55 protein-coding genes, 2 tRNA genes and 1 rRNA gene are annotated in these 54,165 nt (G+C 38.6%); 3 read left to right on the top strand and 55 right to left on the bottom strand.

All coding sequences use genetic code 11. The features are described from left to right. Nucleotides 1-365: 365 nt before the first annotated feature. The 17 genes from lysS to spoIIE form a co-directional block, all read right to left on the bottom strand. On the bottom strand, nucleotides 366-1,850 hold the full coding sequence (gene lysS / locus DZB84_RS21680; RefSeq protein ID WP_116354387.1) for a lysine--tRNA ligase: 1,485 nt from the start codon (nucleotides 1,848-1,850) through the stop codon (nucleotides 366-368). A 152-nt stretch (nucleotides 1,851-2,002) separates the two neighbouring features. Next, nucleotides 2,003-3,004, bottom strand: a complete 1,002-nt coding sequence (gene dusB / locus DZB84_RS21685) for a tRNA dihydrouridine synthase DusB (protein WP_116354388.1) — start codon at nucleotides 3,002-3,004, stop codon at nucleotides 2,003-2,005. Between the two features lie 37 nt (nucleotides 3,005-3,041). Further along, on the bottom strand, nucleotides 3,042-3,254 hold the full coding sequence (locus DZB84_RS21690; protein ID WP_116354389.1) for a helix-turn-helix domain-containing protein: 213 nt from the start codon (nucleotides 3,252-3,254) through the stop codon (nucleotides 3,042-3,044). After that, nucleotides 3,206-3,730 (bottom strand): 2-amino-4-hydroxy-6-hydroxymethyldihydropteridine diphosphokinase, encoded by a 525-nt coding sequence (folK, locus tag DZB84_RS21695; protein ID WP_116354390.1) that lies wholly within the window; start codon nucleotides 3,728-3,730, stop codon nucleotides 3,206-3,208. The genes DZB84_RS21690 and folK overlap by 49 nt, the downstream gene beginning before the upstream one ends. Continuing rightward, entirely contained in the window at nucleotides 3,723-4,091 is a 369-nt protein-coding gene (gene folB, locus DZB84_RS21700) for a dihydroneopterin aldolase (protein ID WP_116354391.1), read from the bottom strand. The genes folK and folB overlap by 8 nt, the downstream gene beginning before the upstream one ends. A 2-nt stretch (nucleotides 4,092-4,093) precedes the next feature. Beyond that, a complete protein-coding gene (gene folP, locus DZB84_RS21705) occupies nucleotides 4,094-4,939 on the bottom strand; it encodes a dihydropteroate synthase (RefSeq protein WP_116354392.1) in 846 nt (281 codons plus the stop codon). Nucleotides 4,940-4,978: 39 nt separating this feature from the next. Beyond that, entirely contained in the window at nucleotides 4,979-5,578 is a 600-nt protein-coding gene (pabA, locus tag DZB84_RS21710; RefSeq protein ID WP_116354393.1) for an aminodeoxychorismate/anthranilate synthase component II, read from the bottom strand. A 187-nt stretch (nucleotides 5,579-5,765) separates the two neighbouring features. Next, nucleotides 5,766-6,695, bottom strand: a complete 930-nt coding sequence (gene cysK, locus DZB84_RS21715; protein WP_116354394.1) for a cysteine synthase A — start codon at nucleotides 6,693-6,695, stop codon at nucleotides 5,766-5,768. A gap of 114 nt (nucleotides 6,696-6,809) precedes the next feature. Then, nucleotides 6,810-7,733, bottom strand: coding sequence for a peptidyl-prolyl cis-trans isomerase (locus DZB84_RS21720; protein WP_116354395.1), 924 nt, complete (start codon nucleotides 7,731-7,733; stop codon nucleotides 6,810-6,812). 20 nt (nucleotides 7,734-7,753) lie between these two features. Further along, a complete protein-coding gene (gene hslO / locus DZB84_RS21725) occupies nucleotides 7,754-8,632 on the bottom strand; it encodes an Hsp33 family molecular chaperone HslO (RefSeq protein ID WP_116354396.1) in 879 nt (292 codons plus the stop codon). A gap of 40 nt (nucleotides 8,633-8,672) precedes the next feature. Further along, nucleotides 8,673-9,446 carry a type III pantothenate kinase gene (locus DZB84_RS21730; protein ID WP_116354397.1) on the bottom strand — a complete coding sequence of 258 codons (774 nt, stop codon included), beginning with the start codon at nucleotides 9,444-9,446 and terminating at the stop codon, nucleotides 8,673-8,675. Nucleotides 9,447-9,604: 158 nt separating this feature from the next. Then, complete coding sequence (ftsH, locus tag DZB84_RS21735) at nucleotides 9,605-11,542, bottom strand: ATP-dependent zinc metalloprotease FtsH (RefSeq protein ID WP_116354398.1); 1,938 nt, start codon at nucleotides 11,540-11,542, stop codon at nucleotides 9,605-9,607. Nucleotides 11,543-11,671: 129 nt separating this feature from the next. Then, a complete protein-coding gene (gene hpt, locus DZB84_RS21740) occupies nucleotides 11,672-12,211 on the bottom strand; it encodes a hypoxanthine phosphoribosyltransferase (protein WP_116354399.1) in 540 nt (179 codons plus the stop codon). A gap of 14 nt (nucleotides 12,212-12,225) precedes the next feature. After that, on the bottom strand, nucleotides 12,226-13,617 hold the full coding sequence (gene tilS / locus DZB84_RS21745; RefSeq protein ID WP_116354400.1) for a tRNA lysidine(34) synthetase TilS: 1,392 nt from the start codon (nucleotides 13,615-13,617) through the stop codon (nucleotides 12,226-12,228). Nucleotides 13,618-13,674: 57 nt separating this feature from the next. Then, nucleotides 13,675-14,703, bottom strand: coding sequence for a protein kinase domain-containing protein (locus DZB84_RS21750; protein ID WP_116354401.1), 1,029 nt, complete (start codon nucleotides 14,701-14,703; stop codon nucleotides 13,675-13,677). Beyond that, the gene (locus DZB84_RS21755) at nucleotides 14,669-15,409 is read right to left on the bottom strand and encodes a vWA domain-containing protein (protein WP_116354402.1); all 741 of its coding nucleotides are present in this window, start codon (nucleotides 15,407-15,409) and stop codon (nucleotides 14,669-14,671) included. Before DZB84_RS21755 ends, DZB84_RS21750 begins: the two co-directional genes overlap by 35 nt. Before the next feature lie 76 nt (nucleotides 15,410-15,485). Further along, the gene (gene spoIIE, locus DZB84_RS21760) at nucleotides 15,486-17,972 is read right to left on the bottom strand and encodes a stage II sporulation protein E (RefSeq protein ID WP_116354403.1); all 2,487 of its coding nucleotides are present in this window, start codon (nucleotides 17,970-17,972) and stop codon (nucleotides 15,486-15,488) included. Nucleotides 17,973-18,465: 493 nt separating this feature from the next. Here spoIIE and DZB84_RS21765 point away from each other — a divergent pair. Next, a tRNA-Met gene (locus DZB84_RS21765) sits at nucleotides 18,466-18,542 on the top strand. A 9-nt stretch (nucleotides 18,543-18,551) separates the two neighbouring features. Continuing rightward, nucleotides 18,552-18,623: transfer RNA gene (locus DZB84_RS21770), tRNA-Glu, on the top strand. A gap of 169 nt (nucleotides 18,624-18,792) precedes the next feature. Here the strand turns inward: DZB84_RS21770 and DZB84_RS21775 are convergent. The 26 genes from DZB84_RS21775 to metG form a co-directional block, all read right to left on the bottom strand. Beyond that, the gene (locus tag DZB84_RS21775) at nucleotides 18,793-19,221 is read right to left on the bottom strand and encodes a S1 domain-containing RNA-binding protein (protein WP_116354404.1); all 429 of its coding nucleotides are present in this window, start codon (nucleotides 19,219-19,221) and stop codon (nucleotides 18,793-18,795) included. An 81-nt stretch (nucleotides 19,222-19,302) separates the two neighbouring features. Beyond that, nucleotides 19,303-19,677 carry an FtsB family cell division protein gene (locus tag DZB84_RS21780; protein ID WP_116354405.1) on the bottom strand — a complete coding sequence of 125 codons (375 nt, stop codon included), beginning with the start codon at nucleotides 19,675-19,677 and terminating at the stop codon, nucleotides 19,303-19,305. Nucleotides 19,678-19,692: 15 nt separating this feature from the next. Further along, the gene (gene yabQ / locus DZB84_RS21785; RefSeq protein ID WP_116354406.1) at nucleotides 19,693-20,328 is read right to left on the bottom strand and encodes a spore cortex biosynthesis protein YabQ; all 636 of its coding nucleotides are present in this window, start codon (nucleotides 20,326-20,328) and stop codon (nucleotides 19,693-19,695) included. Further along, nucleotides 20,325-20,630 (bottom strand): sporulation protein YabP, encoded by a 306-nt coding sequence (gene yabP / locus DZB84_RS21790; RefSeq protein WP_116354407.1) that lies wholly within the window; start codon nucleotides 20,628-20,630, stop codon nucleotides 20,325-20,327. Before yabP ends, yabQ begins: the two co-directional genes overlap by 4 nt. A 107-nt stretch (nucleotides 20,631-20,737) precedes the next feature. Continuing rightward, complete coding sequence (locus DZB84_RS21795; protein WP_116354408.1) at nucleotides 20,738-20,998, bottom strand: RNA-binding S4 domain-containing protein; 261 nt, start codon at nucleotides 20,996-20,998, stop codon at nucleotides 20,738-20,740. 227 nt (nucleotides 20,999-21,225) lie between these two features. Next, nucleotides 21,226-22,674, bottom strand: coding sequence for a bifunctional methyltransferase/pyrophosphohydrolase YabN (gene yabN / locus DZB84_RS21800; protein ID WP_116354409.1), 1,449 nt, complete (start codon nucleotides 22,672-22,674; stop codon nucleotides 21,226-21,228). After that, nucleotides 22,671-24,296, bottom strand: coding sequence for a putative polysaccharide biosynthesis protein (locus tag DZB84_RS21805; RefSeq protein ID WP_116354410.1), 1,626 nt, complete (start codon nucleotides 24,294-24,296; stop codon nucleotides 22,671-22,673). The genes yabN and DZB84_RS21805 overlap by 4 nt, the downstream gene beginning before the upstream one ends. Before the next feature lie 266 nt (nucleotides 24,297-24,562). Next, nucleotides 24,563-25,099, bottom strand: a complete 537-nt coding sequence (spoVT, locus tag DZB84_RS21810) for a stage V sporulation protein T (protein ID WP_116354411.1) — start codon at nucleotides 25,097-25,099, stop codon at nucleotides 24,563-24,565. 232 nt (nucleotides 25,100-25,331) lie between these two features. After that, a complete protein-coding gene (gene mfd, locus DZB84_RS21815) occupies nucleotides 25,332-28,868 on the bottom strand; it encodes a transcription-repair coupling factor (RefSeq protein WP_116354412.1) in 3,537 nt (1,178 codons plus the stop codon). 126 nt (nucleotides 28,869-28,994) lie between these two features. Continuing rightward, entirely contained in the window at nucleotides 28,995-29,225 is a 231-nt protein-coding gene (gene fin / locus DZB84_RS21820; RefSeq protein WP_116354413.1) for an anti-sigma-F factor Fin, read from the bottom strand. Between the two features lie 227 nt (nucleotides 29,226-29,452). Next, complete coding sequence (gene pth / locus DZB84_RS21825) at nucleotides 29,453-30,019, bottom strand: aminoacyl-tRNA hydrolase (RefSeq protein WP_116354414.1); 567 nt, start codon at nucleotides 30,017-30,019, stop codon at nucleotides 29,453-29,455. Nucleotides 30,020-30,121: 102 nt separating this feature from the next. Continuing rightward, complete coding sequence (locus DZB84_RS21830) at nucleotides 30,122-30,751, bottom strand: 50S ribosomal protein L25/general stress protein Ctc (RefSeq protein WP_116354415.1); 630 nt, start codon at nucleotides 30,749-30,751, stop codon at nucleotides 30,122-30,124. Between the two features lie 111 nt (nucleotides 30,752-30,862). After that, entirely contained in the window at nucleotides 30,863-31,816 is a 954-nt protein-coding gene (locus tag DZB84_RS21835; protein WP_116354416.1) for a ribose-phosphate diphosphokinase, read from the bottom strand. 18 nt (nucleotides 31,817-31,834) lie between these two features. Beyond that, on the bottom strand, nucleotides 31,835-33,214 hold the full coding sequence (gene glmU / locus DZB84_RS21840; RefSeq protein ID WP_116354417.1) for a bifunctional UDP-N-acetylglucosamine diphosphorylase/glucosamine-1-phosphate N-acetyltransferase GlmU: 1,380 nt from the start codon (nucleotides 33,212-33,214) through the stop codon (nucleotides 31,835-31,837). A gap of 381 nt (nucleotides 33,215-33,595) precedes the next feature. Next, nucleotides 33,596-33,886, bottom strand: coding sequence for a septation regulator SpoVG (gene spoVG, locus DZB84_RS21845; protein ID WP_010285377.1), 291 nt, complete (start codon nucleotides 33,884-33,886; stop codon nucleotides 33,596-33,598). A gap of 142 nt (nucleotides 33,887-34,028) precedes the next feature. Then, nucleotides 34,029-34,403 (bottom strand): RidA family protein, encoded by a 375-nt coding sequence (locus tag DZB84_RS21850; RefSeq protein ID WP_116354418.1) that lies wholly within the window; start codon nucleotides 34,401-34,403, stop codon nucleotides 34,029-34,031. Continuing rightward, entirely contained in the window at nucleotides 34,400-35,260 is an 861-nt protein-coding gene (gene purR / locus DZB84_RS21855; RefSeq protein ID WP_116354419.1) for a pur operon repressor, read from the bottom strand. Before purR ends, DZB84_RS21850 begins: the two co-directional genes overlap by 4 nt. A gap of 241 nt (nucleotides 35,261-35,501) precedes the next feature. Then, nucleotides 35,502-36,368 (bottom strand): 4-(cytidine 5'-diphospho)-2-C-methyl-D-erythritol kinase, encoded by an 867-nt coding sequence (ispE, locus tag DZB84_RS21860; protein ID WP_116354420.1) that lies wholly within the window; start codon nucleotides 36,366-36,368, stop codon nucleotides 35,502-35,504. Nucleotides 36,369-36,545: 177 nt separating this feature from the next. Further along, complete coding sequence (locus tag DZB84_RS21865; protein ID WP_116354421.1) at nucleotides 36,546-36,734, bottom strand: small, acid-soluble spore protein, alpha/beta type; 189 nt, start codon at nucleotides 36,732-36,734, stop codon at nucleotides 36,546-36,548. 241 nt (nucleotides 36,735-36,975) lie between these two features. Beyond that, entirely contained in the window at nucleotides 36,976-37,245 is a 270-nt protein-coding gene (gene veg / locus DZB84_RS21870; RefSeq protein ID WP_116354422.1) for a biofilm formation stimulator Veg, read from the bottom strand. A gap of 247 nt (nucleotides 37,246-37,492) precedes the next feature. Beyond that, nucleotides 37,493-38,380 carry a sporulation peptidase YabG gene (gene yabG / locus DZB84_RS21875; protein ID WP_116354423.1) on the bottom strand — a complete coding sequence of 296 codons (888 nt, stop codon included), beginning with the start codon at nucleotides 38,378-38,380 and terminating at the stop codon, nucleotides 37,493-37,495. A gap of 271 nt (nucleotides 38,381-38,651) precedes the next feature. Continuing rightward, the gene (rsmA, locus tag DZB84_RS21880) at nucleotides 38,652-39,545 is read right to left on the bottom strand and encodes a 16S rRNA (adenine(1518)-N(6)/adenine(1519)-N(6))-dimethyltransferase RsmA (protein WP_116354424.1); all 894 of its coding nucleotides are present in this window, start codon (nucleotides 39,543-39,545) and stop codon (nucleotides 38,652-38,654) included. Further along, nucleotides 39,542-40,102, bottom strand: coding sequence for a ribonuclease M5 (rnmV, locus tag DZB84_RS21885; protein WP_116354425.1), 561 nt, complete (start codon nucleotides 40,100-40,102; stop codon nucleotides 39,542-39,544). The genes rsmA and rnmV overlap by 4 nt, the downstream gene beginning before the upstream one ends. 248 nt (nucleotides 40,103-40,350) lie before the next feature. After that, the gene (locus DZB84_RS21890; RefSeq protein WP_116354426.1) at nucleotides 40,351-41,547 is read right to left on the bottom strand and encodes a resuscitation-promoting factor; all 1,197 of its coding nucleotides are present in this window, start codon (nucleotides 41,545-41,547) and stop codon (nucleotides 40,351-40,353) included. A gap of 225 nt (nucleotides 41,548-41,772) precedes the next feature. After that, complete coding sequence (locus DZB84_RS21895) at nucleotides 41,773-42,540, bottom strand: TatD family hydrolase (protein ID WP_116354427.1); 768 nt, start codon at nucleotides 42,538-42,540, stop codon at nucleotides 41,773-41,775. Nucleotides 42,541-42,716: 176 nt separating this feature from the next. Then, complete coding sequence (gene metG / locus DZB84_RS21900; protein ID WP_116354428.1) at nucleotides 42,717-44,720, bottom strand: methionine--tRNA ligase; 2,004 nt, start codon at nucleotides 44,718-44,720, stop codon at nucleotides 42,717-42,719. Nucleotides 44,721-45,139: 419 nt separating this feature from the next. On the opposite strand from metG, the gene abrB reads away from it, so the two are divergent. Further along, nucleotides 45,140-45,424, top strand: coding sequence for a transition state genes transcriptional regulator AbrB (gene abrB / locus DZB84_RS21905; RefSeq protein ID WP_116354429.1), 285 nt, complete (start codon nucleotides 45,140-45,142; stop codon nucleotides 45,422-45,424). 45 nt (nucleotides 45,425-45,469) lie between these two features. On the opposite strand, the gene rsmI is transcribed toward abrB, so the two are convergent. From rsmI to rrf, 12 genes are all read right to left on the bottom strand, one after another. Continuing rightward, on the bottom strand, nucleotides 45,470-46,345 hold the full coding sequence (gene rsmI / locus DZB84_RS21910) for a 16S rRNA (cytidine(1402)-2'-O)-methyltransferase (protein ID WP_116354430.1): 876 nt from the start codon (nucleotides 46,343-46,345) through the stop codon (nucleotides 45,470-45,472). Continuing rightward, a complete protein-coding gene (locus tag DZB84_RS21915) occupies nucleotides 46,311-46,610 on the bottom strand; it encodes a GIY-YIG nuclease family protein (protein ID WP_116354431.1) in 300 nt (99 codons plus the stop codon). The genes rsmI and DZB84_RS21915 overlap by 35 nt, the downstream gene beginning before the upstream one ends. After that, nucleotides 46,597-47,340, bottom strand: a complete 744-nt coding sequence (locus DZB84_RS21920; RefSeq protein ID WP_116354432.1) for a tRNA1(Val) (adenine(37)-N6)-methyltransferase — start codon at nucleotides 47,338-47,340, stop codon at nucleotides 46,597-46,599. The genes DZB84_RS21915 and DZB84_RS21920 overlap by 14 nt, the downstream gene beginning before the upstream one ends. Before the next feature lie 305 nt (nucleotides 47,341-47,645). After that, nucleotides 47,646-47,999: a DNA replication initiation control protein YabA gene (gene yabA, locus DZB84_RS21925; RefSeq protein ID WP_116354433.1), complete on the bottom strand. Its 354-nt coding sequence runs from the start codon at nucleotides 47,997-47,999 to the stop codon at nucleotides 47,646-47,648. Between the two features lie 13 nt (nucleotides 48,000-48,012). Further along, complete coding sequence (ricT, locus tag DZB84_RS21930) at nucleotides 48,013-48,840, bottom strand: competence/sporulation regulator complex protein RicT (protein ID WP_116354434.1); 828 nt, start codon at nucleotides 48,838-48,840, stop codon at nucleotides 48,013-48,015. Then, complete coding sequence (gene holB / locus DZB84_RS21935) at nucleotides 48,833-49,837, bottom strand: DNA polymerase III subunit delta' (RefSeq protein ID WP_116354435.1); 1,005 nt, start codon at nucleotides 49,835-49,837, stop codon at nucleotides 48,833-48,835. Before holB ends, ricT begins: the two co-directional genes overlap by 8 nt. Before the next feature lie 19 nt (nucleotides 49,838-49,856). Then, nucleotides 49,857-50,297 (bottom strand): YaaR family protein, encoded by a 441-nt coding sequence (locus DZB84_RS21940; RefSeq protein WP_116354436.1) that lies wholly within the window; start codon nucleotides 50,295-50,297, stop codon nucleotides 49,857-49,859. Nucleotides 50,298-50,507: 210 nt separating this feature from the next. Next, a complete protein-coding gene (locus DZB84_RS21945; RefSeq protein ID WP_077620134.1) occupies nucleotides 50,508-50,837 on the bottom strand; it encodes a cyclic-di-AMP receptor in 330 nt (109 codons plus the stop codon). 165 nt (nucleotides 50,838-51,002) lie between these two features. Further along, the gene (gene tmk / locus DZB84_RS21950; RefSeq protein ID WP_116354437.1) at nucleotides 51,003-51,635 is read right to left on the bottom strand and encodes a dTMP kinase; all 633 of its coding nucleotides are present in this window, start codon (nucleotides 51,633-51,635) and stop codon (nucleotides 51,003-51,005) included. 16 nt (nucleotides 51,636-51,651) lie between these two features. Then, nucleotides 51,652-53,085 (bottom strand): aminotransferase class I/II-fold pyridoxal phosphate-dependent enzyme, encoded by a 1,434-nt coding sequence (locus DZB84_RS21955; protein ID WP_116354438.1) that lies wholly within the window; start codon nucleotides 53,083-53,085, stop codon nucleotides 51,652-51,654. Nucleotides 53,086-53,208: 123 nt separating this feature from the next. Next, nucleotides 53,209-53,427 (bottom strand): sigma factor G inhibitor Gin, encoded by a 219-nt coding sequence (locus DZB84_RS21960; RefSeq protein WP_149917165.1) that lies wholly within the window; start codon nucleotides 53,425-53,427, stop codon nucleotides 53,209-53,211. Nucleotides 53,428-53,917: 490 nt separating this feature from the next. Beyond that, nucleotides 53,918-54,033, bottom strand: a 5S ribosomal RNA gene (gene rrf, locus DZB84_RS21965). Nucleotides 54,034-54,165 lie beyond the last annotated feature (132 nt).

Consider the following 54,165-nt stretch of genomic DNA (forward strand, 5'->3'; position numbering starts at 1 on the left):
GGCACGCCGCCAGCGTTCATCCTGAGCCAGGATCAAACTCTCCAATAAGAGTATTGATTGCTCAATAAGTTTGTTACTTAGAATTAACGTTGACGCTTGTATTGTGTTCAGTTTTCAAAGAACTTTTCAAGAAATTATTAGCGTTGCTCTCTCGAAGCAACTTTATAATAATATCATCTTTCATTTTGTTAGTCAATGACTTTTTTTGTTTCTTTTTTATTCCATCGCCACATCTCAGCGGCAGGTACTTAATATAACACCTATTAAATATTTAGGCAAGACTTTTTGATTAAAAAATTATACTAGGAAAGCTTTTTAACAAAAAGGCATAAAAAAAGAGTGGAGACCCACTCTTTTTCAAAAAATTACTTATGGCGCATTTGTGGGAAAAGTAATACATCTCTAATTGATGGAGAATTCGTTAAGAGCATTACAAGTCTGTCTACTCCGATTCCCAACCCACCTGTCGGTGGTAAACCGTATTCTAGTGATTCAACAAAATCTTCATCCATCATATGTGCTTCGTCATTTCCTTGCTCTCTTTCTTTGAGCTGAGCTTCGAATCTTTGACGTTGATCAATAGGGTCATTTAACTCTGTAAATGCATTGGCGTGTTCTCTACCCACGATGAATAGCTCAAAGCGATCTGTAAATCTAGGATCTTCAGGATTTTTCTTTGCAAGTGGTGAGATTTCTACTGGATGTCCATAGATGAATGTTGGTTGAATAAGCTTGTCTTCGATTTTTTGTTCGAAAAACTCATTCACAATGTGACCATATTGCATATTATCGTTAATTTCAACATTATTTTCTTTCGCAAGTTGTCTAGCTTCTTCAAGGCTCATTTCCTTCCAGAAGTCTACCCCTACGTACTCTTTAATTGCATCTACCATGTGAAGTCGTTTCCACTCAGGCTTTAGGTCAATTTCATGTTCACCATACGTTATCGTTGTAGTGCCTAATACTTCTTGAGCAATATGAGCGACTAGATTTTCAGTTAGGCTCATGATGTCTTTATAATCTGCATAAGCTTCATACAATTCGATCATTGTGAATTCAGGGTTATGACGTGTAGAGACACCTTCATTACGGAATACACGGCCAATTTCATATACCTTTTCTAATCCACCTACGATTAGACGCTTAAGATGTAGTTCAATCGCAATACGCATATATAATTCGATATCTAGTGCATTATGATGGGTAATGAACGGGCGTGCGGATGCACCACCAGGAATAGAATGCATCATTGGCGTTTCCACCTCTAAATAGCCATGATCATCTAAATAACGTCTCATTGCTCTGATGATTTTACTTCTTGTAATAAAGGTTTCTTTGCTTTCCGGGCTCATAATTAAGTCCAGGTAACGTTGACGATAGCGTTGCTCAACGTCTTTTAATCCATGGAATTTGTCAGGTAATGGACGTAGTGCTTTTGATAATAGTTCAAATGAACTTGCTTTAACAGAAAGCTCTCCTACTTTTGTTTTGAAGACAGTACCTGATACACCGACAATATCCCCAAGATCCGCAAGATTGAATACCTCATACTGTTCTTCCCCAACTGCATCAAGACGTACATATAGTTGAATTTGACCAGTTAAGTCTTGGATATGAGTAAATCCAGCTTTACCTTTACCGCGCTTTGTCATAATACGACCCGCAATGGTTACACTAACCTCTTTTTCGTCTAATTGTTCCTTTGTAAATCCATCATATAAATCGATAAGCTCACGTGTACTATGTGTTCTTTCGAATCTTTTACCAAATGGGTCTACTCCCATTTCACGCAATGTATGTAACTTTTCTCTTCTGACAATCAATTGGTCATTTAATTCCTCATGATTCATTTTTATCAACTCCTATATTGTTACATGATCTATCATAAATACGAATACCTATAACTTGTCCTATTCCAATATAAACGTAAAGCAGAAAAACTGCCAGCAAAAAACTGGCAGTGGGCTACTTACGGGTATTATAGAGTAGGGAACTTTTGATGTCAAACAACCATCTCACTGTTTTGTTGCTTTTCTTCTATTACTTCAACAAAGTTTTGTAATAGTGATACCAATTCATTTCGATTGTTGCAGCCGTTAATCCCATTCCGGACTATTGCATTACCGCGGATTCCTTTTAAATACCACGCGGCGTGCTTTCTAAATTCCCTTACTGCAATATCCTCATTCTTCAAATTTATTAATCGATCTAAATGAAGAATAGAAACATCAATTTTCTCTCTTACTCCTGGCTCCTCAGTTAGTTCACCGGTTTCTAAATATTTCACTGTTTGATAAATCATCCATGGATTTCCTAGTGCTGCACGGCCGATCATGACACCGTCACAACCAGTTTCATCTAGCATCCGTCTTGCATCCTGTGGAGACTTAACATCTCCATTGCCGATTATAGGGATTTTTACAGATTGCTTCACCTGTTTAATAATGTCCCAGTTAGCCGTACCCTCATACATTTGAAGACGAGTTCTTCCGTGTAGGGCTATTGCTTGCCCACCAGCACGCTCTACCGCTTGAGCGTTTTGAATTGCATAAATATGGTCGTCATCCCAGCCCATACGCATTTTTACGGTAACTGGCTTGTCTACTGCGTCCACTACCGAAGAAACCATTTCATAAATTTTATTAGGGTCTAATAGCCATTTCGCCCCTGCATCACATTTAGTGATTTTTGGTACCGGGCATCCCATATTGATATCAATAATATCGGCAGTTGTATTTTTATCAACAAATTTGGCTGCTTCTACTAGTGTTTCTTTTTCACCACCAAAAATTTGAAGGCTTAGCGGTTTTTCACGTTCATCTATATAGAGCATCCCCAATGTTTTTGCATTTTTGAATAGGATTGCTTTATCGCTTACCATTTCCGCACAAACCAATCCTGCACCAAATTCCTTAACAGTTAGACGGAATGCTGAGTTACATACGCCAGCCATCGGAGCAAGAACTACTTGGTTTTTCATATGGATATCGCCGATTTTTAGCACAGTTACCCTCCCTCTTCATTTAATAAAAATCCGTATACTAATCTAACCCTTTTGGGGTTAAGTCTTCAATTGGTACTTTCAATATATCTGAAACTTTCTCTAAAAATGTTTTACTTGGCATTCGTGTTCCCCGCTCAACTTCCCCAACCAAGGATACGGATACCCCAAGGTCTTTTGCTAGACCTTCTTGTGTATATCCTTTTAATTTTCGAAAAGCACGAATACGTCTTCCCCACTTCTCCGCTTCCATATACGTACACCTTCTCTGTCTTGTAATTCGTCTAGTAGTAAGGATATTGGCTTCGTTACTGCTGGAATTTGTAGATTCTGGTCGATTTCAACCAAAGGCACTAGCACAAAGGCCCGCTCTGTCATTCGGGGGTGCGGAATGATAAGACGCTCTGTTTCAACACTTTCATGATTATAAAGCAAGATATCAAGGTCTAACGTTCTTGGACCCCATCTTATTTTCCTTTCCCTTCCTGACTCAAGCTCAATTTCTTGTAAAACCTGCAATAACTCAAATGGTGATAAATCAGTACTTACTTTGATTACCATATTTAAAAATAAATCCTGATCCTCATATCCAACAGGGTCTGTTTCAAAAATGGATGAAAAATCAATTATCACAATACCGCGTTCTTGAATCCCTTTTAATGCAAAACGCAAATACTCTTCCCGTTCCCCTATATTCGTTCCAAGGGCGATATATGCTGTATTATTCATGTTGTCGGCTCCTTGAGATTTCCACAGCAACTGATTGAAGTTGCCCAGGTATAGGTGGGTCTGGTTTAATGACTTTAATGGTGCAACTTGAGACCAATGAAAAGTGCCTTAAAATTTCCGCGGCAATTTTTTCAGCTACAGCTTCTAATAGTTTATATGGTTGTCCCTCGACAATTTCCTTACATAGGTTATAAAGCTCTCCATAGTGAACGGAATAATCCAGGTTATCGGTTTCCCCCGCTTGTTTGACATCCACTTCCACCATCAAGTCGACAAAGAAACGTTGACCTAATTTGGTTTCTTCCGAAAACACTCCGTGATAACCGTAAAATTGCATTTGGTTCACATAGATTTTGTCCATTTTCACACTTCACCTTTACCAACAAGGACATCCATCATTTTAGCAAGCCTTGCATTCATCTTTACATTATGGACACGGACAATATCGCAGCCTTTTTGAATTCCAAGGCAGGTAGTTGCACCGGTTGCTTCATCACGTTCCTGTGGTGGCATATCAAAAATATGACCGATAAAGGATTTCCTTGAGGTTCCAAGCAAAACTGGATAGCCAAGTTCTGAAAATCGGTCTAGTTGACGAATCGTTTCGATATTATCCTCAAAGGTTTTGGCAAAACCTACTCCGGGGTCTAGAATAATATTTTCATCCTTCACACCGGCTGCCTTTACAATTTGAATGCTCTCTTTTAAATCGCTAATCATATCATCGATAAGATTCGTATAGTTTTTATTATCTCTGTTATGCATCAGAATAATGGGGACATTGTAAGCCGCCGCAACCTCGGCCATTTTCGGATCTGCTTTGGCACCCCAAATATCATTAATAATATGCGCCCCGGCTTCAACGGCTTGCTTTGCTACCTCGGATTTATAGGTATCAATGGAAATGGGTACGTGAACTTCCTTAACCAATTCCTTAATGACAGGCACTACTCTAGCAATCTCTTCTTCATCAGCGAGTCTTTCATATCCAGGTCTGGTCGATTCACCGCCCACATCAATCATATCTGCACCTTCAGTGACCATTTTCTTCGCATGAGCGATAGCGGCCTCTAAATCAGTATAAGAGCCGCCATCTGAAAAGGAATCAGGTGTGATATTGAGAATTCCCATAATCATTGTTTTCTTGGAAAAATCTAATTGATAGGGACCACATGTTAGCGATGGTCTTGTTATTCTGTCTTGATCCATTTTCAATCTCCTTTTACTCTGTTTACCAGTAAGTCGATCTTATTTGGGTAGTACTGTTTCATTTTTACTTCTGATATATAATTCAATTACATTATTAATTAATTGTTTACCAGCTGTCGTCATAATTGATTCAGGATGAAATTGAACACCCTCAATAGGATATTCCTTATGGCGAATTGCCATGATTTCTCCCTCTTCTGTTTCAGCTGAAATCTCAAAACACTCTGGTAGCGTCTCTTTTTTTACGATTAATGAATGGTAACGTGTCGCAATAAACGGTTGTTCTACCCCTGAAAAGATGGTCTTACCATCATGCTGGATCTCTGATGTTTTTCCATGCATAAGTCTTTCCGCTTTAATCACATCCCCACCAAACGCTTGGGCTATCGACTGATGACCAAGGCACACACCAAAAATCGGGATACGCCCTGCAAAGTGAGAAATGGTCTCTAAGCTTATTCCTGCTTCATTTGGTGTACAGGGGCCTGGTGAAATCATAATTAAGTCGGGATTTAGTTCCTTAATTTCTTGAATCGTGATCTCATCATTTCTTTTGACGATGATAGCTTCTCCTAATTCTCCAACATATTGTACTAAATTAAATGTAAACGAGTCATAATTATCAATCATTACGATCATTCTAGCTCACCTCATACTCAAATTTTTCTGCTCAACTTGCTCAACTCTTTGTCTTCTACTCTAGATCGTCTATTTTAGTATCCTTTGACTCTATTTCTATATTTTACATGATATACAATTTTCAGTACACCTTAGATAGAAAAAAAGAGTCTAACCCAGAAGGATAGACTCTTTGAGACATTTATCATTATTGCTCGTCAAATTGATAAAGAACTGTACTTAAGTAACGCTCACCATTGTCCGGAACAACTGCAAGGACTTTTTTGCCTTTTCCTAATTTTTTCGCAACTTGTAGTGCTGCGTAAATAGCTGCACCTGAGGAAATTCCTACAAGGAATCCTTCTTCTTGACCTGTACGGCGTGCAGTATCAATTGCTTCCTCGTTTTTAACTGTAAACACTTCATCATAAAGTTCTGTGTTTAATACACTCGGTACAAAGTTTGCGCCTATACCCTGGATTTTATGTGGACCTGGTTTTCCACCAGATAGAATTGCTGAGTCAGCTGGTTCAACCGCTACAATATGGATGTCTGGATACTTCTCTTTTAATACTTGGCCAGCTCCGGTGATTGTTCCACCTGTTCCAATTCCAGCCACAAACGCATCTAGTTGATTACCCATTTGCTCAACAATTTCCTTACCAGTCGTTAAACGGTGAACCTCAGGGTTTGCTGGATTGTCGAATTGTTGTGGCATGTAATAGCCATGTTCCTTTACTAGCTCTTCTGCTTTGTTAACGGCACCTTTCATTCCTTCGGCACCAGGTGTTAAAACAAGCTCAGCGCCATATGCACGTAAAAGATTACGGCGTTCCATACTCATTGTATCTGGCATTACTAAGATTGCTCTATATCCTTTAGCAGCTGCTACCATTGCTAAACCAATACCAGTGTTTCCACTTGTCGGTTCAATGATCGTGTCGCCCGTCTTTAAATCACCATTTTTCTCAGCAGCTTCAATCATCGCTAACGCAATTCTATCCTTTACACTGCTACCTGGGTTAAAAAACTCAAGCTTTACATATACATCTGCACTATCTTCATCAACTAAGTGATTAAGCTTTACAACTGGTGTTTGACCGATTAATTCATATATTGAATTCGCTACTCTTGTCATGATTCCACCCTCAATCCCTACTATTTTTATTGGTTTTATCTACAATTTAGCAATTCCCATCCTAAAAGTCAACGAATATACTACTACCAAATTGTGAATTTTTCCCTAAGAATTTTATTGGTGATTTTCAAAGAACCACTTAACACCAAGTTCTTTCCAGAACGGTTCTACTGATATAGCCCCATTCATCTGGTCTATTGCAATTTGACGCTTTATTTGACCCTTAACATCGTCATATGAATATGTTACTGCATCAATTACCTCATGTAGGATAATAACCGCATAGCCACCTTCAACCTCTACAGGCTCACTCCATTCATTTGGCTTTAATTGTTCAGCCACATCTAAATACCTATCGGGAGCATATCCGTTTTCCGCATTGACAAATCCGAGTTCCCCACCCCGATTTGCAGAAAACTCATCCGTTGATTTCTCCATAGCAAGCGCAGCGAAGCTAGAACCATTATCTAACTCTTGTCGTACTTGTTCAGCAGCTTCTTTTGTTTTCACGACAATATGAGAAATGTGGTACGACTTTGGAATTTCGTATAGATGCTTATTTTCCTCGTAGAAATGTTTCATTTCTTCCTCAGATATGATCGCATCCTTTGTTAAGAGCTCTTCTAATAAAATACTTAACTCAATTTGCTCTTGCCAATGCTTATCATCAATATTTTCATTATCGATGGTATTATACATGGTCTTTATTAACGTCAATTCACGTTCAACGGCATCCTCTGACAAAGTGATGTCATACTTTTTGGCCATTTGACGAACAACTTCCTCATCAATCATTCCCTCTAAAATTTGTTTCCCATATCTGTCTTCAAGTTCATGTAACCATTGTTGTCTTGTTATGGCTGTTTCTCCAATTGTAGCCACTACCTCTTCTTCCCCACTAGCAACAACGGGCTTGGATGCTTCAATCGTCTTTTCCTGAGACAATTCCCCTGATTTATCAGTCATAAAGTACACAACTGACAAACAGTTTGTGATAACGAGAGCAATTATAACTGACCATAATATCTTTTGATTCATTTTTCCCATCTCCCATTACCTTACTTTGCTTGGTCTTTTAATTCTATTAACTCTTCTTTTGAAAAATGATATTTTTCGTTACAAAAATGGCATTGTGCCTCTGCTTTTCCATCTTCCTCAATCATCGCTTCAATTTCTTCTGTGCCTAGACTAATAATGGCACTTTCAATTCGTTCTCTAGAGCAAGGACAAACAAAGGATACTGGCATCTTTTCAAGAATTTTAAGGTTTCCTTCGCCAACAATCTCTTTTAAAATAGCTTCAGGTGTAAGACCTTTTTCAATCATCTTAGAGATTGGTTCGATTTCTTGAAGTCTTTTTTCAATTTGCGAAATGGTTTCCTCATCTGTACCAGGCATAAGCTGAATCAGGAAACCACCAGCAGCTAAAATGGAGTTGTCTGGGTTCACTAAAACACCTACACCAACAGATGAAGGTGTTTGCTCAGAAGAAACAAGATAATACGTAAAATCCTCTCCAAGTTCTCCTGAAACAATCGGTACCTGTCCAGAGAATTGCTCTCTCATTCCAATATCTTTTACAATTGTTAATGTTCCATCTGTTCCGACTGCTCTTCTCACATCAAGTTTCCCATGCTCATTTAAATCAAAATGAGTTTGAGGGTTGGTTACATATCCTCTTACTTCCCCTTTTGCGTTTGTATCTACCAGAATAACGCCGATTGGTCCTCCACCTTCAACTTTGATGGTGAGTTTTACATCGCCCTTTAGTGTGGCTCCTAACATGACCCCTGCTGTCATCGTTCTACCAAGAGCTGCTGACGCAGTAGGCCATGTATAATGGCGTCTTTGGGCCTCGGCAACTGTTTCTGTTGAATTAATTGCATATGCACGAACCTGTCCATCAAAAGCTAACGCCTTAACTAAATAATCACTCATTTTTTTACTCCTTTTCGTGTCATCACATCTGATGTTATTTTCATTTTGTTTCTTTATTGCGTTGATAAATAAGCTGTAGCCCTTTTAACGTTAATAATGGGTCGACAATATCAATCGCGGTTGATTCTCCAGCAATCAGTGAAGCAAGTCCTCCTGTTGCAATGACCTTTGGCTTCTCCACAGCTTGGGCTTTTATGCGACTGACGATACCCTCAACTTGACCAACATACCCATATAATATACCTGCCTGCATCGCACTAACAGTGTTTCGCCCAATTACACCTTCTGGACGAGCTATTTCGATTCTTGGTAACTTTGCAGCCCTTGAATATAAGGCTTCAGTTGAAATGGCAATTCCAGGCGCAATCGCTCCACCCATGTATTGCTTTTTCTCATTTATGTAACAGTATGTTGTGGCAGTACCAAAATCAACTATGATAAGTGGACTTCCATACAGATGGATTCCCGCAACAGCATTGACGATACGATCAGCACCCACTTCTTTTGGATTGTCGTATTTAATGTTTAATCCCGTTTTCATACCTGGTCCCACGACTAACGGTTTAATTCCAAAATACTTTATACACATTCGTTCAAGTGCAAACATAATCGGTGGAACGACAGAAGACATAATAATCCCATTAATATCCTTAAACGTTAATCCCTCGTGTGCTAATAGCGATTTTATAACGAGACCATATTCATCCTCTGTTTTATTTCGGCTGGTTTCGATTCTCCAATGATGTTTTAGCTCATCATTTTCATATACCCCTAAAACCATATTTGTATTCCCAACATCAAAAACAAAAATCATGTGGTACCCCCTACCCCCAAATGCAAAAGCACAATTACGAATTTGCAACTTAATGCAAACATCATACCATACCTCGTTTTTATTATTCCACAATTAAAGAATCAAAAACGGCACAAAAAAAGGTGCCTACGATAGGGTGTAGACACCTTTTGCTGTTACTATTCTTTATCTTTATTTTCGCCTTCCGTTACGTCCTCTTCTTTTTTAGAGTTAATCGTAACTTTTACATCGTCTTTTGGTTTAACTGCATTCTCAGAAGCTTCTGGGCGGTCAGGTAATTTACCTTCTTCGAACAAGCTCTTAATTTGGGCAGCATCTAATGTTTCAACCTCAAGTAATGTTTCTGCGATGAGTTTAAGTTTATCTTGATTCTCTGTAAGAATTTGCCTTGCTTTTTCATAGCTTTCTTTAATAAAGCGTTGAATCTCAAGATCAATTTCATGGGCAATTGCATCACTATAGTTTTGCTCGTTGTGGATGTCGCGTCCTAAGAACACTTGACCACCTTGTGCTTGACCGAATTGGAGTGGACCTAACTTTTCACTCATTCCATATTCCGTAACCATTTTACGAGCAATACCTGTAGCACGTTGGAAGTCATTATGAGCACCTGTACTCACTTCTCCAAATGTGATTTCCTCAGCCACACGACCTCCTAAGAGACCTGTAATTTTATCCAATAGTTCAGGCTTCGTCATGAAGTAACGGTCTTCCTTAGGAAGCATTACTGCATAACCACCCGCTTGACCACGTGGGACAATTGTAACCTTATGAACCATATCCGCTTCATCAAGCACCATTCCAATAACGGTATGTCCCGCTTCGTGGAACGCTACGATATTGCGTTCTTTTTTCGATATGACACGGTTCTTTTTCGCTGGACCTGCGATTACGCGGTCTGACGCTTCATCAAGATCCGTCATATCAATTTTCTTCTTGTTTTGTCGAGCGGCAACGAGTGCTGCTTCATTAAGTAGATTTTCTAGGTCTGCACCTGAGAATCCTGGAGTTCTTGCAGCGATAGCTTTTAGATCAACCGATTCATCAAAAGGCTTATTACGAGCATGAACTCGTAAAACCGCTTCTCTTCCTTTAACATCTGGACGGTCAACTGTAATTTGACGGTCAAAACGTCCTGGACGTAGAAGGGCAGGATCTAGAATGTCTGGGCGGTTTGTTGCCGCAACGATGATGATTCCTTCGTTTGCGCCGAATCCATCCATCTCAACTAACAATTGGTTTAAGGTTTGCTCACGCTCATCATGACCGCCACCAAGACCAGCACCACGCTGACGTCCAACTGCATCAATTTCATCTATGAAAATGATACATGGCGCATTTTTCTTAGCATTTTCAAATAAGTCACGTACACGTGAAGCACCAACCCCTACGAACATTTCAACGAAATCCGAACCACTGATAGAGAAGAACGGAACTCCCGCTTCACCAGCAGCCGCACGGGCAAGTAATGTTTTACCTGTTCCAGGAGGTCCAACAAGGAGGATTCCTTTTGGAATTCTTGCACCTAGATCAGCAAATTTACGTGGGTCCTTCAAAAACTCAACTACTTCAATAAGCTCTTGCTTCTCTTCGTCCGCACCTGCAACATCTTTAAATCGAACCTTTTTCTTTTCTTCGCTATATAACTTCGCTTTACTCTTACCGAAGTTCATAACCCTACTGCCGCCGCCTTGGGCTTGATTAAGTAGGAAGAAGAATAAAATAAAGATGATAACAAATGGGATAATCGACGTAAAGAAGGTTACCCAACCACTTGTTTCCTTTGCTTTAAGTATATCTACGTCTGCGGCTTTTGCAGCCTCAGTAATCCGATCAACTTCATTTTGACTACCGATGATGTTAGTGACAAAGAATTGATCCTTATCGTAGGAATTTAACTGACCTCTAACCTCATAGACGCCTCTTTCAGGTTGTATCGTAATATTTTTTACATCTCCGGCTTCGAGATGTTGAACAAACTTGCCATATTTCATCACTTCAGGCTGGCCACCTGCTCCTTGGAAAAAGCTAACCACACCGATAATGACTAAAAATATGAGTAAATAGAATATGACATTTCTAAAAATTCGATTCATCCCTTACCTCCTCCCGCGGTGAACAAACTATAGTAAATAGTATCATAGATAATTATGGCTATTCAAATGATATACGTGTTTTCAACCAAAAGGTTTCAAAAATGACCGAGTTTTTCTCTCGGAATGTGACTATTCTGAGTAGACCTCAGGTTTTAACACACCGATATACGGTAAATTACGATATTTTTCAGCATAGTCTAGACCGTAACCTACAACAAACTCATCGGGAACAATAAACCCAACATAGTCTGCCTGAATATCCGCTTTTCTTCCTGATGGCTTATCCAAAAGTGTAACAATTTTAATGGACTTTGCTTTACGGTAACGGAATAATTCAACAAGATAGCTTAGTGTAAGACCACTATCAATAATATCTTCAATGACAAGAATGTCTCTTCCTTCTACAGATGTATCTAAGTCCTTGATGATTTTTACTTCTCCGGATGAAACCGTTGAGTTTCCATAGCTTGACACATCCATAAAATCCATTTCCAAGTATGTATCTACTCTTTTTAACAGATCGCCCATGAAAGGCATAGCTCCTTTTAAAATTCCAATTGCTAAAGGAAATTTGTCTTTATAGTCCTCTGTTAAAGTATTACCTAATTCCTTGATTTTTTTCTGAAGTTCTTCCTCACTAAATAAAACCTTCTCGATATCCTGCTTCATTCTTTTAAAGCCCCCTAAACATTCTGCGTGTATTGTAATACGATATAGTGCGATTTTGTTTTACATGATGCTTCATATGATGATTTCTTCAATCCTGGAAGCCACAAAATCTTTCCTTGTTCATCCTCAACAATTGGCCAATGGTCACGTCTGTGAAGTGGTATTTTTTCATCAATGAAAATATCCTTCACTTTTTTTGAACCATTCATTCCTTTTAGCCTCATTTTATCTCCAATTTTTCTCGTTCGGACATAAATTGGTAATTGGATGTCGTCTGGGTCAATGACGAAACAATCATTTCCGACCAAGTCATTAGGATAGTTCTTCCACACTTGACTCTTTATTTCACTACCATCTTCAAGTTTATAAAGCCCAGGTGTATCAATGTTAAATCGATAGGGGCTTACGTTTTCCTTACGATCTGTATAAGTATATGTACAACTCTCATAAGATTTTACAATTCGCAAACCAGCGGGAAAATACAATTCTCCAGATGGATGATTATTCGCCAAGAAGGTTAACAAATTGTCGATATGTACGGCAGAAAGAGAAGGAGGAAGTTCTTTGTAGAGATAGTTTAATATTAGTTGAATCCCTCTTCTTTGTAAAGATTTTGGCATCGCTAATAAGAGGGGAATTTCAATCTCTATTTCATTGTCTTCATTCCTTTTCATTACTTTATTCATTTTTTCGATGGTTAATTCATCTAAAACTTCATTGTCCTCTGTCATGTACTGGTTAAACTGTAGAAAATGTTCATGCACTGCCGGATTTTCTTGTTTTAAAAACGGAAGAACATGATGCCTGAATCGGTTCCTTGTATAGTCGTCTTTATCATTTGAAGGATCACGTCTTGGAGATAACCTCCATTCCCTGCAGTATTCTTCAATATCAGCTTTTGTCACAGATAAAAACGGGCGAATAATTGCCCCACATGAAAAAGGGCGTTTTATCTGCATGCCCGCATAGCCAATTCCCTTACTACCTCGAACTAAACGCATTAATATCGATTCTATTTGATCATCCCCATGATGCCCAAGTGCTAAATAATCTGCTTTATGTTTTTGCATGACTTCATTAAAAAAATCGTACCTCACTTCCCTCGCGGCTACTTGGGAACTTAAACCATGTTCCTTTTTATAGGATGTCACATCGATTTGGATTGATTCAAAAGGAATCTGAAATGATTCACAAAAACCTTTTACATATAATAAATCTTCTTCGGACTCTTTCCCACGAAACATATGGTCAACATGGGCAGCGATTATAGTTACTTCTTTATACTGGTGAAATAAATAATGAAGTAAAGCGAGGGAATCCGGACCACCGGACACCCCTACTATTATTGTTGAGCCTTTTTTAATTAATTCATGCTTTTTTATAAACCTGTTTACCTTTTCAATCATTGTCGGACCAATCCTTTTTATAAATCTAAATATATCGTAGCATTTTCCTATTTATTTTTACAGAATTTGTCCATACAAATAAAGCAAATATCCAAGTGATACAAATAGCAGTAATAATACAGTTTCGAGCACTCCACCTTTTTGTTTCTTCGGTTTTAGCCGTCTATTTGCCCGTGATACATTAGATCCAGCTTGGGATTGGCTAGTTGCCTTTGGCCTAGCTTGTGACTTTCTTGCTGAACGTGTTTTTTGTGCAGGTGCGTGATCCTTATTTGCTGGACTTAACTTCATAACTAAATCTTTACGCATTTCAGCTGCTCGCTGATACTTTCCATCAATCGCATGATATAGGACAGTATCAAATTTTCTTAGCGAATCCGTATTTGCAATAATAGATTTTAATTGTTTCACCGGTTGATCCGTTTTTGTAAATCGGTTTGGATAGGCAGCATTGATGATAATCATTGCAACCGCAAATAAGTCATAGGAGGCTTCCGCTTTTCTTGAGCCTGCTCCCCAATAGCCACGGTCAAAGAATTCAGTAAACTCTTTTATCGCCCTTCCTTGTACAGTTGTTCCTCCGACATCAATACAGCGGATTTTTGGCGGATTTCCCGCAACCAGTAGATTATCGGGTTTTAAGTCACCAAAAACCCAGCCTTCCTGATGGAGCCTGTCTAAATCAGAAAGCAATTGTAAGCATAAGATGCCTGTCCATTCTTTTCCCCTTTTTTCAATAAAAGATAAAAAGCTTTCACCACGAATATATTCCATGACGTAAAAGGAAATAGGACTTGAAAATCCGGGTCTCATCCAATCATCGACATCTATAAAAGAAGGCCCAAGGGCAGAGCCTTGGACCTTAGAGAAGTGCTTTAGTACATTTACTTCCGACGTAATTGTCACGCCATTTTCACTAATTTTTAAAGCCACAGGGCCATCAATGCTCTCAGCTAAGTAGACAATTCCATTGGCACCTTGTCCTAAAGGTCTCACAACGCGATATGATTTTTTATGCCACTTTCCTGTAATAACTGTACCAGGGGAAACCTTACATACCTGACTCTTCGTAGTATTGTTCATCATCACGAGACAACAAACTCCTTAATGATCTTTTTTTCTTGAAGTAGGTAAGTGCCTCACGGATTGCCGGACCTGTTGGTGTAATTCCACCAGTTGTAAGCTTTGGAAAAATACTAGACAAGGATTCTAGTCTCGGTGTCCAATCTAATACCCTTTCAACTTCAACTCTTTTCCCCGGAAATACGAAAACAGAAAATTGATTGTCTCCCATTCTCGCATTTAAGCTTATTGATAGGTCCAGCAAGGCTTCTTTTACAGTTGGTAATTTATGCTTCATACTCGCGCTTGTATCCACTAGAACGAGAACCTCTAAATCAACCGTTTCTCCAAGTTCATCTACAACCTCCATTACTTCTCCGCGTTTTTCCGGAGGAAGGTCTTCCATTGATGTCTTGGCTCCCAGGATTTGCTGGAGCTCCTTGTTGACGACCCCTTGTAAAGTTTGGGTCATTGCTTGTCTTGTTACCATTTGAACCGTTTGAGACAGTTGAGTAGAATATACGATTTGGCTCACTCCACCACCAGCCGTAGCGATTCCTTCGATTTCCTGCATGCCTTGTTCATCAATCGTATCCTGCTCCACTACGCCAATGACATTGATCGTTACACCTTGCTCTCTAGCAAGTGCAGCCATTGCAATCGGATCTTCCCCTTGATTTGAGCAACCGTCTGTAATTAATAGAATTTGCTTCAATGTGCCTTTTTGCACGTTTCATCCCCTCCAACTAGGTAAAATTAGTATAAGGATGGACGAGATTATTACTTTTTAAACCCTTTTAATAGAATCAAATTGCCTTCCTTTTCGTTTTATGATATCCGTACGCAGGGATGGCTGCCCATTTTGGTGTATTATGATTAATCTTTGTCACAACAACAGTCATATCATCTTCAATTTGACCAGACCTTGTGCGAATGACCTCCTCCATAATGAGATCCGCTACCTCTTGAGGATCTTTTGTTTGAATCTCATTGATTTTACGTTTCATCCACATATCATGGTTTTCAACATGCTTTGGCCCTTCAAAAATCCCATCACTCATCATGATTAATAGGTCTCCTGCCTTCAATTGTTCATCAACTACCTCCACTTCAAAGTCTTCAATGATCCCCATTGGTAGATTACTTGCCTGTATTTTACTAATCTTATCTCCTCTCTTAATATAACTTGGCGTAGAGCCTATTTTTAAGAACTTCGCACTTGCATCCTGTAAGTCAATTACTGCTAAATCGAGCGTCGAGAAAATCTCATCTGTTGTACGTAAGGAGAGAATGGAGTTAACAGATTTAATCGCCACCTTCTCTTCAATGCCTGATTGAAGAATCTTCTTTAACAACTCCAAGGTTTCATTGCTTTCATAGTGGGCTCGTTCACCATTCCCCATTCCGTCACTAATGGCAACCGCATGCTTTCCAACGCCTAACTCAATTGTTGAATAGCTGTCCCCTGATACTAATCCGCCACCCTTAGCAGCGTGAGCGACACCTGTTTCAATGACATATGCCTTTGCCGAACCAAGTGTTACATGACAATACCCATTTGGATAGGCTGAGCATTCTTCATTTTTCACGAGAATGGTTTCCTCCAGAATATCCGATAGCATCGGCGCAATTAATTTTTCACACTCCCCACTTCCATTGCAATATGGAATACTCAATTCAATATCTACATTTCCTTGTTCTACACTGTAAATTTCTACATGCCCAATTTGAATACCAAACGACTGCAACGCATCTAGGATTTGTTCTTCCAATACATGATGATTTTCACCTTCACGTTGAATTTCCTTGGCAAAATCACTCATGACCTGGGAAACACCTAATAATTGTTCTGCTACTAGTTTTCGACTCTCCTTTACTTGTTTTTTTAGTTTTTGGTTTGCCTGATAATAGGTCAACTCCTGTTCAATGGCATCGATTACTTTTTTCGAGCGTACACAATGTTTGTCCCAGTCTCTTGTAAGCTTGTGGTTGTACTGAAGCGAATTTGTATCACATCCATGCATAATATCTTTCATATAGTCATATGTTTTATTAAAGTTCTTGGACCAGCACGCCTCCTTTTTGAAACACGATTGACAGGTCTTTTCCGTTACATTGCTTAAAAACAGATCGACTTCACGGTCTTTGTCCTCTTCATCAATGGGATACCCATATTCAGAAAAACTATTGGACAAAGCCTCAAATACTGTTGAAAACTGTGAAACACGATTTGCCGTTACATCACGAACTTTACGTAAATATTGCTGTTGTTCTGCATGATGCTCAGGTGTTCCTGGAATATTTTTAGCCACTTTGCTTATTAAACTCCTAGGCGTTAGTAAAAATAAGAGAATGGCTACAACAGATTCATATAATGTAGGAATGATTTGGCTTGCACCTTCTCCGTAGAGGCCAATTAAAAGCGTTCCTACAATGAGACCAAGTGCAACGCCGCCTTTTTTGCCTTCTTTTAGAAGACCGCCTAATAATCCAGAAAAGGCAAGAAGACTCATTTGGTACAAGCTCGTTACATTCGCTAAACTTAAAATAAGTCCGGTTACAACCCCTACGGTTGACCCGATCGTTGCCCCTGCAACAAATGCAAACAAGAGGACAACATATCTTGAGAGTATATTGGAAATCGACATCTCATAAACGAGCCATCCCATGGTACCTGTTAACACAGAGGCAATTAAGATAATCAAACAAATAACTTCTTCCGTTTTAAAGGATTGTCTCCTTCGTCTCTCTGTTAACAATGGTACGCTTTGCAGGAAAATTAAGGTTAAAATAAAGGCTAAGCCGGATCCGACACCAAGCATTACTCCGTCATGGACGGTGACTGTTCCTTGAGTAACATAGAGAACACTTACCTTCGCAATGGCAGATGCAATTAACACCAGAACTGGTAATGCTTTGATTAAATCTACTTTAAACCTTTGAAGAACTTTATAGATTACTAGAAAAAAGGAAATTGATAGAAATGTAAAAACAGTGACATCTGCTGAAAGGGTAAATGATCCCGCGATAACAGCTGCCATCGCAAGTCCCGCTTTTCCTTTTTTCATCATAAATACGCTTGCGAAAAATGGTAATGCAAAGGGGGTTAATTCATTCAGGATGAGGGCCCGCCCTAATAAAAATCCAACGACTACTAGTAAAAGCCCTTTTAGTAGAAATAGATTGACAAGCTTAGCTTGAAAACGATGAAACCATCTGGACACAGTGTCCTGTGTTTTTCCAATGTCTACCTCTGCGATTGGTCCGCTCAGATTTCTCTCTATTCTTTCCATATATAAACACTCCCCGTAATTAATAGTTGTCTGTTATTATACAGTTGCAAGAATTCGTATTTTGTCAAAACAACAGGAGCGAAAAAGAAAAACATTCGACTGCTTGTCCAGTTTTCCAACAAAATAAATGTCATATGGCGAATTTTAGAATTGTAATTTAATAGGTTTGCCAAAAATTTCATACGTTTGTTGTGTATATAGTGCGAATTTTTGTATTTTTTACCTTCCATACAAAATATATTGACGAACGAATAGACAGAAGGTATTATATTACTTGTGCTTACTTACTAGAGTTTGAGACAGAGATTGTCGAACACTTTTTTAATTACGAAAACATGGCGGTGTAGCTCAGCTGGCTAGAGCGACGAGCAAAGCTTCCATGAACCATCTGCGAGTTGTTCCGACGCATTAATCATCCTCGAATTTGCTAGTAGAGGAAGGAACATACTTACTAGTTTCAAAAGATATAGTATTTCAGTACTCATTTATCCATGGCGGTGTAGCTCAGCTGGCTAGAGCGTACGGTTCATACCCGTGAGGTCGGGGGTTCGATCCCCTCCGCCGCTACCATAATTTAAAGGCCCGTTGGTCAAGCGGTTAAGACACCGCCCTTTCACGGCGGTAACACGGGTTCGAATCCCGTACGGGTCATACGAACGTGCGAGTAAAACAAATGTTTTATCCGCACTTTTTTTGTGCCCATTTTAGATAACCTTGTTACTTCTACCTTTTTGTTCTTAATCTGTATTAAAAAACAGCACACAAAAAAGCACCCGAATTCGGGTGCTTTATCTATATATATTTAAGCTACAGCAGCAGGTTATCCTCTTCTCGCTCCACGCCCACCACGTTTTGACTCAGTGTGACGCTTTAAGGAAGATAGACGATCTTCACTGTCCTTCAGAAAGCGATTCATTTTTTGTTCAAAGCTTTCAGTTTTGTTTTGATTACGTTGGTCGTTTCTGTTATTGCGTGGACCATTGTGTCGTGGACGTTGTGGTTGTTGTTGTTGTGTTTCTTTTGCTTTTTTAATGGATAAACCAATTTTTCCATCTTTCTCAACATTGATAACCTTGACCTCAACTTGGTCGCCAACTTTTAAATGCTCATTAATATCTTTAACATAATTGTCAGCAACCTCACTAATATGGACAAGACCAGTTGAGCCCTCTGGCAGCTCCACAAACGCTCCGAAATTCGTAATACCTGTTACCTTCCCTTGAACCTTGCTGCCTACTTCGATTGACATAAAAAAAATGCTCCTCCTTAAATTTGAAAAAAAATCAATTTATTATATTATACATAATTTAAAAATCAAGTGTCAATAAGACTAAGACCCATCCCCAACTTTAAAGATGATTTCTCCTTCCTTAGATAGAAAATAATCCCTGCGAATTATTTTTTCGATATACTCATCACTGTTGAGTTTTACGACTTCCTCTTCAAGAAGAACTTGCTCATCCTTTAGTGCGGTGAGCTGCTCTTGTAATTGTTCCTTTTTTGCAGCCTTTTCATTCATCGTCTTATGTTGGGATACAACCATTGAAATGAGCCCATAGGAAATAATGACAACCAAAACGAAAAAGGCAATCAATCTTCTAATTAAGCCTTTTCGTTTGATTTGAATGGCTTCTTCTTGTTGTTTATATTTTTCCATATAGGTCGATTGTAATTGTGTTACATTTTTCTTTCGTACTGCACTCATTGTAGAGAATGCCTCCTATTGTTTCCTTATCTTCTTCCACCATTTTATCAATATAGGTTTGATATTCTCTACCTTTTTCAAAAATCCTGCACATTTTCGAAAAATCTTTTCAACATTTTTCGTAACAGCGGATGGCATCAGCCTCCAGATCATGACTCCAATCCACTTTAGTGGGGCAAAACAAATTTTAACGATTATCCAGCAGATTTTAAGAAGGAGTCTCCCAAATACCAAAAGGACATTAAATATCCCCAAAAGAATCACAATAATAAGCTGATAGAGCATTTTTATGGGGCGAACGATGAGAAACTCTCCAGTTCGAAGTAAAAATTCATAAAAGCGTATAATAGCTTGAATAATATGTTCTAGTATCCTCACATACATTGTTTTTAAGAGGCTTTGGTATGCGGCAAATCCACATAATATCGCGATAAAGACATAAAATCGCAGTTCACCCTCATTTACTAACAAAAGTGTATAAAAGAACAACAGGCCTTGTACAATCCAAAATAGAATGTCATTGATAAAAACGAAGAAATACTTTCGTCTTGAACGTTTTAAAAAACGTTGATACGTGTCAAGAGAGGCTCCTAGCCAACCCCCCATGCAAATCATTGCAAGTAATGTGTAAAATTGGGTTGACAAGGTCATCTAAATAACTTGCTAAAGAAACCTTTAGCCTTCTCCGTGGAGTGTTCGTCCAAATAGCTAATATCATAGACCCTTCCCTTGATTGATACAATGCCTTTTTCCACATCTAGATTTTTCATTTGCAGATTTTGGCCACGAATTGCTAGGAAGCCCATAACAGTTTCAAGTAAAAACTCCTCATTATCAAAGCTTTCTACCTGTTTTACACCTGTTATGTCAAGAAGCTTGCGACTTCTCATAATCACATCATGCTCTTGTACGGTTCCTCTATTAGATGGTGTTCCATCATGATATTGGTTCATCTTTTAACCCCCACATTCATACTTTGGTAAAATAACCAATGGTTTAATAGTAAAATGTATGAATTTGTGGTGGAATTTAGAACAAGCCTTACTGAGATTATCGAATATTACGCTTCTACTTTTTCCTCTTTCACTACAGAGTAAAGCTTATTGGCATCTTCTTTTTTTGTTGTTTCTTGAAGATCCTCAATTTTAACAGTTACAATTTTCTGGCCAAAACGGATGGTTAACTCATCCCCGATTTTCACATTGCTGCTTGCTTTTGCAGCTAGGCCATTAATCAAGATTCTCCCCTGATCTGCAACCTCTTTTGCTAGAGTACGCCTCTTAATTAATCGGGAAACCTTCAAAAATTTATCCAGTCGCATCTACCTTCACCTCTTTCTATCAAATGCGCCTTGGCGTATTTGCGCCTGATTTTAGACCCACAGGAAGTGGCGTTCTTAGTCTTCGTTCACTTTATCGGGCATTTACTGGTAGTTGCTCTCCTAGAGGGCTTAATACCAGTTAATGCGGGAAAAACTTCCTTTGAAAAATCATGGCATCCGCCAGAGGCTCTATAACTTTATTCAGTGGGAGCTCCTACTGAATAAAGTTATAGTCCGTTTTGTTTGGCTTTCTCCCAGATGGCATCGAGTTGATCAAGGGTTTGCTCTTCAAACGTTAACCCTTGTCTTCTGAGTTCTTCTTCTATAAATTGAAAACGTCTTGCGAACTTCTGATTGGTCATCGCAAGTGCTTCTTCTGGGTCAAATTTGTAAAATCTCGCGATATTGGCTAAAGCAAATAGGATATCGCCGAATTCTTGAACAGCATCTCCTTTTTGTTTCCCAGCTACCGCTTCCTTGTATTCTTGTATTTCTTCAAAAACCTTTTCCCACATAGGTTCGACAGCATCCCAGTCAAATCCTACCTTGGCAGCCTTTTTTTGATACTGCACGGCCTTCATTAAACCTGGCAAGCCCTTTGTAACTTCATCTAAAATCGACTTTTCTTCAGCAACATTGCCTTTTTCCATTCGTTTAATTTGCTCCCAATTGGTCACGACTTCCTCTGCTGTATCAGCTGTTACTTCTCCAAATACATGTGGGTGTCTTCGAATCATTTTTTCGGAAATTCCACGAATGACATCATCAATGGTAAACATTCCTTCATCCTCACCAATTTGGGCGTGAAGGAGAATTTGAAGAAGCACATCCCCTAGCTCTTCTGCTAAATGGTCATCATCTGCACTGTCGATTGCATCAAGAACCTCATAGGCTTCCTCTAGCAAATATTTTTTTAACGACTCATGGGTTTGTTTTTGATCCCACGGACATCCGCCAGGGCCTCTTAAAGCTGCAATAATTTTTCTAAAGGTACGAAAATCATGGTAATGCAACCCTTCCTCTTTCGCGGGCGGGACATAGACGCTTGTCAGATTATTCACTTCGACCCCTCTATCTAATTCATATAGAGGAACTTTCGTGATTTTTTCATCCTTACTACCCGCTGCAGTTACGATATACACTTCATACTCATCAGGTAATTGCTCCATTAATGTTAACTTCACATTTGATGCAATGTATTGGTCATACACCTGACAGATGATGATGTGCTGGGTAAGCTGTAGTTCATCTTTTTCAAAGGATAAGGCATCAAGGAATTGAAATCCTTCGATTGGATCAATCTTCAACGACGCCAATAACGGGTCAATAAAGCTTTGGCCACCCTCAATTTGGATCTGAAGAGTTTCATCTTCAAGTAAAAGTTGAGTTGTCTTTTCTGCTACCATTGGATGTCCCGGTACGGCATAGACAATATCCTTTGTTTTCGCTTCATCTTTTAAAATTGCAACAATTTCATCATAAACTGACTCAAACTGCTCATGCTTTTCATAAATCTCATCGAACGATTGATAGGAAATTCCCTCTGCTTCTAATTCCTTAATGACAGGATGCTCCTTCGTCCGAAGAAACAAATGTTCCGTTGCTAAAAGTTTACGATAGATGCCTAGTGGAAGCTGTGATAAATCTCCCGCTCCTAATCCGATAACTGTAATCATATTCTTTTCCCCCTCTTAAGTAACCTAATAAAAAAGGTTCCTTTTGATCCTATTGGGATTTCCGAGAGCTCTACTTCCGTAAATACGCTCCCTCTTAAAATAAAAAATAGATAGGTCAACCCTCCGATAACAACAGAGGATAATGCTTCAAAGCTTGCAAATGTTCGAGTTTCTCCTAGTACCGGAAAAAGGTGATGCAAGACCCATGAATAACAAAAAATAACGAACGCCATGGCACCTGTTGCAAAAAGGACATGATAAACAAATTTCCAATTGCCCAGTACCCCTGGTAGCTTCCTTTTTACGATCATCATTTGTATAACTGCAATTACCCCAAAAGCAAACAAAGTTGCAGCGGCTGCCCCACTTGTTTCATATGTAGGGATAAGGAGCAGATTAAGAATCCATTTTAATAGCATTCCACCTATAATGACAATGGCAGGGATAAAAGGATGACCTAGCCCTTGTAAAATCGCAGTAATGGATTGCGATAATGTCGTAAATAAAATCGAAAAACCGAAGACCATTAAGACATTTGTTCCATGGTCATTTCGAAATAGCATAATATTGGTTGGCTCTAGAACACAAGCAAGTCCTACTGCCGCCCCAAGTCCCACAACAACACTTAAACGGAATGTTAAATCGACCTTTTTTTGAATAAAGGCCATATCGTTTCTTGCCTTTGCACTTGCGATTAGTGGGACAAGTGATAACGCCAAGGATGTAGCCACTATTGTTCCAAGCTGAAGCAAAGGCTGACCTCTATCATAAATTCCTTTTACCTGTTTTGCCGCCTCCTCATCCATTCCACCGGAAACTAACAAGGAATACACAGTGAAGGAGTCGACCAACTGAAAAAGAATTAACAATAACGCACTGATACAAATCGTCATTCCTTGAGTGAAAAGAATTTTGACAATCTCCATTGTGTGAATGGAAGCTTTTTTGTAGAGACGTTTTTGATCGACTTTCTTCCTTTTGAGTAAATAAAACAACAGTACGGATATTGCTGCAACCCCACCTGTAACTGAACCAAATATCGCCCCCGCTCCTGCCTCATATACTCCATAGCCATAATCCAAGAGTATAAATGACATGAGCAGAATGGTGACAACGCGAATCAATTGTTCCGTTACTTGTGAAACGGCAGTTGGAATCATATTCTTATGACCCTGAAAATACCCACGAAAGACAGAAATAAACGGCAGGAGTAAAAAGGAAAAGGAAATCACCTTTATTAGGGATGAAAGCTCTTTGTCACCCATCCAACCGGCAACCACTTCTGCCCCCCAATATAAAAAACTAAATAGGACAATCGCCATTCCGAGTAATGTCAGTAAAGTGATATAAAGTATTTTCACAACTGATGCTTCATCCTGTTGTTCCAACTTTTCTGCAAGAAGCTTTGAAATAATCACTGGAAATCCATATGTCGAAAACACGAGGACAATTCCGTAAATCGGATATGCCTGTTGGTATATGTAAAAGCCGATATCCCCCGCAATATTTTGATATGGGATTCGGTAGCCTGCACTTAGTATCTTGGTGATCAACCCGGCAAGGGTAAGGATAAATGCCCCTTCCCAAATTCGTTTTGACCGCTCTACGGATTGGACGCCCATCGCCCATCTCCTTCCCTCAAATCAAATACGCCTTGGCGTATTTGCGCCCGATTTTTTTTCGAGCAAGCTCGAAAAATTTCCTTTGAAAAATCGTGGCATCCGCCGAAGGCTGTAACTTTATTCAGTTGGGTTAAAGTCCCAACGAATAAAGTTACTAATTTCCAGTGTATTATAACATACTTAATGTTCTACGTTGGACAATTCCTCCCTAACGGAAGAAAAGGCAGCTACAATAGCTACCTTTTCCATCTATTCATGCTTTTATATTACTGTTCCATCTGACGCGCTAGGAATCCAGCTGCAGTTTCGACTGCTTTTTGTTCTACTTCTCCAAGCGCTTTTTCTTTTGATAGAATTACAACTGCACCTATTGGATCTCCGTTTGCAATGATTGGACCGATTGTATATGATGAGATTGTTTCATCGGCACCCTCAACGATGGATACTTGGCGTTCTTCTGTTTCTAAAATAGAAGACCTATCCTCCATCGCTTTTTCGACTAGCTCACTAATATTTTTATTTAAGTATTCTTTTTTTGAGCCTCCTGCAACCGCAATAAATGCATCACGGTCACAAATAAGTACTTGATGCCCAAGGCTATCAAAAAGAGCCTCTGCATATTCCTTTGCAAAATCACTTAGTTCACTAATCGGAGAATATTTCTTTAAAATGACCTCACCATCTCGATCAACGAAAATCTCTAATGGATCTCCTTCTCTAATACGTAGCGTTCTGCGGATTTCTTTTGGGATAACTACTCGACCTAAATCATCAATTCGACGAACAATTCCAGTTGCCTTCATTCTTATGATGCCTCACTTTCATCTGATGATTAAAGAATAGTGGTGATTAATGTACAATTTGTCTGGATTTGAATAAATCACCATTTGTTGTTGAGTTTAGTATCTTACACCAACAGAGTTCTATTCACGATGATCGTGATTTTTCATCAGAGGGAAAATTAACCATACATCAGAACTATAGGTCACTCAGACTTTGGTATTATTCGTCAAATTGTTTTGCTAGACCAATTAGTTAAACCGCATTTACATTTTCCTTTTTCACATCTTGTAATCCTTTAACCATATCATGGATTATACCTAGCCATTGGTTTACATCTAGTCCTTTTGTTTGGATGACAATTTTCAATTTACTGCCTTCCATCCCAAGACCAACCATTCGGCCAAATGTATTCCCTAATTTAAAGATCTTTCCACCATCAATGTGACTGCTTGCTTCTTCAGATAAAAGAATTGTAATCTCTTGTTTAACCTGTTTAATTGAGATGACTTGCTCTGCTAATGCATACACCTTTATTTTGGCTATCTTAAATAGATAGTCCACCTCAACAGGATATTCACCAAAACGATCAACCATCTCTTCTTGAAGTTCTTCTACATCCTCCATTGAAGAGATACCTCTAAATCGCTTATACATATCAATTTTTTGGCGACCATCTGAAATGTATGCATCTGGAATATACGCATCCACTTCAACGTCAATTTCCACACTCGTTTGTTTTACAGCTGCCGGATCCCCCTTACGTTCCTCAATTGCCTCTTTCAGCATTTGTGAGTAAAGGTCAAATCCAACAGAATCTATAAACCCATGCTGTTGGGCTCCTAAAATATTTCCTGCACCACGAATTGATAAGTCGCGCATCGCGATTTTAAATCCTGAACCGAGTTCTGTAAATTCCTTGATTGCTTGCAGTCGTTTTTCGGCGACTTCATTCAATACCTTATCCTTCCGGTACGTAAAATACGCATATGCTACACGATTCGAGCGTCCTACACGACCTCTAAGCTGATAAAGCTGTGAAAGCCCCATTCGGTCCGCATCCTGAACAATCAATGTATTCACATTTGGAATATCGACACCTGTTTCAATAATAGTTGTCGTCACAAGGACATCATATTGACCATCTAGGAAATTTAAAATCACTGATTCAAGTTCATTCTCAGTCATTCTTCCATGGGCATACGCAATCCTTGCATCAGGAACCAGCATGGAGATTTCTTCTGCCTTTCGCTCGATATCCTCTACACGGTTATATAAAAAGTATACTTGGCCATCTCTTGCCATTTCCCGTTCAATCGCTTCTCTTATTAGTTCTCCATTGTATTCAACCACATAGGTTTGCACTGGGAACCGATTTTCAGGTGGCGTTTCAATGACAGACAGGTCGCGAACACCTAGCATGGACATGTGAAGCGTCCGTGGGATCGGTGTAGCCGTCAATGTGAGTACATCTATATTCGCTTTTAATTGTTTGATTTTTTCCTTATGTGTAACGCCAAAACGTTGTTCCTCATCAATAATTAAAAGACCTAAATCTTTATACGTAATATCTTTAGATAAGAGACGATGTGTACCGACGACAATATCAATTGTTCCTGCTTTTAGCCCTTTCATAACCTCTGTTTGCTGCTTCTTGGAACGGAAACGACTTAATTGTCCAATTGAAATCGGAAAGTCTTGGAACCTTTCACGGATGGTTTCATAATGCTGTTGCGCCAAAATGGTAGTTGGCACTAGGAAGGCAACCTGCTTTCCATCCATAATCGCCTTAAATGCTGCACGAATTGCAACCTCTGTCTTTCCATAACCTACATCTCCACAAAGGAGACGATCCATTGGACGCTCGCGTTCCATATCCTTTTTAATTTCATGGATCGACCTTAGCTGGTCCTCTGTTTCTTGATATTGGAAAGAAGCTTCAAATTCTCTTTGCATTTCTCCATCTGGAGAGAATGCAAATCCCTTACTTGCTTCACGCTCCGCATATAGCTTAATTAAATCTTCCGCAATATCCTGTACCGACGATTCAACTTTCTTCTTAACACGTTTCCAGTCAGTACCACCTAATTTGTAAATCTTCGGTTCCTTGCCTTCAGAGCCAACATACTTTTGTACCTGTTCAATTTGATCTACAGGCACGTAAAGTTTGTCGTTCCCTTGATAGCGAATATGCAAATAATCTTTATGAATTCCATTGATCTCTAATGTTTCAATTCCCAAATACTTTCCAATCCCGTGGTTGATGTGAACAACATGGTCTCCAACATGCAATTCGGAATAGCTTTTGATCCGCTCAGCATTTGAAAGCTTTTGCTTTCGCTTGGACTTTTGCATTTTTTTCTTAAAAAGCTCTTCCTCAGTGATGACTGCGATTCGTTGTAATGGCAATTCAAAACCATCCTGTAAATCTCCAAGCATGATTTGTGCTTTACCTAGCAAAATATCTCCATCCGTTTTACTAGGAATTGCTTTCATCTCATAGTCAGACAAGACCTGCTCCAGTTTTTTCACCCGCTCCTCATTTGAACCGATGAAAATAACAGAGTAATTCCCTTTTTGCCAGCGTTCAAGCTCTGTTTTTAGAACATGCATTTGACCGTGGAAATTTTGCATCTGTTTACAGGACATATTTAAAATGTTCTGTGGACTCGTATGCGGCACATGTCTAAGAAATAAAGATAAATACACATAAGGATTGGTGGATTGTTGGAGAAGCTTTGTAAACGAATGTGACAGAGTCATATTATGAATGATCTCACCTTTTGATAAAAGACTTATCACCCATTCGGCTTCTTCTTTATCTAGACTTTCTGCCATCTCCTGGATTCTACTAATTTCATCTAACAATACAAGCCCATTTGTAGGTAGATAGTCTAGCAAACTAGCAGGCTGGTCGTAGATGAGAGATAGATATTTGAACATTTGCTGCAAAGTTTGCCCATTTCTCAATTGTTCAAGCTCGTAAGAAATATTCTCTACAAACAGTTCTTTCACTTTTTCATCCTTAACCTTTTTTAAGCTTTTCGCTAAACCTTCTTCTAATGCACTTGCACCTTTTTTCAAATGTGTGGGCGTCAATAGAATTTCAGTTGCGGGTCCGAGCACAACCGTGTTTATTTTTCCTTGTGAACGCTGATCTTCAAGTGAGAATGTGCGGATTGAATCTATTTCCGTATCAAATAACTCAATCCTTACTGGATTTTCCTCGGTTAACGGGTAGATATCTAGAATTCCACCTCTTACACTATATTCGCCAGGCGCAGATACCATTGACACCCGCTCATAGCCCATAGCGACGAGCTTTTCCAATGTATCTGACACTTCAATATCGTCACCTACCGTAAATGTCAGCTGACTTTCAGTCCATAGTTTTTTAGGTGGAAGAAGCCTTTTTAATCCCGCTATCGGAGCAACAATGACCCCTTTGGATTGATGGCTCCAATAGTTCAACGCTTCGATTCGTTGCCCTTTAAGTTCAGGGCTCGCGATTCCAATTTCTGATGCAATTAATTCATTCACTGGATAGAGGAAAACCTCGTCTTCATCTAAAAGCCCATTTAAATCTTCATAAATTTTTTGAGCCTGAAACAAATTATGTGTTACGACTAAAATTGGTCGTTTTGTTTGCCTATATAAAGCTGCCGTCAACACGGTGCGAGCAGAGCCCGATAAACCAGCAATTAACTGTTCTCGTAAGCCCTCCTCTATTCCATTTATAATTGATTTTAACTCATCATTATTTCCAACATATTGCTGTAGTCCCTTAAGCAACTCGGTTACCCCCTCTCTAAGTTCGTAATGTTTCCTTTGGTTAACCGAACTTAGGAATCTCAAGTCTCTATCTTAAAATAAATAGAAAAACGCTTTGGTGTGTGGGCCAAAGCTTTTTCTATTATTTTATTGAATAAATGATTCATATTGATGAAAATCAGGATTACGGTGTAATGCCTCCTGACAATCCTCACATATTGTCTTCACATGAATGTCCCCATTTGATTGGTATGAAATCATTTCTTGTCGCTCTTGGTCTGTTAATTGATGGAACCCGAGACTTTCGCTATGTAGGGACAAGTTATCAATGCTACCAACCTTCACACCACAATGTCGACAATGGTAATGTAGTGCCATAAGAATCCTCCTCGTGAGATTACGACTCAAAAGTTTACACTTTCTAGTATAAACCGCGAAGAGATTCTTTATTCACAACGACTTACCTTATCATACTATATTATTTCATAATCAAATACGCCTTGGCGTATTTGTGCCCGATTTTTTTCGAGCAAGCTCAAAAAATTTCCTTTGAAAAATCGTGGCATCCGCCGGAGGCTTTAACGCTACGCAGTAGAATTTTTACTCTACTGAGTAGCGTTAAATTCGTTCATTATCTGTAAAAATGGTGTTGATACCCACTTTTCTGCTGCCTCTGCTGACTTTTGAATGGCATCCTTTATATCTTGTGACTCTTCTGGTTGAAAACGTCCTAGGACATAGTCGGCGATCTTCATGCCATTTGTTGGACGGTTGATCCCAATTCGAATACGTTTAAACTCTTGTGTTCCTAAATGGTTGATAATGGACTTCATGCCATTATGACCACCTGCGCTTCCTTTTTCACGAAGCCTAATTTTTCCTACAGGAAGGTCCAACTCATCATAGACAACTAGTATATCATCTACTAGAATATCATAATAATCCATAAGTGGCCTGATACTTTCTCCCGATAAATTCATATATGTAAGAGGCTTTAAAAGTAGAACCTTCTCCCCATTTACTATGCCTTGACCAAACACCCCGTTGAATTTTGCCTTATCTAGCGAGATATGTAATTTACCGGATAGTTCGTCAATAACCTTAAAGCCGACATTATGTCGTGTTTCTTCATACTGCCTTCCTGGATTTCCTAATCCAACAATTAGCTTCATGTTATTTCCCCCATTTTTTCGAATCAAAAAATTAGTGTACCTGTTGCAAAAGGACGTAACCGTTTTGGTTACGTCCAACCTTTTTGTCCTTTATTTACTGCTTTACTCAGATTCGTTTGTTTCTCTGCCTTCTAGATTATCTGGTTGGCCAGGCTCTTGTTCTTCACCTGTGCTAATCTCTTCTTCCTGTCTTGGAGCTAGAACAGATGCCACAACCTGTGAAAGGTCCTGATTAATGGTATATTTACCATTCGAATCTATATCCTCGAGTTTAATAACATCCCCAACACCTAAATTTGTCACATCGACATCAATGGTTTGTGGAATGTCTGTTGGTAGAGCAGAGATCGATATCTGATGAATTGACTGCTGAAGGACTCCACCATCCTTCACACCCACTGCTTCCCCAACTAAATTAAGATTTACGTCAACTGTTACCTCTGTTGACATATTAACAATTAGAAAATCAGCATGAATGACTTCACTTTTGATCGGGTCTGTTTGAACATCATGGAGCATGACTGAATGCTGATTATTATTTATTGAAAGCTTGATAATCCCATTTCGCCCAGTTTCCCGAATCGTCTTTAAAAAATCTGTACTACTTACGTAAATTGGCTGACTTTGATTTGGACCATTTAAAATAGCTGGGATATTCCCCGCTTGTCTGATTTTGGTAAGTGTTGAATTTTTATCTTTTACTCGTTCTGTCGCTTCTAAAACTGCAGACATGTTATACACCATCCTTGGAAGATTTAGTCATATTACTAAATTTCCCCTAAAGATGATGAAGTAAACCTTATTTTTAAAAGAAAAAGCCTCTTTTGCTATTGCGTTTTTGTATTAATCAAATAAGGTGCTGACAGATTGTTGCTCGTGAACACGGATGATTGCTTCACCAATTAATGGCGCTACTGAAAGCTCTTTGATTTTATCAATCTTTTTCTCTTCAGGTAAACGAATTGTATTGGTGACAACCAATTCTTTGATTTTTGAATTTTGTATACGTTCAATCGCTGGCCCTGATAAGACAGGATGTGTGCAGCAAGCATACACTTCTGAAGCGCCGTTTTCGACTAATGCATTTGCAGCTAATGTAATTGTCCCTGCTGTATCGATAATATCATCGATTAGAATTGCGGTTTTTCCTTCGATATTCCCGACAATATTCATGACTTCAGCCACATTTGGTCTTGGTCGGCGCTTATCAATAATCGCAATTGGAGCTTTTAGACGATCCGCCATTTTACGAGCACGGGTAACCCCACCATGGTCAGGAGAAACAACGACAATGTCTTCAAGGTTTTTACTCTTGAAATAATCTGATAGGATTGGTACACCCATTAGATGGTCAATTAAGATATCAAAAAAGCCTTGGATTTGTGGAGCATGAAGGTCTAATGTAATCACGCGGTCTGCCCCTGCTGTTTCTAATAGATTGGCGATGAGCTTAGCTGTAATTGGCTCACGTGCACGTGCTTTACGGTCCTGTCTTGCATATCCGTAATATGGCATGACGATATTAATCGTTTTTGCAGATGCACGTCTAAGTGCATCAATCATAATCAATACTTCCATGATATGCTCATTTACAGGTGCACTCGTTGATTGGATGACAAAAACATCACATCCACGAATACTTTCTTCAATGTTAATTTGAACTTCTCCATCGCTAAAACGTGTAACTGAGCATTTTCCAAGCTCAACACCAATCGACTTAGCAATTTCCTCAGCCAAAGGTGCATTCGAATTTAAGGAAAACACCTTTAAACTTGAGTCTCGGTATTCTTTAGACATGATCTTACCCGACCTCCATTAGGAATTTTTCTTTTGATTTAGACGTTCTACATAGTTCTCTTTATTAACCTGACGTGCTCTTGCGATGGCGAGGGCGTCATTTGGTACTTCACTTGTAATAGTTGATCCTGCTGCAACATATGCTCCTTTGCCGATCGTTACTGGAGCCACAAGATTTGAATTACAGCCAATAAAGGCATCATCTTCAATTTTCGTTAAAAATTTATTTTTTCCGTCATAGTTTACAGTGATAGAGCCACACCCAATATTTACGTTTGTGCCGACCTCTGCATCCCCAATATAGCTTAAATGTGATGCTTTACTTCCTTCGCCGAAAACAGCCTTTTTCAATTCAACAAAGTTTCCTACCTTTACTTTATCACTAATTTGTGATGCAGGACGGATATGTGCAAACGGTCCAATTGCTACATCATTTCCGATACTACTATCATGCGCAACTGAATGGCGGATTACTGTTCTTTCACCAATTTTACAATTCTTAATTTCTGAATTTGGACCAATCTCACAATCAGATCCAATTTCAACATCTCCAATAATCACTGTTCCTGGGTGTATCACAGTGTCTGATCCAATTTTAGAATCTGCTGAAATGTACGTATTGTCAGGGTCTATGATTGTAACACCATTTATCATATGTTGTTTATTAATTCTTTGTTTCATTAGCTTTTCCGCCTGTGATAATGCATAACGATCATTTACTCCAAGCGTTTCCTCAAAAGAAGCTGTTTGAAAGGCAGTTACAATTTCACCTTTGTTTTTCAGAATTTCAATCACATCTGGAAGGTAATACTCGCCCTGTACATTATCATTCGAAACATTTGAAAGTGCCTTAAACAAAGCTTCGTTATCGAAACAATATGTACCTGTGTTAATTTCGGCAATCGTACGTTCTTCTTCTGTTGCATCTTTATGTTCAACAATTCGCTCAACATGTCCTTCTGCATTACGTACAATTCTTCCATATCCAGTAGGATCCGCTGCCACAGCTGTTAAAATGGATGCTTTTGCTCCAACACGCTCATGCTGTTCAAGTAAGGCTTCCATTGTTTCCGCTGTAATAAGTGGTGTATCACCACAAACAACCAAGGTTATACCCTTTTCATTTGCTAAGTGATTTGCTGCCTGCATAACCGCATGTGCAGTACCTAATTGCTCTTCTTGAAGGGCATATTCACTTGTATCTCCGATTTGTGCTTTTACTTTTTCCGCTCCATGTCCAACGATTGTCACAAGCTTTTGAAGGGATAGTGTTGAGAGTTGATCCACTACATGCTGTACCATTGGTTTTCCACATACAGGATGTAGAACCTTATAAAGCTTTGATTTCATGCGCGTTCCTTGCCCTGCGGCCAAAATTACGCCATATCGATTTGTCATGTATAGGCCTCCATATCAATTTCGCCTCGGCGATTTTACATCCAGATCTTTTCGAGTAAACTCGAAAAGATTCCTTTAAAATCGCATTTATCCGTCGGCGGCTTTCATTATATCCAGTCGAGGTTTAAACCTCGATTAAATAAAATTAACCTTAATATCCATTTCGAATATATCTTAAAAACAGACCATTTTCAAGAAAACTAACGAAAGTACATGATTTTTTTGATTGGAAATTTTTATTTGGGGTTATGTTATAGCGAAGGTACGTACACTATGCTTGTTAGTAGGGGATTGTACAGCAAGATAGATTATAGTTTCTTTTTTTCATAGAAAAAGAGCCTATCATGTATGTAGGCTCTTCGATGTTATATACGTTTATTTTTAAGATGCTCCTGCTTCCTCAAACTCAACCTCAACCTCACCTAAACGATGATACTCAGCTAGTACTGCATCTTGAATCTTTCCACGTGTACTTGAGTTAATTGGATGAGCGATATCCCTAAACTCTCCATCAGGAGTCCGTTTGCTCGGCATAGCAACAAATAAACCATTGTTGCCATCTATTACACGGATGTCATGAACAACAAATTCATGGTCTAACGTAATTGATGCAATCGCTCTCATTCTACCTTCCGTATTAACGCGGCGTAATCTAACGTCTGTCACTTCCATTCTGTTCACCACCTTTATAACTATATAAAAACTTAGTTATTCATATTCAACGGAAAATCGGAATCTCCTGCTAAATATTAAATATTTTTTTAAAAAGATTCATACTTTTTTGTGAATGAACAGAATATTAGTGAAAAAAGTCTTATTTTACAAGTGCAATTACTTCGATTTCAACCAAAACATCCTTAGGAAGTCTTGCTACTTCTACAGTTGAACGAGCTGGTTTATGTCCAGCAAAGAATTCACCGTAAATTTCATTTAGTTCTGCGAAGTCATCCATATTTTTGATGAATACGGTTGCTTTTACAACTGTATCTAATGATGCGCCTGCTTCAGCCAAGACAGCTTGTAGGTTTTTAAAAACCTGTGCTGTCTGTTCTTTAATTCCTCCGCTCACTAATTCACCAGCCGGTGTTAACGGAATTTGGCCTGAACTGAAAAACATGTTGTTTACAACGATTCCTTGTGAATATGGTCCTATTGCTGCCGGAGCCTGGTTTGTTTGAACTTGTTTCATTCCTCTTCCCCCATCTCATCTTCAATTTCAACTTGCTTTAGGTATGATTCATAATTACCTACTGTTACTTTTATTTGTTTTTCCTTCACATCAACATCTGTTAGCTTTACTAAAGATATGTATTCATCAACAAGTCTCTCTTCGACTCCTTCAGACTCAACGAGAACACCAATCCCTTTTAGGTTTGCATTGAATTCTTCAAGAATACTAACCATACCATTCACAGTACCGCCAGCTTTCATAAAGTCATCAATAATTAAAACATTAGAACCTTCTTTCAAGCTTCTTTTTGCCAATACCATCGTCTGGATTCTTTTTGTAGATCCAGAAACATAATTAATACTTACAGTTGAGCCTTCTGTCACTCGATTACCATGCCTTACTATCACTACAGGCACATCTAGGTAAGATGCTACTGCGTACGCAAGAGGAATTCCCTTTGTTGCAACAGTCATAACAACATCAATCTCATGATTTGAATAAATAGAGGCAAAAACTTTCCCGATTTTATTCACAATTCTCGGATCTCCAAGTATATCAGTTAAATATAAATAACCGCCTGGAAGAAGCCGATCAGGGTTGGCTATAACCTCACAAAGCTCTTTAACAACCTCACTTGCTTCTTCTTCTCCAACCATTGGAATAAATTTCACACCACCAGCTGCTCCTGCCACTGTGATTAATGTACCAATTCCCTGTTGCTCAAAGGTCTGTTTGATAATCGCTAAATCTTCACTAATTGAGGACTTCGCTGAATCATACTTTTCAGCAAAATAAGAAAGAGATACAAGATGCTGTGGGTGTAAAAGCAAGTGATTTGTCATATCAACAAGTCTACTACTCCGTCTAAATTTCATGGCTTGCCTCCAAAAACCGAATGTTTTATTGATAATATATCATTAATGTACGTTATAAATCAAATGCGCCTTGACCTATTGCGCTCAATTTTTATGCACGCTGGAAGTGGATTATAAAGACATTGCCACAGGATGTGGCGTTTCTTGCCTGGGTTGCTTCATTTCTGTTAGGTTTTGAATCGCCAACTGATGTTTTTATCTTTATTTCCCACTTAAAATAAAGTGCTCCTTCTGAATAAAGCTAAACTTTATTTCGTTCACCTAGCAATCGAACCGCATAAACTTGGTCGCAAAAACCACGTAATCCATTATATATTCGATGCAATCTCGACTCTCTTTGAACAAGTCCAAAAACAGTTGGACCGCTGCCGCTCATTAAAACGGCATCTGCACCAAATCGTTTCATTTGATCTTTAATATGAGCTACTTCTGGATGTAGTTTTAAGGTTACATCTTCTAAAACATTTCCGACTCGATTGCAAATTCCTTCAAAGTCCTTCATTTCGATTGCACGAATCATCCCATCCACATCCGGATGGTTTATTTGATCAATAGACAGATTCCGATACACTTCTGCTGTTGAAACGCCAATTGTGGGCTTTGCTAAAATGACCCAACAATGTGGAGGCGTGGGTAATTCTGTAATAATTTCCCCTCTACCAGTAGCTAGAGCTGTCCCCCCATAAACACAAAAGGATACATCTGAACCAATTTCGGCACCAATTGATGCAAGTTCATCCAAGCTAAGTCCTAAGCCCCAAAATTCGTTCAACCCTCGTAAGGTAGCGGCTGCATCACTACTTCCACCCGCAAGCCCTGCAGCCACAGGGATTGTTTTTGTAATCGAAATGACCACGCCTCTTTTTACACCGTATCGTTTTTTAAGTAAATGAGCTGCTTGGTATGCCAAGTTTCGGCTGTCATCTGGTACAAAGCGATTATGAGAGATGACCTTAATCTCATCTCCTTCATAATCGGATAATTCAAGCCTGTCCGATAAATCAATGGTTGTCATAATCATCCGTACCTCATGATAACCATCCTGGCGTTTATGCAAAACATCAAGCGCCAAATTGATTTTCGCTGGGGCCTTAACTAATAATTTCATGAAAACACCTGCTTTAAACGTAAATTCAATATTGCCATTGTACCATAAAGTAAACGTCGTAAAACAGTGATACAAAAGTGTCTACACTGTTTTTTTATAAATTATTCTATATGACCTTTTTCCTAGAGAATTTTGGATATTAAGAAAGCCGAAGCAATCCTGCTCCGGCGTCGTAGTTCACAATTGGTTTTGCTCTTTATTGGCAAGCTGTTGTTGTCCAATTTCAATTGCACGTTTTACCATATTTCCAGCATCTCGTGACCGAATTGCACCCCAACCTTCATTTTTAACGGTATCGTAAAAACCAAGTTCTTTTGCTAATTCTTCTTTAAAGGCTTCTGACATGATACCACGACGTCTTTCCAATAACTACAACCCCTTTCTACATCTACGACATCCATAGTATTTGATTATGAAGGGGTAGTTATATTAACAATTTTTAGGCTCCGAAGGCTTAATTTTATTCATTGTTTACATATGTTACGGGTAATATACCTTTATTTGTGCAAACTGGGGCTACAGCTGAATAATTTTCAAACAAAAAAGGGGTACTTTATGAAAAAGCACCACCTTTTTAGACAAAATAAAAAGCAGCAAACGTTGAAGTTTACTGCCCACTTATAGCTACGTTCCCGGATGTCTCATCAAAGAAGGTTAATTGAACGGTTTCTGTAAGGATATCAGCATAGCTGTATGAAACTCGCTCAAAGGAATTCTCATCCTGGTCTAGTTCAATTACAAATACAGAGGGGTACGTTTCAGCGAGCACTCCTGAGCGCTCAATTGTCTTTCTACGACCACCATTAGCCTTTAACGTAAGTCGCTTACCTAAATTAGTATCTAGAGACCGTTTAATATCAAGCAAAGTTTTTGCCATTTCACTCCACCTCACTATGTATTAGTATACCAAAAAAATCACCGAACGTCAAACAAAACTAAAATTATAACAATGATACAAAATACTTGTCAATAAATTTTTTCTTACAAATTTCTCAGCACACAAGCGATAGTATGCTCAAAAGTGAAGCCAATATGTATATAAATCAAGATTTCCTTTCATCGACAAATTTTTCACTACTTTTTATATGTAATAAAATACCAAAAGGACCTCTAGCGCTATACCGTTAGAGATCCCCATTTACCTCTTCAACATCCAATCTTTGATAAGGCATACCTGTTCGTAGTACACCCTTTGTTTCAATCCCACCAAGACCTTTTTCCCCTGTTAATGTATTGCGAAGAACATCCCATACGTTGATTCGTTCATCAAATGGAGTAAAACTAATTTTTGCTACAATATATACAGGATCTAATGCGTGTATATTGACTCTAGAAGGTGAACTTGCATAATTTGCCCCCGCCCGTATCAAAGACTCAAAATGAGACTGACAGGCGCCAGCGAAGATGACAAGTTGATCTAAATGCGGGAATTTTTTTCGAGCTTGCCGAACCGTTTGAGCAAAATGGCGGGAATGTCGGTATGCTTTTAGCTCCGTAATCTTTCCTTTCGATTTTAAATATGCATCATGACCAGTTATGACAAGAATATCGGGCCTGTATTTATCAAGTAATCCATCAATCCTTTCAGGCATTTCTTTTTCATGACAATGTACCCCATATACGGGAATACCAATTTTTTCATATAACATCAAACATTTTCTTAAATAGTTAGGGTCACCATCAATATGCAGAACTCTACCCGGTATTTGAAAAAACTCTGCATTATTTGTATACCCACCTGTAGCATGATATTCACTTTTTTGTCTAATTAGCTGATAATCCTGCCGAAAAAGTCGATATGAATGATCAACTTTTTCTCGATCAGTTCGTTGTCTTTTCTGTCTTTCATCTTCATCCACTAGCACTAAGTCATCATACGGAGCATCTGCAATCAACCTTACATCCTCACCATATAAATAAACAGTTTGATTATGTGTAATTTCTGTTACTTTGAACAATAAGTCAAACTGATGTGATTTACGTGCAACAATATCGCCAACCTTTATTTCCATCCACACCCACTCCAACTTTCGAGGTTATTTCGCTATTGATGTATGTTCAAAAAGGAGGATGAAAAGGACCAAGAAGTTCGAGGCGGTGAAGCTTTGAGCACCGGAACGTATGCAATTAATACGTGAGGAGCGGAAAAGCAAACCAACGAAGAAATTCGATGTGTCATTTTCACCGGACTTTTTGAACATCTGCTATTGAGATGCCTCTTGTTAGCCTATGCAGTATCACCCTAAGTGGTGAGGAGAAAGAAGATCGCAAAAAAAAGACCTACTATTCAGTAGGTCCTTCGTTAAAAGTTCGATATAATTCATCACTTAAACGTCCAAATTCCTCAATTGATAAAGTTTCACCCCGGCGTCTTGGGTCGATATCTGAAGTGGCTAAGCATCCTTCAATCGATTCCTTAAACGCCTTCCCATTTGGCAGATTAGAGGTCAAGTTATTTAAAATGGTCTTTCTCCGTTGTCCAAAAGAAGCACGAACAACATCAAAAAAGAATTGCTCATTTAATACTTTAACAGCCGGTTCCTTTCTTTTTAACAAACGAATCACTGCTGAATCTACATTTGGCTGAGGAACAAATACAGTTTTAGGTACTGTCATGACTGTTTCAGCGGTTGTGTAGTATTGGATGGCAATCGACAAGGAGCCATAATCCTTTGTACCAGGTGCCGCTGAAATACGGTCTGCCACTTCCTTCTGAAGCATGACCACGATCCCCCTTAGTGGGAGGTTTTCCGTTAGCAACTTCATAATAATTGGCGTTGTTACATAATAAGGGAGATTTGCTACCACCATAATATCTTCGATTCCCTGCATTTTTTCATTAATAACAGACTGGACATCTGCCTTTAAAACATCCTCATGGATAATTTCAACATTTGGATATGGGGATAGGGTGTCTGCTAAAATCGGCAAAAGTCGCCCATCAATTTCAAACGCAATCACCTTTTTTGCGCGCTTAGCAAGCTGTTCAGTTAATGCACCGATTCCTGGCCCAATTTCAATTGCAGCCGTCTCTTCTGTAACATCTGCATGATCGACAATGCGATGTAAAATATTCGTATCAATTAAAAAGTTTTGTCCTAGGCTTTTCTTAAAAGAAAAACCGTGCTTTTCCAAAATGTCTCTCGTTCTTATAGGTGTGGCTATATCTTTCATCACTTTGCCTTTTCCCCCTGTAACACTTTTTCAACTGCCTGGTCAAATGCCTCTTTTGTAATTTGGAACATCTGTAGACGCTTATAAAGCTGTTTTCCGTTAGTATAACCAATTTTTAAAAGAACGCCTAGCTTTTCCCTCCGTGCCTTCGCCTTCGTCCCTCCGATTAATCCTGCGTCCACTAGAGCGTCAAAATCAATTTCCGAGTAAAAGTCCCCTTGTTCCTCTTTAACGTCCGCTAAGGCCTTTCGAATCGCCTCTGGAGTGGCATGCTCAACGCCCACCTTTTTACCCGACTTTGCCAACGCCTCATTTTTAGGTAAAAACGCATGCTTACATCCTGGAACGGCTTTTGCGACAATCTTACGGATTCGTTCACCAGGATAGTCTGGATCAGTAAAGACAATAACTCCTCTCACTTCATAAGCATGTTTAATTCGTTCTAATACCTCTTTATTAACAGCTGAACCGTTTGTTTCAATGGTATCGGCATCTACCGCTCGTTGGATGGCGACTGTATCATCTTTTCCTTCAACAACAATTATTTCTTTTATTTTCATTTTTTATGAAACCTTTCTGGATTTAATTCGTCTAACAATATAGATACAAATATTACATAAGTATAACAAAAAAGACAAAGACATAAAAAGAAATGCTGAAGCGCCTTGCCCAGCCCCGACAAGCATAAGAAAAGCCGGCGAGAAGGATGCCGTTTATCCTTCTTGACGGGTTAGCTTATGACCTCGAGGGGCCAGGCGCTGAAGCTAGACATAAAAAAACAGAGGAAATCTCCTCTGTTATGTGAAAGTTAATTTAAGATTTGGATTTTGACCTTTCGTTGCCCCCAGCGAAAGGCTTGAGATTTTTCTGAGAAAAAGACATCAATTTTATAACCCTTAATATCAGTTCCCTTATCGGCAGCTATTGCATAGCCATACCCTTCGACATACACTTTGGTACCTAATGGAATGATACTTGGGTCTACTGCAATAACCTTAACATTTGGATTCGCACGAAGGTTTATTCCCGTAGCGGTTGTTCCTGAACACCCACTACAATACGCTGTATAAGCAGTAGATGATACATAGAATTCCTTCGCTGCATTAGCTGTACCACGGGAAACCTGTTGCACGATTTCACGTGTACCAACTGCAACAATCTTATCCTTACTATCCGCTAGGGTTTCGGTTTTTATCAGATCTCTTGAAACTTCTTTTCCATTCTCAAGAACAACTTCATAGTGCTTTGCAACTTTACCTTCTTGACCAGGAGTTACAACTTTTTCCTTGCCTTTATCAATGTTGTTGTCCTTTTTACGTACAACCCCAAAGGCAACGGATTCTTCCACTACATCGGTGACTTTTTCTACTCGTACAACATTAACGACACTATTTGCTGTAATCTGTTCTTCCATTCCTGGCTCTACTCGATCCAATTCATTTAGTGCAACATTTTGACCTTTTAAAAAGTCAGCGACAGTAGTCGAAGTGGACCAAACTTGCTTTTCAGTACCGCCGTCATTAAGCGTCAGTTGAAAGGCTTTTTCAACTTCAACTTTCATATCTTTTGTTAACTTTGTATCTAAACTTGGATTGACTTTATCGTGTTCTGTAATTTCTACCTTCGCATCTTTGAAAAGATCTTCCACGGTTTTGACTGTTGTCCAGACCTTTTGTGGTTGGTTATCGACAACAATTTCAACTGGAATGGCCTCTTGCCACGTTACTTTCAAATTGTCCTTGATTGCCGTATCCATAGATGGTGAAAGCTCGTCATGTTTCGAGACGTCAATCTCTAAATCTTGTAGAACTTCAGCAACCGTGTTTGCGTGCGTCCTTATAACTTGCTCTTTTCCATTTAATGATAGTGTAACTGTATCCTTGGTTGTTTCATATGCAGCATAACCTGAACCGGCACCTACTAAGACTATAAAACTACTTATCGAGACTATTAATCTCTTTTTGTGCTTCGACTCGGAAAACAGTTTTTTCATGTTTGTAAGCAAACGAAAAACGCCTCCTTCTCTCAGTGGATTATATAAAGGATATAATAATCTGTCAACCCCACCCCTTCTTCACGTCACCGTTGTAAAATATTATGCAAGAAGAGTTTTTAAAAAGAAAGAATTAGTTGTCGACAAAGATATATATGAGACGAAGGAGACATGTAGAACTTTTTCTAATCAACTTATCATTGGACAAGCTACCCTACTATTTGACAAAAATTGCTATCATTTTATGCCGAAAAATCGCATCGCATTGTCGGATGTTTTTTGTGCAATTTCCTCAAAAGAGACCCCTTTAAGCTCCGCAATTTGCTCTGCTACATATTTCACATAGCTTGGTTCATTTCGTTTTCCTCGAAAAGGATGTGGTGTTAAATAAGGACAATCCGTTTCAATTAAGAGGCGATCAAGCGGAATCTCCGCTGCCACTTCTTTTGGCTTTTTTGCATTTTTGAAGGTAACAGGCCCGCCAAATGATATGTAAAAATTCATATCAATACATTGTTTAGCAACTTCTATACTACCCGTAAAGCAGTGCATAATCCCACCCACTTCACTTGCATTCTCTTCTTGTAGAATTTCAATAATATCAGCCGTAGCTTCTCGATTATGGATAATAATGGGTAGTCTTACTTTTTTCGCTAACGCAATTTGCTTCCTGAAGACTTCCTTTTGAATATCCTTTGGAGACTTGTCCCAGTGGTAATCAAGTCCCATTTCTCCTAATGCCACTACCTTCGGATGGGCACTAAGCTCTTCAATCCATGTAAGATCTTCATCCGTCATATCAATCGCATCAACTGGATGCCATCCGATTGTTGCATAAATAAACTCATATTGATCCGCTAACTCAATCGCTCTTGTAATCGTCTCTCGGTCAAAACCGACAACAACGATTCTTTCAACACCTTCACTCAGTGCCCTTTCAATTACTTCTTCTAAATCTTCTTGATACTGTATTGCATTTAAATGTGCATGTGTATCAATTAACATTGTAAAGACTCCTTTATTGATTTCTTGTATGTAAAAAGGACAGATGACTCTGTCCTTTTCGTGTCTAGCTCAAGAGACCAACGGCTCTCTGGTCTAAGTCACGTATAATGCACTTTCTGTCAGCGCTCGTCTAAATGCTTGTCGCCGATAGACGGGCGCTCTTAGCACTTTTCTTGTTATTTTACTTTAGCTCCATTTGGTAGGCTTTGATCAATCGTTGCGACTGATAGCTTTCCATCAACAGATCCCGCTAAAATCATCCCTTGAGATAGCTCACCACGAAGTTTTACAGGTTTAAGGTTTGTTACACAAATCACTTTTTTACCTACTAGTTCATCTGGAGTGTAATACTGAGCAATGCCAGAAACAACCTGACGTTTTTCAAAGCCTAAATCTAATTGAAGCTTTAAAAGTTTATCAGCTTTTTTGACTGGCTCTACTTGAAGCACCTCTGCAACACGAAGCTCAACCTTCATGAAATCATCAATTGTGATCTCATCTGCTTGTTCTACTTCCTTTACAGGCTCTTCTTTTTTCGCACCGCCCTGCATTTTCTCTTTAATATATTCAACTTCCTCAGCAATTTCTAAACGAGGGAATATTGGCTCACCCTTTGAAACCTGAATTCCTTCTTGCTTTATTCCAAATTCAGCTAAGCTTTCCCAAGTTTTTAATGCATCATCCTTCATTCCAAGTTGTGCAAAAATTTCTCCTGGCGTTTTAATTAAAAATGGTTCAAGCAAAATAGCCGAAAAACGTAAGGATTCCGCTAAGTGACTCATGATAGAGCCTAGTTCATCCTTTTTCGCCTCATCTTTTGCAACAACCCATGGTTGGGTTTCGTCAATATATTTATTTGTACGACTAATAAACTGCCATAGGGCTGTTAGTGCAACAGAAAACTCCATTTTTTCCATTGCTTCTTCATATTTTGCAACAGTTTCTACCGCGAAATTCGCTAGTTGAGTATCATATTCTGAATGATGTCCTTGATACATTGGAACAGTACCATCAAAATAACGTCCAATCATCGCAACCGTTCGATTTAATAAATTTCCTAGGTCATTTGCTAAGTCAAAATTGATTCTTTCAACAAATCCTTCTGGAGTGAATACACCATCGGCACCAAAAGGAACCTCACGTAATAAGTAATAACGTAGAGAATCGAGTCCATAACGGTCGATTAATGTGACCGGGTCCACGACATTTCCCTTTGATTTTGACATTTTGCCATCCTTCATTAACAACCAACCATGAGCAAATACTTTTTTCGGTAATGGTAGGTCTAATGCCATCAGCATAATTGGCCAATAGATAGTATGGAAACGAACAATTTCCTTTCCAACTAAATGAACATCAGCTGGCCAATATTTTTGATATTTAGTATCATCTTCTGTTCCGTAACCTAAAGCTGTAATATAGTTTGATAACGCATCAATCCATACGTATATAACATGCTTTGGATCGCCAGGTACTTTTATTCCCCAATCAAAGGTTGTTCTTGATACAGCCAAATCCTCAAGTCCAGGTTTAATGAAGTTATTAATCATTTCATTTTTGCGAGACTCAGGTTGGATGAATTCTGGATTTTCTTCATAGTACTTTAGTAGACGGTCTACATATTTACTCATTTTGAAGAAATATGATTCTTCCTTCACCTTTTCAACTGGACGTCCACAGTCCGGGCAATTGCCATCAACTAATTGTCTTTCCGTAAAGAAGGACTCACAAGGTGTGCAGTACCAGCCCTCATACTGATCAAGATAGATATCTCCTTGTTTTACAAGTTGATCAAAAATCTTTTCAACAACCTTCTTATGACGATCTTCTGTTGTACGGATAAAATCATCATAGGATATCTCAAGCTTCTTCCATAGATCCTGAATGCCTGAAACAATCTCATCAACATATTCTTGTGGGGTAACACCTTTTTCCGCTGCAGAGCGTTGAATTTTTTGACCATGCTCGTCAGTTCCTGTCAAAAACATGACATCGTATCCACGAAGTCTTTTATATCGAGCCATAGCATCTGCTGCTACAGTTGTATAAGCGTGTCCTATATGTAGTTTCCCACTTGGATAATAAATGGGAGTGGTTAAGTAAAATGTTTTATTCTCTTGAGCCATCTCCGTAAACCTCCTCTTAAAAGTAACTCGAATAAACAAGACTTTCCTATTCATCTATTCCTATTATATCTTCAAAATATACCTAAAGCACAAGAGTAATGTCAATTTATACAGATTAATATCTATATGATAATTAAAATAAAGAGTTACAATTCGACAAATACAGTTAACTGCTATTTTTTTCGACAAAACTCGGTTGGTGTTTGTAGAATTTTGTCGAATGGATTTTACATTTTTTCCTCTAATATGGTACAGGTTTTTTCAAGAAAAAGTAGATTGATAATGTAAATAACCTCATGAAACCCTTCTGTTATAAGACACAGCGTGCCAATTTTATACAAATTTTAAAAGAATTGTAGTTAAAAATGATTGACGTTAAATGGAAATCTTGATATTATTATCTAGAAATCAATTTGTCGAAAATTGACGATAGAGAGAGATAAATAATACAAATATTGAGAGGAGAAAAACAAATGAAATCTACAGGTATTGTTCGTAAAGTTGATGAATTAGGTCGTGTTGTTATTCCTATCGAGCTTCGTCGTACATTAGACATCGCTGAAAAAGATGCTCTTGAAATTTATGTTGACGATGACAAAATCATTTTAAAGAAATACAAGCCAAATATGACTTGCCAAATTACTGGTGAAATTTCTGATGACAATTTCACTCTTGCTAATGGTAAGATCGTTCTTAGCCGTGAAGGTGCTGAACAAATCTTAAAAGAACTTCAAGAAAATCTTACAGCTGTAAAATAATAGATGTTATAAAAAAGCTTCTCTAAACGAGAAGCTTTTTCGTTTTTACAAATCGTGATATTCTTGGTAAATTTCTCTTTTTTGTTGATTCCTGTCTTTTGCCACTTGTTTAATGGCTTCTTTCGTTGTCATGGCCCCTGTCTCAACATAGTGGTTTACATGTTGTTCGATTGATAGGTGCTCCCACCAAACCTCTGAAGTCACCAACTCGTTTTGCTGGGCTCCTTCCACAACAAGACAAAATTCACCGCGAACTGTATCCTCCTCTGTCCATGCAAGGACTTCCTCCAAGTCGCCACGAATAAACTCTTCAAACTTCTTCGTTAATTCTCTGGAAACGGTGATTTGACGATTTCCTAATACCTCTTTTATCAACTTCAACGTTTCTTTTAAGCGATGTGGTGCTTCATAAAAAAGCATCGTAGCTTGAATATGCGCTAAGCCTTCCAACTGCTTTCGCTTCTCTTTCTTATTTCGATCTAGGAAACCATAAAAATAGAAGGGTTGAGTAGGGAGTCCAGACGCAATAAGAGATGTTAATGCAGCGTTCGCTCCTGGTAGTGGAACGACATACATCTTTTCTTGAACCGCTTCGACTACTAATTCATAGCCAGGATCAGAAATTGTCGGCATACCTGCGTCACTTACAAGTGCCACATCTTTTCCTTCACGTAATAATGACAGAATTTTGTCCCCGCTCACCTTTTTATTATGTTCATGATAACTAATCACAGGTGTTTCAATTTCAAAATAATTACAAAGCTTTTTTGTTTGCCTTGTATCCTCTGCCGCAATATAAGCAGATTCCTTCATAATCTTAATTGCACGGAAAGTCATATCCTCCAAATTTCCAATTGGAGTTGGAACGAGATATAAAGTTCCATATTCATAATTTGGTTGAAAGCTTTTTTGCTGCCACATAGCGTTCCTCACTTTCCATTGCCAGCAACCGTTCCTTCTCAGGCCGCTTTAATCGTTTAAACCTATATTCTGCGCGCATCGCTTCTTCTTTCGTTTCAAATTCCTGCGAAAATAACAACGTAATCGGACCTCTGCCTCTTGTATATTTGGCGCCTTTTCCCTCATTATGCTTTTTCATCCTCTGATGAATATCTGTTGTATAACCTGCATAATAGGTTCCATCCTTGCACTCTACGACATACAAATAATGCTTATTCGTCTCCATAAAGAATCGTCCTTATCTCTTTTGTATACTCATTGTGTTCATCATATACATATAGTGGAGGTAAAATTTTTAGATCCGCATTACCTTGTTTGATTCCTTCAACTAAGATCGTATTTGCCTCTTTACCCAACCTTGGATGTACAAATTGCAATCGCTTTGGTTCCACCCGGTATTGTCTCATCAAGGTAAGAATGTCCATTAATCGCCCTGGGCGATGAACAAATGCAACCTTTCCTCCTTGCTTAACCAATTGACTACTTACACGGACAACATCCTCTAATGTACAATATATTTCATGTCGAGCAATCGCAAGATGTTCATTTTTATTCATTTCATCTGCCTTAGGTGTTGGAAAATACGGTGGATTACACGTCACCACATCAAATTTTCCACGACCTAATTTTTCAGGCATGTCTTTAATATCCCCATGAATAATTGAAAGTTGCTTTGAAAGATCATTATACTCAATGCTGCGTTTTGCCATATCATAAATACGCTCTTGTATCTCTACTCCGGTAATCTCAGCCTTCGATCTCCTGCTTAATAATAATGGGATCACCCCATTACCTGTACATAAATCAATGATTTTCCCTTTTTGAATGGGCACATACACAAATCTTGCTAAAAGCACTGTATCCAATGAAAAAGCAAAGACAGAAGGACTTTGGATAATTCTTAAGTTCTCTGCTAATAAATGATCTAATCGTTCACCATCATGTAATTGAACCATTGCATTCTGTTCCTTCCCTACAGTTATCTATGTATCATTATAAGGCTTTTCCTTAAAAGGATGTTCAAAAAGTCGGCTTAAAATGACACATTGAATTTCTGCGTTGGCTTGCTTCTCCGTTCCTCACGTATTACCTGCATACGCTCCGGTACTCAAAGCTGCACCACCTTTAAACTTCGACGCACAGGATGTGCTAGTGTCGACAATGCCACAGGACGTGGCATTTTTGTCGACGCGGTCCTTTTCACCCTCCTTTTTGAATTTGTAATTAAAAGATGAAAAAGTCCTTCCCGGTTGGAAAGGACCTATTTCTTATTTAAAAAGGAGAGACAAAATAAGCAGTCACCATCAGTACGGACACTTCCATAATGAACATTACAAATATGAAAGCCCTCTTGATAAAGTCTAGCTAAATTGTCATATCCCTCTCCGATATCAACTAGTCTAGCTTCTGGTAAAACCTTATCGTTTTTTTCCTCTTTTTTCTTTGAAATGGATTGATCAAGTCGGCGCCGTAAAAGGTCGTTCTCCATTTTAAGATTGTGATTCTCTTCAAGTAATTGCCCAAGATGTTCTTTCAATTCTCCTAGCTGTTTGTACAGATTTCCAATTTGAGTCTCCATACTACTAACAGATTCAAAAATATCTTTTTTGTCCACGCATTCCACCTCGTCATTCTGTGGCTTGAATCGAAATCGCTCCTTCTTTCAGTAGTTCCTCCCACGTATATTCGACAACTCGTTCACGGCCAATTAATTCTAACTGAAGCACTCGTTCTAAAATATTAAGTCCAACGACCTTCCCAGCACCACTTGTCGTTTCAATCACATCACCAAGGTCTGGAAGTTGTTCTTTTGCACTTTCGTACTCATCATTCTCATATTTTAGACAGCACATTAATCGACCACATAAACCTGATATTTTAGTAGGGTTTAATGAAAGGTTTTGATCTTTTGCCATCTTAATGGAAACCGGCTCAAAATCACCTAAGAAGGTTGAGCAACAAAGCATTCTTCCACATGGACCAATTCCACCAAGCATTTTAGCTTCATCACGTACCCCAATTTGTCTTAATTCAATTCTCGTACGGAAGATTGCCGCTAAATCCTTTACTAATTCGCGGAAATCAACGCGTCCATCCGCTGTAAAATAGAAGATTACTTTATTTCTATCAAACGTATATTCTACATCAACAAGCTTCATATCAAGGCTATGTTCCGCTACTTTTTCCTGGCATACATTATACGCCTCAATAGCCGCTGCTTTATTTTCTTCTACAATTAATTTATCTTTTGAATCCGCGATGCGGATGACCTTTTTCAATGGAAGTACGATGTCATGTTCATCGACTTGCTTTTTATTTATAACAACCTTGCCAAATTCAATTCCTCTAACCGTTTCGACAATAACAAATTCGCCATCAGGAATTGTAAAACCATTTGGGTCAAAGTAATAGATTTTACCCGCTTTTTTAAAGCGTACACCAACTACATCATACAAGCTTATATCCCTCCTGTAACTTTATTACCAATTGCTCCATTAATAAATGTGGGTTCATGTTGGTGTATAGACGACGTTTCGCCTCTAATACCGCTGCTATTTGATCACTCACACGTCGTGTTGACGTCTTAAGTGCATGTTGTTTAAAGCTCGTAATCTGGTCATGAAAAATAAGCTTTTCTTCATCACCAAGCTGTATATATAATAAATCCTTAAAAATAAGCAATAATATATCTAAACCAAAGCTAAGCTGCTCTTTCTCTTTAAAATGAGGCAACCATTGATCCTGCAGAAAAAAGAAAGCATGAGTTGGCCTTGTATGGATTACTTCATATAATTGTAACACTATTGAACGGGACTGTCCAAACCATGCGTCTTCACTTAATTCACGCGCTTCTTCTAAATTATTGGTTGTATGAGCAACAAGTGAAGCTATAGTAGGAGATATTCCTTCATCAATCAGCCGCTCAGAAATGACCTTTGGAGCGAGTGGCTGAAACGATAAAACCTGACATCTGGATAAAATCGTATTTAAAATCCGATGGATTTGTTCAGTTAACAAAATCGCTACTGTTTGACTTGTCGGCTCCTCTAGGAATTTCAACAAACTATTTGCAGCATTCGTTGTCATTTTATCAGCATGATTAATCACATACACTTTACGATTTGACTCCACACCTGTTTTTGAGAATTCTTCCTGCAAGGCTTGAATCTGCCATTTTTTAATCGATTGACCATCCGGCTCGATAATATGAACATCAGGATGGTTACCCGATGAAATCCTGCGGCAATTTGTGCAGTCATTACACGGTTTATACCCATTTGATTGCTGGCAGAAAAGACTTTTTGCTAAAAGAAAGCCTACATCCTTTTTACCTGTCCCTCGACTTCCTTCAAATAAGTAAGCATGGGCCACTCTGTTCTTCCTGAGACTATTTTCAACCACTTTTAGTACAAGTGGTTGATATTCCTGCAGTTGTTCCCATGTTTTTTCCACTCTATATCACTCTTTCAAATCACGTATATAAATTGATTAATAACCCTTTTATTAATCCAACTTTTCCAAGAATATCGATTGACCCTTTTTCTTGATCAACCATTTGTTCTGTTAAATCCAATAGTTCCTTGTCAATTGTCTCAACAAGCTTGTGTGTTCTCCCTTGTCCATTAAAATTCCAGCTATGGGAGTCTTTAATATCCATCCCATACTCTACAGCCTCGTGAATAAAGCGTTTTACAAGGGATTTATAGGAAGCCAAATCCTGAAAAGTTTGAGAGCGAGAGAGTCGTTCTCCCGCCATGTCAATTTGAGAAAGAAGTTTCGTCAATTGTTCCATTTGAAGCTTATTTCCTTCTTGATGAACAATTTTGCTGAAAGTAAGATTTCCTGAAACCTTATTGGATGTGTTTGGCTGATTTTTATCTATATTGACACGAAAATCCTGGTTTATTTTCATAAGACGTTAAAACACCTCACAATCAAATACGCCTTGGCGTATTTGTGCCCGATTTTTAGGCCCACAGGAAGTGGGTCATAAAGACGTTGCCACAGGATGTGGCGTTTTTAGTCTTTGATCTTACTGCTCGAAAAACTTCCTTTAAAAAAATCGTGGCATCCGCCGGAGGCTTTAACTTTATTTATTGGGTTTAACCCCAAATGAATAAAGTTAAAATTGATGGAACTCATCAATTGGCAATACAAACACAGTAGCTCCACCCACTTCAACCTTCACTGGAAATGGGACAAAAGAATCTGCATTTCCACCCATTGGTGAAACAGGGGCAATCATCTGCTCCCGATGCTTGCAATTATCCTTGATAATGTCTAATAATTTATTCACGCGGATGTCCTCTGTTCCAACAAGGAATGTAGTGTTACCTGATTTTAGAAATCCACCTGTTGTAGCAAGCTTCGTTGCTCTAAAATTATGTTCAACTAATGCCTGTGACAAACGGTTGCTATCCTTATCCTGCACAACTGCAACAACTAGCTTCATCGTTTTGCCTCCCTTTATTTTATCACTTTTACGTGTTCCTTCATATTACGAAATTTGGTAACTAAATGTGCGAATGTCCATGTTTGTCTTTATTCTATAACAAGTATAGCCAGAACGAAAAGAAAAACCTCAAAAATCATCTGACTTTTGAGGAAATTCATACAGTTAACCTTTATTTACGTGTTTTTCAATCATTTCAAGTGCTTCCTTCGCGACTACATCGAGTGCGTTCTCCGCATTAATGGTGTGAAATCTGTCCTTAAAACGATCTGCAACCTTTACATATCCTTCATACACCTTTTGATGAAATGAAAGCTTCTCAAGATCTAATCGATTTACTTCTCTGTCATCATTCTTTTTTATTCTTGTGATACCTTTTTCAGGCTGTATATCAAAGAAAAGCGTTAACGATGGCATAAGTCCATTAATCGCAAATTCATTAATCGATAGAACCTCATCAATTCCTAATTCACGTGCATAGCCTTGATATGCTAGTGAACTATCAATAAATCGGTCGCACAAAACGATTTTCCCTTCGTTCAACGCCGGAATAACTTTCTCGACTAAATGCTGGCGGCGAGAAGCTGCATATAAAAGCGCCTCCGTGCGTCCATCCATTTTTATATTGTTCTTATCTAAAATGACAGAACGTATTTGTTCAGCAATATCGATTCCACCAGGTTCTCTTGTAGAGACGACATCATACCCTTTTTTTGAAAGTTCTTCCTGAAGGATTCCTAAAACGGTTGTTTTCCCCGCACCTTCAGGACCTTCCAATGTTATAAAATAACCTGTCACTTTTCGTTCAAGCCCCTTACTTATTTAATATCTTAATATATTTTCCTTTCATATCTCCACCTTGGAAGTGTGCACCCGTCTCTATATAGGTAGTAAGGATTTCAATGTGCCGTTCAGTTACACATTCTCCTTCCATTAGAACCGGGATTCCTGGGGGATAAGGAATAATCATTTCTCCGGAAATGTTTCCGATTGCGTCTTTAAAGGAAACAACCTTTTTATTGTACCCTTTTATTTCATTATAGCAAAGTGCTAGCGTAGAAACGGTCTTTCCTTCATCATGTAAATCAATAAATCTCCGTTTCATCGGTGTATATTCTTTAATAGCACGCTTTATTTTTATAAAAATTTCATCAGCGTCAAAACGATGTGATAATGGTAATACAAAAAGAACATTATTTGGGTCTGCCATTTCTGTAAAGAGACCTTCTTTTTCAAAACAACTTTGCAACTCATATCCATTCAACTCACACTGTGATTGAATGGTAAGTTTTAATACATCTGTTTGTACATCTTGATTTTTTGAAGTCACAACTTTTATTTGCGGTATTGCCTCAAGTTTTTGAGAAAATGCAACAATCTTTTCAATGATTTGGTTTGTCCCCTTCTCCTTCACAGTAGCAAGATAATGCCTAGCAAGATCAAGTGAAGCCATAATTGGATAGGATGGACTACTCGATTGTAACATTTGAAGATAATACTCAACCTCTTCATGTTTAATGAGCTGACTATTTATATGTAAAAAGGAGCCCATCGTCATTGCCGGGAGAGTTTTATGTGCAGAATGCACCACAATATCAGCACCTAATGCAACAGCAGACGAAGGAAAACCTTCAAGCAAAAAATGGGCTCCATGAGCCTCATCGATTAAAACTACCGCACCTTTCTCATGTGCATACGTAATAATTTGGGCTAATTCCTTTTGATTCGCCATTCCAAAATAGTTGGGGTTCGTTAAAATTACGGCTTTTATTTGTGGGTATGTATCAAATGCCTCTTTTACCGTGTTAAAGGAAACATAGGAGGCAACTTGTACTTCATCATCATATGTAGGATGAATAAAAACAGGTCGTGCACCCGCCATTTTTAATCCATTTAATATGGATTTATGAGAATTTCGTTGCACAAGGACTGTATCGTTTTCAGAACATACCGACAGAATCATTGCTAAATTACCCACCGTTGAGCCATTTACTAAAAAGTAGCTTTTTCCGACTCCATATAGATCTGCCACTAATTTCTCCGCTTCTAAGATGGCACCTTCAGGATGATGCAGATCATCAAGCCCGATTAACTCCGTCGCATCAATTTCTAAGACTTTATGAAAATAGGGATACCCCTTACTTGAAAACACTTGTCCATATTTATGTCCTGGTACATGCATCGATTGAGGTCTCATCTGTGAATGATGATCGAGTGCATCAAACAATGGAGTTCTTTGTTGATTCATAGTTATATATACCTTTCTAATGTATTTAAACCTATTATAAAGCAAAAAAAGGGACCTATTCCACTAGGTCCAACTTCAACTTGGAATTGCACCTAACGCAAAGCAATACCAAGTAGTTTAAAACTATGAATATATCTCTGGGGTTGAAACTTTCTTAAGCCGATCTAAATAATATTGATACTTAGGATCATTTGTTTCCGTACGAATGATGTCTTGCTCGCAATCCAAACAAATGAATCTGGTATAAAGGTGTATGCCTCTTTTTTTCTCTTGCTCACATATAATACACGTTTCCCCATATTGATTTCTATTTGTGAGTGAACTCACTGCCTCCACCTCCATACACATATTTTGCCCGGATTTCTAAAATGTATACACAATTATAAAAATAACGAACAGTTGTAATTTAATTTATTTAGCAGTCTATGAAACTCAGGGGCTAGTTTGTGTATGTCTTAGATTAAAAAGTTGGTAACTGATGCTGTGTTTTGTGGTAAGTGGATTAATGTGTTATCGGTTTTTATGAGGTGAAAATGCCAAACTTGCAAACAGCGTAACGTATCTGTTATTAAAAATGACAATCTAAAAAAGCTTGTATATTGGCTTCCGTTACCTATTCTTTCATCTAAACCATGAATCAGTAACGAATCAGCACACTTCGTTATCACATTCGTCTTTATATTCCTCAAAGTGTATCGATTCCACACTTTACGTTACTCTTTCCCATATATCAATTATCAAACTGGCACGTTTTACAATCCATCATGTCCCAACAATTGCACCCAAAAAACAATATAAAAAAAGACCAACCATATTGGCTGATCTTTTGTGTGCCTAGCGACGTCCTACTCTCACAGGGACAAAGTCCCAACTACCATCGGCGCTGAAGAGCTTAACTTCCGTGTTCGGTATGGGAACGGGTGTGACCTCTTCGCTATCGCCACTAGACTATATGAAGGATTCATTCCTTCAAAACTAGATAACGCTCCTACATTCATCATTTTGGTTAAGTCCTCGATCGATTAGTATCAGTCAGCTGCACATGTCACCATGCTTCCACCTCTGACCTATCAACCTCGT

The organism is Bacillus sp. HNG, from assembly GCF_003400205.1.
In the GTDB taxonomy this organism is placed as follows: Bacteria; Bacillota; Bacilli; order Bacillales; family Bacillaceae_L; genus Ferdinandcohnia.

Excerpts from the sequence above, each read along its gene's own strand:
- lysS (WP_116354387.1), bottom strand. The coding sequence starts at position 1,850 with ATGAATCATGAGGAATTAAATGACCAATTGATTGTCAGAAGAGAAAAG.
- DZB84_RS21690 (WP_116354389.1), bottom strand. The coding sequence starts at position 3,254 with ATGGAAGCGGAGAAGTGGGGAAGACGTATTCGTGCTTTTCGAAAATTA.
- folK (WP_116354390.1), bottom strand. The coding sequence starts at position 3,730 with ATGAATAATACAGCATATATCGCCCTTGGAACGAATATAGGGGAACGG.
- folB (WP_116354391.1), bottom strand. The coding sequence starts at position 4,091 with ATGGACAAAATCTATGTGAACCAAATGCAATTTTACGGTTATCACGGA.
- folP (WP_116354392.1), bottom strand. The coding sequence starts at position 4,939 with ATGGATCAAGACAGAATAACAAGACCATCGCTAACATGTGGTCCCTAT.
- pabA (WP_116354393.1), bottom strand. The coding sequence starts at position 5,578 with ATGATCGTAATGATTGATAATTATGACTCGTTTACATTTAATTTAGTA.
- cysK (WP_116354394.1), bottom strand. The coding sequence starts at position 6,695 with ATGACAAGAGTAGCGAATTCAATATATGAATTAATCGGTCAAACACCA.
- DZB84_RS21720 (WP_116354395.1), bottom strand. The coding sequence starts at position 7,733 with ATGAATCAAAAGATATTATGGTCAGTTATAATTGCTCTCGTTATCACA.
- hslO (WP_116354396.1), bottom strand. The coding sequence starts at position 8,632 with ATGAGTGATTATTTAGTTAAGGCGTTAGCTTTTGATGGACAGGTTCGT.
- DZB84_RS21730 (WP_116354397.1), bottom strand. The coding sequence starts at position 9,446 with ATGATTTTTGTTTTTGATGTTGGGAATACAAATATGGTTTTAGGGGTA.
- ftsH (WP_116354398.1), bottom strand. The coding sequence starts at position 11,542 with ATGAATCGAATTTTTAGAAATGTCATATTCTATTTACTCATATTTTTA.
- hpt (WP_116354399.1), bottom strand. The coding sequence starts at position 12,211 with ATGAAGCAGGATATCGAGAAGGTTTTATTTAGTGAGGAAGAACTTCAG.
- tilS (WP_116354400.1), bottom strand. The coding sequence starts at position 13,617 with ATGATTGAAAAGGTAAACAGGTTTATAAAAAAGCATGAATTAATTAAA.
- DZB84_RS21750 (WP_116354401.1), bottom strand. The coding sequence starts at position 14,703 with ATGATGAACAATACTACGAAGAGTCAGGTATGTAAGGTTTCCCCTGGT.
- spoIIE (WP_116354403.1), bottom strand. The coding sequence starts at position 17,972 with ATGGAAAGAATAGAGAGAAATCTGAGCGGACCAATCGCAGAGGTAGAC.
- DZB84_RS21775 (WP_116354404.1), bottom strand. The coding sequence starts at position 19,221 with ATGTCAATCGAAGTAGGCAGCAAGGTTCAAGGGAAGGTAACAGGTATT.
- DZB84_RS21780 (WP_116354405.1), bottom strand. The coding sequence starts at position 19,677 with ATGAGTGCAGTACGAAAGAAAAATGTAACACAATTACAATCGACCTAT.
- yabQ (WP_116354406.1), bottom strand. The coding sequence starts at position 20,328 with ATGACCTTGTCAACCCAATTTTACACATTACTTGCAATGATTTGCATG.
- yabP (WP_116354407.1), bottom strand. The coding sequence starts at position 20,630 with ATGAACCAATATCATGATGGAACACCATCTAATAGAGGAACCGTACAA.
- DZB84_RS21795 (WP_116354408.1), bottom strand. The coding sequence starts at position 20,998 with ATGCGACTGGATAAATTTTTGAAGGTTTCCCGATTAATTAAGAGGCGT.
- yabN (WP_116354409.1), bottom strand. The coding sequence starts at position 22,674 with ATGATTACAGTTATCGGATTAGGAGCGGGAGATTTATCACAGCTTCCA.
- DZB84_RS21805 (WP_116354410.1), bottom strand. The coding sequence starts at position 24,296 with ATGGGCGTCCAATCCGTAGAGCGGTCAAAACGAATTTGGGAAGGGGCA.
- spoVT (WP_116354411.1), bottom strand. The coding sequence starts at position 25,099 with ATGAAGGCAACTGGAATTGTTCGTCGAATTGATGATTTAGGTCGAGTA.
- fin (WP_116354413.1), bottom strand. The coding sequence starts at position 29,225 with ATGGCACTACATTACCATTGTCGACATTGTGGTGTGAAGGTTGGTAGC.
- pth (WP_116354414.1), bottom strand. The coding sequence starts at position 30,019 with ATGAAGCTAATTGTTGGATTAGGAAATCCAGGAAGGCAGTATGAAGAA.
- DZB84_RS21830 (WP_116354415.1), bottom strand. The coding sequence starts at position 30,751 with ATGTCTGCAGTTTTAGAAGCGACAGAACGAGTAAAAGATAAAAATTCA.
- DZB84_RS21835 (WP_116354416.1), bottom strand. The coding sequence starts at position 31,816 with ATGTCTAAAGAATACCGAGACTCAAGTTTAAAGGTGTTTTCCTTAAAT.
- glmU (WP_116354417.1), bottom strand. The coding sequence starts at position 33,214 with ATGACAAATCGATATGGCGTAATTTTGGCCGCAGGGCAAGGAACGCGC.
- spoVG (WP_010285377.1), bottom strand. The coding sequence starts at position 33,886 with ATGGAAGTGACAGACGTTAGATTACGCCGCGTTAATACGGAAGGTAGA.
- DZB84_RS21850 (WP_116354418.1), bottom strand. The coding sequence starts at position 34,403 with ATGAAACAAGTTCAAACAAACCAGGCTCCGGCAGCAATAGGACCATAT.
- purR (WP_116354419.1), bottom strand. The coding sequence starts at position 35,260 with ATGAAATTTAGACGGAGTAGTAGACTTGTTGATATGACAAATCACTTG.
- ispE (WP_116354420.1), bottom strand. The coding sequence starts at position 36,368 with ATGAAATTATTAGTTAAGGCCCCAGCGAAAATCAATTTGGCGCTTGAT.
- veg (WP_116354422.1), bottom strand. The coding sequence starts at position 37,245 with ATGGCAAAAACTTTGCTTGATATTAAACGGTCTCTAGATACTAATTTA.
- yabG (WP_116354423.1), bottom strand. The coding sequence starts at position 38,380 with ATGGAAATAAAGGTTGGCGATATTGTTGCACGTAAATCACATCAGTTT.
- rnmV (WP_116354425.1), bottom strand. The coding sequence starts at position 40,102 with ATGAAAATAAAAGAAATAATTGTTGTTGAAGGAAAAGATGATACAGTC.
- DZB84_RS21895 (WP_116354427.1), bottom strand. The coding sequence starts at position 42,540 with ATGTTAATTGATACACATGCACATTTAAATGCAATACAGTATCAAGAA.
- metG (WP_116354428.1), bottom strand. The coding sequence starts at position 44,720 with ATGAATAGGAAAGTCTTGTTTATTCGAGTTACTTTTAAGAGGAGGTTT.
- abrB (WP_116354429.1), top strand. The coding sequence starts at position 45,140 with ATGAAATCTACAGGTATTGTTCGTAAAGTTGATGAATTAGGTCGTGTT.
- rsmI (WP_116354430.1), bottom strand. The coding sequence starts at position 46,345 with ATGTGGCAGCAAAAAAGCTTTCAACCAAATTATGAATATGGAACTTTA.
- DZB84_RS21915 (WP_116354431.1), bottom strand. The coding sequence starts at position 46,610 with ATGGAGACGAATAAGCATTATTTGTATGTCGTAGAGTGCAAGGATGGA.
- DZB84_RS21920 (WP_116354432.1), bottom strand. The coding sequence starts at position 47,340 with ATGGTTCAATTACATGATGGTGAACGATTAGATCATTTATTAGCAGAG.
- DZB84_RS21940 (WP_116354436.1), bottom strand. The coding sequence starts at position 50,297 with ATGAAAATAAACCAGGATTTTCGTGTCAATATAGATAAAAATCAGCCA.
- DZB84_RS21945 (WP_077620134.1), bottom strand. The coding sequence starts at position 50,837 with ATGAAGCTAGTTGTTGCAGTTGTGCAGGATAAGGATAGCAACCGTTTG.
- DZB84_RS21955 (WP_116354438.1), bottom strand. The coding sequence starts at position 53,085 with ATGAATCAACAAAGAACTCCATTGTTTGATGCACTCGATCATCATTCA.
- DZB84_RS21960 (WP_149917165.1), bottom strand. The coding sequence starts at position 53,427 with ATGGAGGTGGAGGCAGTGAGTTCACTCACAAATAGAAATCAATATGGG.